The sequence below is a fragment of the Streptomyces sp. NPDC046203 genome, assembly GCF_040646255.1.
Taxonomy (GTDB): domain Bacteria; phylum Actinomycetota; class Actinomycetes; order Streptomycetales; family Streptomycetaceae; genus Streptomyces.
Genome location: NZ_JBEYZX010000047.1, coordinates 1 through 50092, shown reverse-complemented (window position 1 = coordinate 50092; position 50092 = coordinate 1). Strand labels below are relative to the sequence as shown.

General features: G+C 74.0%; 40 protein-coding genes, 1 tRNA gene and 3 pseudogenes. 22 read left to right on the top strand and 22 right to left on the bottom strand.

Annotated features, from left to right (window positions below; genetic code table 11):
- Positions 1-75 precede the first annotated feature (75 nt).
- The 5 genes from ABZ990_RS26070 to ABZ990_RS26050 all read right to left on the bottom strand — a co-directional run bounded on the left by ABZ990_RS26070 (position 76) and on the right by ABZ990_RS26050 (position 8010).
- Positions 76-924, bottom strand: a complete 849-nt coding sequence (locus tag ABZ990_RS26070; RefSeq protein WP_361236274.1) for a M48 family metallopeptidase — start codon at positions 922-924, stop codon at positions 76-78.
- Between the two features lie 285 nt (positions 925-1209).
- Entirely contained in the window at positions 1210-4353 is a 3144-nt protein-coding gene (locus tag ABZ990_RS26065) for a hypothetical protein (RefSeq protein WP_361236271.1), read from the bottom strand.
- Positions 4354-6246 (bottom strand): HSP90 family protein, encoded by a 1893-nt coding sequence (locus ABZ990_RS26060; RefSeq protein WP_361236268.1) that lies wholly within the window; start codon positions 6244-6246, stop codon positions 4354-4356.
- Between the two features lie 446 nt (positions 6247-6692).
- On the bottom strand, positions 6693-7658 hold the full coding sequence (locus tag ABZ990_RS26055) for a hypothetical protein (protein ID WP_361236265.1): 966 nt from the start codon (positions 7656-7658) through the stop codon (positions 6693-6695).
- 267 nt (positions 7659-7925) lie between these two features.
- Positions 7926-8010 (bottom strand) — tRNA-Leu (locus tag ABZ990_RS26050).
- Positions 8011-8190: 180 nt separating this feature from the next.
- Between ABZ990_RS26050 and ABZ990_RS26045 the strand changes: the two genes are divergently transcribed.
- Entirely contained in the window at positions 8191-8595 is a 405-nt protein-coding gene (locus ABZ990_RS26045; RefSeq protein ID WP_361236262.1) for a hypothetical protein, read from the top strand.
- Between the two features lie 108 nt (positions 8596-8703).
- Here the strand turns inward: ABZ990_RS26045 and ABZ990_RS26040 are convergent, their stop codons facing one another.
- Complete coding sequence (locus ABZ990_RS26040; RefSeq protein ID WP_361236259.1) at positions 8704-9153, bottom strand: nuclear transport factor 2 family protein; 450 nt, start codon at positions 9151-9153, stop codon at positions 8704-8706.
- A gap of 250 nt (positions 9154-9403) precedes the next feature.
- On the opposite strand from ABZ990_RS26040, the gene ABZ990_RS26035 reads away from it, so the two are divergent.
- From ABZ990_RS26035 to ABZ990_RS26010, 6 genes are all read left to right on the top strand, one after another.
- Positions 9404-10189 carry a hypothetical protein gene (locus tag ABZ990_RS26035; protein WP_361236256.1) on the top strand — a complete coding sequence of 262 codons (786 nt, stop codon included), beginning with the start codon at positions 9404-9406 and terminating at the stop codon, positions 10187-10189.
- Positions 10190-10258: 69 nt separating this feature from the next.
- Positions 10259-10687: an NUDIX domain-containing protein gene (locus ABZ990_RS26030; protein ID WP_361236253.1), complete on the top strand. Its 429-nt coding sequence runs from the start codon at positions 10259-10261 to the stop codon at positions 10685-10687.
- A gap of 520 nt (positions 10688-11207) precedes the next feature.
- Entirely contained in the window at positions 11208-11576 is a 369-nt protein-coding gene (locus ABZ990_RS26025) for a BlaI/MecI/CopY family transcriptional regulator (protein WP_361236250.1), read from the top strand.
- Between the two features lie 97 nt (positions 11577-11673).
- The gene (locus tag ABZ990_RS26020; RefSeq protein WP_361236247.1) at positions 11674-12645 is read left to right on the top strand and encodes a serine/threonine dehydratase; all 972 of its coding nucleotides are present in this window, start codon (positions 11674-11676) and stop codon (positions 12643-12645) included.
- A gap of 173 nt (positions 12646-12818) precedes the next feature.
- Positions 12819-13982 carry an AI-2E family transporter gene (locus ABZ990_RS26015; RefSeq protein WP_361236244.1) on the top strand — a complete coding sequence of 388 codons (1164 nt, stop codon included), beginning with the start codon at positions 12819-12821 and terminating at the stop codon, positions 13980-13982.
- Positions 13983-14194: 212 nt separating this feature from the next.
- Positions 14195-15136 carry a hypothetical protein gene (locus ABZ990_RS26010; RefSeq protein ID WP_361236241.1) on the top strand — a complete coding sequence of 314 codons (942 nt, stop codon included), beginning with the start codon at positions 14195-14197 and terminating at the stop codon, positions 15134-15136.
- Positions 15137-15209: 73 nt separating this feature from the next.
- Here ABZ990_RS26010 and ABZ990_RS26005 read toward each other — a convergent pair whose 3' ends face one another.
- The 8 genes from ABZ990_RS26005 to ABZ990_RS25970 form a co-directional block, all read right to left on the bottom strand.
- A complete protein-coding gene (locus ABZ990_RS26005; RefSeq protein ID WP_361236238.1) occupies positions 15210-16418 on the bottom strand; it encodes a CaiB/BaiF CoA-transferase family protein in 1209 nt (402 codons plus the stop codon).
- A gap of 104 nt (positions 16419-16522) precedes the next feature.
- Positions 16523-18421 (bottom strand): GAF domain-containing protein, encoded by a 1899-nt coding sequence (locus tag ABZ990_RS26000; protein WP_361236236.1) that lies wholly within the window; start codon positions 18419-18421, stop codon positions 16523-16525.
- 129 nt (positions 18422-18550) lie between these two features.
- Complete coding sequence (locus ABZ990_RS25995) at positions 18551-19384, bottom strand: 3-hydroxybutyrate dehydrogenase (protein ID WP_361236233.1); 834 nt, start codon at positions 19382-19384, stop codon at positions 18551-18553.
- Between the two features lie 55 nt (positions 19385-19439).
- Positions 19440-19922 carry an NUDIX domain-containing protein gene (locus ABZ990_RS25990; protein ID WP_361236230.1) on the bottom strand — a complete coding sequence of 161 codons (483 nt, stop codon included), beginning with the start codon at positions 19920-19922 and terminating at the stop codon, positions 19440-19442.
- 71 nt (positions 19923-19993) lie between these two features.
- Positions 19994-20890, bottom strand: a complete 897-nt coding sequence (locus tag ABZ990_RS25985; RefSeq protein ID WP_361236227.1) for a UbiA family prenyltransferase — start codon at positions 20888-20890, stop codon at positions 19994-19996.
- A gap of 77 nt (positions 20891-20967) precedes the next feature.
- Positions 20968-22602: an apolipoprotein N-acyltransferase gene (gene lnt, locus ABZ990_RS25980; protein WP_361236224.1), complete on the bottom strand. Its 1635-nt coding sequence runs from the start codon at positions 22600-22602 to the stop codon at positions 20968-20970.
- A gap of 176 nt (positions 22603-22778) precedes the next feature.
- Entirely contained in the window at positions 22779-23345 is a 567-nt protein-coding gene (locus tag ABZ990_RS25975) for a hypothetical protein (protein ID WP_361236221.1), read from the bottom strand.
- 118 nt (positions 23346-23463) lie between these two features.
- A complete protein-coding gene (locus tag ABZ990_RS25970) occupies positions 23464-24258 on the bottom strand; it encodes an aspartate/glutamate racemase family protein (protein ID WP_361236218.1) in 795 nt (264 codons plus the stop codon).
- Between the two features lie 58 nt (positions 24259-24316).
- Between ABZ990_RS25970 and ABZ990_RS25965 the strand changes: the two genes are divergently transcribed.
- From ABZ990_RS25965 to ABZ990_RS25945, 5 genes are all read left to right on the top strand, one after another.
- Positions 24317-25555, top strand: a complete 1239-nt coding sequence (locus ABZ990_RS25965) for a glycosyltransferase (protein ID WP_361236215.1) — start codon at positions 24317-24319, stop codon at positions 25553-25555.
- 377 nt (positions 25556-25932) lie between these two features.
- Positions 25933-26622, top strand: coding sequence for a DUF6643 family protein (locus ABZ990_RS25960; RefSeq protein ID WP_361236212.1), 690 nt, complete (start codon positions 25933-25935; stop codon positions 26620-26622).
- A 143-nt stretch (positions 26623-26765) separates the two neighbouring features.
- On the top strand, positions 26766-27638 hold the full coding sequence (locus tag ABZ990_RS25955; protein ID WP_361236209.1) for an MOSC N-terminal beta barrel domain-containing protein: 873 nt from the start codon (positions 26766-26768) through the stop codon (positions 27636-27638).
- 276 nt (positions 27639-27914) lie between these two features.
- On the top strand, positions 27915-28523 hold the full coding sequence (locus ABZ990_RS25950) for a hypothetical protein (RefSeq protein ID WP_361236206.1): 609 nt from the start codon (positions 27915-27917) through the stop codon (positions 28521-28523).
- Positions 28524-28739: 216 nt separating this feature from the next.
- Positions 28740-31184, top strand: coding sequence for a right-handed parallel beta-helix repeat-containing protein (locus tag ABZ990_RS25945; RefSeq protein ID WP_361236203.1), 2445 nt, complete (start codon positions 28740-28742; stop codon positions 31182-31184).
- Here ABZ990_RS25945 and ABZ990_RS25940 read toward each other — a convergent pair.
- Positions 31154-33724, bottom strand: a complete 2571-nt coding sequence (locus ABZ990_RS25940; RefSeq protein ID WP_361236200.1) for a hypothetical protein — start codon at positions 33722-33724, stop codon at positions 31154-31156. The two genes, ABZ990_RS25945 and ABZ990_RS25940, sit on opposite strands and share 31 nt — an antisense overlap.
- Positions 33725-34264: 540 nt before the next feature.
- Between ABZ990_RS25940 and ABZ990_RS25935 the strand changes: the two are divergent.
- The 3 genes and pseudogenes from ABZ990_RS25935 to ABZ990_RS25925 form a co-directional block, all read left to right on the top strand.
- A pseudogene (locus tag ABZ990_RS25935) lies at positions 34265-35083 on the top strand (DeoR/GlpR family DNA-binding transcription regulator); the annotation flags it as partial.
- A 248-nt stretch (positions 35084-35331) separates the two neighbouring features.
- Positions 35332-35784, top strand: coding sequence for an SRPBCC family protein (locus ABZ990_RS25930; protein WP_361236197.1), 453 nt, complete (start codon positions 35332-35334; stop codon positions 35782-35784).
- 50 nt (positions 35785-35834) lie between these two features.
- A complete protein-coding gene (locus tag ABZ990_RS25925) occupies positions 35835-36338 on the top strand; it encodes an SRPBCC family protein (RefSeq protein ID WP_361236195.1) in 504 nt (167 codons plus the stop codon).
- Here the strand turns inward: ABZ990_RS25925 and ABZ990_RS25920 are convergent.
- A complete protein-coding gene (locus tag ABZ990_RS25920) occupies positions 36298-37416 on the bottom strand; it encodes a PLP-dependent cysteine synthase family protein (RefSeq protein ID WP_361236192.1) in 1119 nt (372 codons plus the stop codon). The two genes, ABZ990_RS25925 and ABZ990_RS25920, sit on opposite strands and share 41 nt — an antisense overlap.
- A gap of 354 nt (positions 37417-37770) precedes the next feature.
- Here ABZ990_RS25920 and ABZ990_RS25915 point away from each other — a divergent pair, with 354 nt between their 5' ends.
- The 4 genes from ABZ990_RS25915 (at position 37771) to ABZ990_RS25900 (ending at position 39749) form a co-directional block, all read left to right on the top strand.
- A complete protein-coding gene (locus tag ABZ990_RS25915; RefSeq protein WP_361236190.1) occupies positions 37771-38061 on the top strand; it encodes a hypothetical protein in 291 nt (96 codons plus the stop codon).
- Positions 38062-38337: 276 nt separating this feature from the next.
- Positions 38338-38895 (top strand): ATP-binding protein, encoded by a 558-nt coding sequence (locus ABZ990_RS25910; protein WP_361236187.1) that lies wholly within the window; start codon positions 38338-38340, stop codon positions 38893-38895.
- 365 nt (positions 38896-39260) lie between these two features.
- Positions 39261-39473 carry a hypothetical protein gene (locus ABZ990_RS25905; protein WP_361236184.1) on the top strand — a complete coding sequence of 71 codons (213 nt, stop codon included), beginning with the start codon at positions 39261-39263 and terminating at the stop codon, positions 39471-39473.
- 129 nt (positions 39474-39602) lie between these two features.
- Positions 39603-39749: a hypothetical protein gene (locus ABZ990_RS25900; RefSeq protein ID WP_361236181.1), complete on the top strand. Its 147-nt coding sequence runs from the start codon at positions 39603-39605 to the stop codon at positions 39747-39749.
- Positions 39750-39766: 17 nt separating this feature from the next.
- Here ABZ990_RS25900 and cpt read toward each other — a convergent pair whose 3' ends face one another.
- From cpt to ABZ990_RS25885, 3 genes are all read right to left on the bottom strand, one after another.
- Positions 39767-40294 carry a chloramphenicol phosphotransferase CPT gene (cpt, locus tag ABZ990_RS25895; protein ID WP_361236283.1) on the bottom strand — a complete coding sequence of 176 codons (528 nt, stop codon included), beginning with the start codon at positions 40292-40294 and terminating at the stop codon, positions 39767-39769.
- Between the two features lie 151 nt (positions 40295-40445).
- The gene (locus tag ABZ990_RS25890) at positions 40446-41279 is read right to left on the bottom strand and encodes a class I SAM-dependent methyltransferase (protein WP_361236178.1); all 834 of its coding nucleotides are present in this window, start codon (positions 41277-41279) and stop codon (positions 40446-40448) included.
- An 11-nt stretch (positions 41280-41290) separates the two neighbouring features.
- Positions 41291-42523 carry an ROK family protein gene (locus ABZ990_RS25885; protein ID WP_361236175.1) on the bottom strand — a complete coding sequence of 411 codons (1233 nt, stop codon included), beginning with the start codon at positions 42521-42523 and terminating at the stop codon, positions 41291-41293.
- 386 nt (positions 42524-42909) lie between these two features.
- Between ABZ990_RS25885 and ABZ990_RS25880 the strand changes: the two genes are divergently transcribed.
- Positions 42910-43659 (top strand): maleylpyruvate isomerase family mycothiol-dependent enzyme, encoded by a 750-nt coding sequence (locus tag ABZ990_RS25880; RefSeq protein ID WP_361236280.1) that lies wholly within the window; start codon positions 42910-42912, stop codon positions 43657-43659.
- A gap of 51 nt (positions 43660-43710) precedes the next feature.
- Here the strand turns inward: ABZ990_RS25880 and ABZ990_RS25875 are convergent, their stop codons facing one another.
- From ABZ990_RS25875 to ABZ990_RS25865, 3 genes and pseudogenes are all read right to left on the bottom strand, one after another.
- Complete coding sequence (locus ABZ990_RS25875) at positions 43711-44382, bottom strand: response regulator transcription factor (RefSeq protein ID WP_361236172.1); 672 nt, start codon at positions 44380-44382, stop codon at positions 43711-43713.
- A gap of 266 nt (positions 44383-44648) precedes the next feature.
- Positions 44649-45881, bottom strand: a pseudogene (locus ABZ990_RS25870) (sensor histidine kinase); the annotation flags it as partial.
- A gap of 293 nt (positions 45882-46174) precedes the next feature.
- On the bottom strand, positions 46175-47581 hold the full coding sequence (locus tag ABZ990_RS25865) for a geranylgeranyl reductase family protein (RefSeq protein WP_361236277.1): 1407 nt from the start codon (positions 47579-47581) through the stop codon (positions 46175-46177).
- A gap of 266 nt (positions 47582-47847) precedes the next feature.
- Between ABZ990_RS25865 and ABZ990_RS25860 the strand changes: the two genes are divergently transcribed.
- Both ABZ990_RS25860 and ABZ990_RS25855 read left to right on the top strand, forming a co-directional pair.
- The gene (locus ABZ990_RS25860) at positions 47848-49215 is read left to right on the top strand and encodes a dipeptidase (protein ID WP_361236169.1); all 1368 of its coding nucleotides are present in this window, start codon (positions 47848-47850) and stop codon (positions 49213-49215) included.
- 124 nt (positions 49216-49339) lie between these two features.
- Positions 49340-50005, top strand: a pseudogene (locus ABZ990_RS25855) (MBL fold metallo-hydrolase); the annotation flags it as partial.
- Positions 50006-50092 lie beyond the last annotated feature (87 nt).

The following is a 50092-nucleotide window of genomic DNA, read 5'->3' as shown; positions in this document are numbered from 1 at the left end:
AAGCGCCGAGACGGAGCGAGCGAAGCGAGCGCAGTGCACCAGACGCCGCAGGCCCCGCCCTCCGGGCGGACGGAGCTACTTTCGAAACACGCCCTGGTACTCGGACCGCCGGGAGGAACGCAGGGTCGCCTGGTCGAGCAGCAGGATCAGGCCCTGCACACCCCAACGGGGCAGCAGGGTCAGCAGGCCGGCGGCCTGCTCCAGAAGGCTGGTCGTGGGAAACCCGGTGAGCACGTACCGCCACTCGCCAAGTGTCCGCAGCGCGCTGCCCACGAGCAGCGAGTGGCGGGTGTCGCCGTGGGCGTAGTGGCCGAACTCGTGACCCAGCAGGGCGACCCGCTCCTGTGGGCTCAGCACGGCCCACAGGCTCATGCCGAGCCACAGCACCCGCCGCTGCCGCAGCCCGTGGGTCCGCACACCGGCGTTCGCGTCCGCCTCGACCACGACGATGTCGACGCCGCGCGTGCCGACGGCCGCCGCGACCTCGTCGAGCAGGGCGAAGAGGTGCGGGGCGTCGGACCGTTCGAGCACCGTCTCGCTCTTCCGCAGCCGGGCGGTGCTGCCGAAGCGGGGCCGCAGGAGGACCGCCAGTCCCAGGAGCAGTACGCCGATGACGGGCTGCAGACCCTCGCCCCACCGTGCGGTCAGCAGCCACAGCCACAGCCCCGCCGCGGCCAGCGCCACGGTGACCCCGTGCACCAGCAGCGCGAGGAGCGACGCGAGCACGCGCGCGCCGCCGGCCGGGCGGCCCGCGCCCGGCTCGGCCCGCGCCAGCTCCGCGTACAACTGCTCGCCGTGGCGCCGGGCCATCCCGGACCGCACCCGCTCGAACAGTCCCGTGTCCTGCCGCCGCACCCCGGCTTCGGGGTCCGCGTTCCAGCCGCAGGCCGCGCACCACACCACGAACCGCGGGTCGACCGGCATCCCGGCGCCGCACGCGGGGCAGTCCCGCGTCTCGCCTACGCCGGCCTGCTTCTCACCTACGCCGGCCTGCGGGCCGGTGTCTTCCGCCGGGCCCCCATCCGGTGGGGGCACCGGCTGGGTTCCCGCCTCTTACTCCGGGCCGGCCGCCGGCTCCGCGCCGGCGGCCTCCGGACTTCGCCGACCGGCCGGCGCGTACGCCTCCGTCATGTTCCCGCCTTCTCGATTTCTCGATGTTCACGGCCGACGCCCGCGCCGGAGGGGCGTCAGCGCCCGCCCGGCCCGGTCTCAGCGGTCCAGATAGTCCTGGCGCAGCGCGTCCAGGATGCCCGCCGCCTCCTCCATCCCGGCCGCGCGGCAGCGCGCGATCGCCTCGGTCAGCCGGGTGATCGCGTCGGTCGGGCGCTCCAGCCCGTTGCCCTCGATCAGGGCCGCGATGCGAATGGCCTCGGCGCGCGGGAACTCGCCTTCCTTGCCGCCGCGTTCGTGCGCGGCGATGGCCGCCTCCGCCTCGGCCAGGGCCTCGGGGAAGCGTTCGGCACTGGCGAGGACGCGGGCGCGGCGGTAGTGGACGGATCCCGTCTCGTACCAGTGCGCGAAGTCCGTGGTGTCCTCCGGTACGGCGGCCAGCACGGCGTCCGCCCGGGCCAGGTGCGCGAGCGCGGTGTCGAGGGCGTCGTCCGCCCCGGCCGTCATCGCGAGCCGGGCGAACTCGCGCGTCATCTCCGCGATCCGCGGCCAGTTGGGCGCCTCCTCGTGGGCGGCGAGGGCGCGGGCGTACGCGGTGTCCGCCGCCTCCGGGCGGTCGGCCATCGCCAGCGCGACGGCGGCGTCCGCGGCGACCATGGTGTGGATGTGGCGGTCCTCCTGCCAGCCGGCGACGGTGTCGGCCACACGCAGGAACTCCTCGGCCGCCGGCAGGTACTCCTCCAGGTCCCGCAGCCCGCGCGCGAGCGTCAGCCGAGCCTGGGCGAGCAGCCGCTCGTCGAGCGCGGGCGCCGTCTCGTCGCCGGTGCCGGCCAGCACGGACTCCAGGACGGCGACGGCGTCGGCCTGTTGGCCGGAGCGCGCCAGTACGTCGGCGAGCTGGAGCCGGGAGTCGGTGGCGTCCTCGAACGACCCGGCCTGGTCGAACCGGGCCGCGGCCTCGGAGAGATGACGTACCGCGCCGCCGAAGTCGCCCATGTGTGAGGCGGCGTGACCGAGCAGCGCGTACGTGGGAGCCAGCGGGAAGGCACTGTCGTCGTAGCGGACGGCGTCGGCGATCGCCTGGTGCAGCAGCTCCACGGCCTCGGCCGGCTGCTCCTTGGCCATCAACAGCCGGGCGAGTAGGGCACGTACGCGCGAACCGCGCCACGGCCGGCCGGAGGCGGCCACGTCCACGAGGGCGGCGCGCAGTTCGGTCTCGGCGCGCTCCAGGTCGCCGAGGCTGCCGGCCATGTCGGCGATGTACGCGCGGGAGTTGGCGGCCTGGTGCGGCAGGGAGAGCCGCTCGGCCTCGGCCCGCAGCGTACGGGCGCTCTCCTCCACCCGCGCGAGCGCCTCCTTCGAGGGCTCGCCCCCTCGCTTGTGCGCCTCGGCCAGTGTCCCCTGAAGGAGGGAGAAAGTACGGGAGTTGAGGAGGGTGAGGTATTCGACGGCGCGGGCCTTGCCCAGGTCGGCGCCGTACAGGGCCTCTCCCGCACCGGGGCTCTCGCCCGTGAACGGGGCCTTGGTGAGGAGCTGTTCGGCCTCGGACACAAGCGCGTCGAGGGCTGCGCCGGCGGTCTCGGCCACGCTCTGCGCCGCCGGAGCGGCACCCGTGGGCGACTCGACACCGGACTCGGCCCCGGAATCGGACTCCGACCCGGTGCCGGCCGCGTCCCCGGGCTCGACGCCGGACGCGGAATCGGCCTCGGCGGCGGACTCGCCTCCGGGCTCGACCTCGGCGCGCCACGCCAGGGCGCGGGCCCGGGCGGCCAGCGCGTGCCAGGGCATACCGGCCTGCTCGTACAGCCCGGCGGCGCGGGCCAGCCAGGCCACGCCCTCGGTGTGCCGGTCCGTCTTCGCCTGCTGGGTGGCCTCGTGATCGGCGAGTTCGGCGCGCAGCCGCTCCTCGGGGCCGAGTTCACCGTCGTACGGCACGGGCTCGGGGGCGGTGCCGTCGGCGAGGCGCTCGCCGATCCGGGTCCAGAGCCGTTCCGCGCCGGGGTTTCCGTCGAGTTCGAGCCTGCGCGCCTCGTGGACGAGGGCCACGAAGTCGTCGGGGATCGCGGTCACGGTGGCGAGGGCCGGTGCGGGTGCGAGCACGGGGCCGGACGACGACGCCGTCCCGGCGGGACGGGTCGCGAAGGCGCGCAGCCCGAGCGGCAGCGGCTCGTCGAGCAGCGGGCGCCGGGCGAGGCGTGCCGTGCGGGCCTCGCCGACGGCGCCGGTGCCGTTGCGCCGGTCGAAGGCGGTGGCGAGCCGGTCCGCCTCGGCCCGGACATGGGCCAGAAGCGTCCCGGCGGTCCATTCCCGGCCGGCCGGTCCGGCGACCGGAGTGTCGCCGTGGCCGTCCTCGGCGAGCCGGGCCAGCAGCACCTCGACACCGGTGAGGAAGTGCAGACGGGCGAACGGGGCGCCGTCGGCGGCGAACAGCGGGCGGTTCTCGGCGAGGATCTCCAGGCCCCGGCCCTCGTTGCGGGACAGCGCGCAGAACTCCAGGTGCAGGCCGACCTCGGCCTGCATGCCGGTGTTGCCGCGGACCTGGCGGTAGCCGGTGAGATGGAACGAGCGGGCCTCGTCGAGCCGGCCGGTGCGCAGCAGCGGCAGCAGGGCGCGGGCCTGACTGGTCTGGGGTTCCTCGGAGCAGCTCTGGCTGCGGTCGAAGACCGGGCCCCAGGTGGCGAGGGCCGCCTCGTCGTCACCGGCCCGTACGAGGTGCGAGGCCCGCGCCCGGGTCTCGCACGCCTCGCAGTCGCTCAGCTCGGTGCGGGGCCGGGTGGCCCACAGGTCGTAGGCGTCGTCGACACCGATGCCCGTGTGGGTGGCGATGTGGTAGCGCATGGCGGCGACCGGCTGGACGCCGTGACCGGCGGCCTCGTACCGCTCGCGCATCCGGTCGGTCCAGCCGTGGAGGGTGGCCAGCGGCACGTCGGGCACCTGGAGCAGGGAGGTGGTCACCCACTTGAAGCGCCAGAAGACCTGGCGGGCCTCCCACTCGCTGAAGGACTCGGGCACGGTGTCCCAGAGCTTGAGGAGCCGGGCGAAGACGACGGGCGCCTTGCGGTGTTCGCCGGTGAACTCGTACGCCGACATCAGTTCCAGCAGGGCGGTGACGAGGATGTCGGGCTTGTCGAAGGGCTCGGCCGCCTCGGCGAGTTCCTCGGCGGTGACGGTGCGCTGCAGGCCGTGCGGGCGCTCGTGGTTCTCGCGCAGGGCTTCGAACACGGCCTCGGGGGTGTCGAGCATCTAGAAGTCCTTCCGGGGCTCGGTGCCGGGAGCGTCGTCGCCGGGGGTGGTGGACCCCGGGGCGGTGGTGCCGGGGTGGTGCATGGCGTGGGTGAGCAGGCCGATGAAGGCGCGGTTGAGCAGGGCGCTCTCGCTCGCCTTGAGCGGCCGGCGGCTGAGCAGCAGCGCCTGCCCGTACAGGGCCTCGGCGGTGGTGACGGCGAGGCCGCGCTCGGTAATCGTGACGGCCTGGCGGACCAGCGGGTTGAGGTGGTTCAGGACGAGCTGGGCGCGCGGGGTCTCCTGGCGCAGGGAGCCGAGGATGTCGGCCCACAGTCCGTCGCTGTCGGCGGCGAGGCCGGACCGGGTCCGCTCGTGGCGCGCCTCGCGGTTGTCGAGGAGCAGCGCGGGCGCGGTGACGGGCTGGAAGTCGCGCAGGACGACATCGCAGTCGTGCAGGCCGACGGTCTCGCGGGCGACGGTCAGGAAGGCCGCGGCGCGCAGTTCGGCGGTGGGGTCGACGGCGTCGAGGTGGGCGGTGACGGTGGCCGGGTCTAGATCGGTGACCGACGTGCCGGGGCGGACCTCGGGCAGCCGGTGGACCAGGTCGTGGTCGTAGGTGTAGCCGCCGTTGACGACGCCGAGACCGGCGGCCGAGGCGATCGGCGCGACCTGCCGGAACTCCTCGACGCTGCGGGTCACCAGGAGCGCCGGGTGGGTGCGGGCGAACTCCTCCAGGGTGACGTTGCCGTCGGTGGTCTCGAACGGCAGCCACGGCAGCACGATCCGCAGCAGCTCGTCGTCGTAGCGGGCGAGCGCCTTGACCGCGAGGTGGTGGGTGTCGATGAAGCGGTGCAGCAGCGCCGGGTCACTGGCGGCGAGGCCGGTGAGCCAGTCGCGGATCCGGTCGCCGAGGGCATCGCGTACGGCGGACAGCGTGCCGTCCTCGTACAGCGACTCCCGGGAGGCGGTGGGCCGCAGGCTGGTCGTGTCGACCACGCAGCGCACGAAGAACGCCCAGTCCGGAAGGAGTTCGGGCGCCTGGTCGGTCAGCAGCATGCCCTTGAGGTGGACCCGGTGGCCGGCGCGCTGGGCGGGGCTGACGGCGGTGGGCAGGACGTACGCGACACCGCGCAGCCCGGCCGCCGGGAGGTCCAGCTCGATGGTGTCGAGCGGGGTGAAGTCGAAGAGGGTGCGGCAGTACGTGGTGAGCGCCTCGCGGCGGGCGAGCGGGGAACGGTGGTCCCGCTCCCACGGCGGCGCCTCGTTGACGCGGTGGGACTCGCCGCGCGCGGTGACGACGGTGACCTCGTGCCGGAGCAGTCCGCCGTAGTGCCGGGCGAGCTCCACGACCCGCTCGGGGGTGGTCCATTCGGCGTTGTCCGCGCGCGGGGTCAGCCGCACGGTGGTGCCGGGCTCGGGGACGGCGGAGGCGGGCAGGGTCCGCAGGGTGTAGCGGCCGTCGGAGTGGCCGCGCCACTCGACGGCGGGCGCGGCCGGGTCGGCGGCGGACCGGCTGAGGACCGTGATCTCGTCGGCGACGACAAAGCAGGCGAGCAGGCCGATGCCGAACTGTCCGATGAACTCGCCGCGCGCGGCGTCGAGTCCGGCGCCGTCGAAGGCACCGTCGGCGGTCCGCTTGGAGCTGCGCCCGATGGTGGCGAGGAAGCGGTGGACGTCGGCCTCGGTCAGGCCGACACCGGTGTCCGTGACGGTGAGGGTGTCGCCGGTGCGCACGGTGATGGCGCCGGGCGCGCCGGGGTCGAGCGCCTGGCGGGCGGTGATGGCGTCGACGGCGTTCTGGAGCAGTTCGCGCAGGTAGACGCGGGGGCTGGAGTAGAGGTGGTGGGAGAGCAGGTCGACCAGGCCGCGCAGGTCGACCTGGAAGGTGTGGGACGTCTGGGATGGGGACACCTGGTGAGGTCCTTCGGTGCGCGCCCCGCGCGGTGGCCGGGGCGGAAGAAGACGGAGAGAAGGCGAGAAGGCGAGAAGTCAGGGAGAGGACAGGGAGGTCGGCAGGGGACGACGGCGGAACCGGCGAGCGTCGAGCGGACGGACGAGCGGGCGGACGGACGGACCGGGGCCGACCGGGGGCGGACGACTCGCACGTACGGGATACGGCGTGACGTCACGTCCCATCGGCCGCTACGGCGCGGGAGTCACCCCGCGCGCGGCGCCGACCGGTCCTGATCGCATGCCGGGGAGGCCCGGGAAGCCCGCAAGACCCGGGACTCGCTTACACGGGCGAACGACCGCGCCGGCCGGGGACGGGACGTCCCGCCCGGGGAGCGGTCCGGTCCGTTCGCGACCGGCCGCCGAGCGGCTGCCCGGCCGGATGCCCGATCGGATGCCCAAGCGGGTCAGCGGGCCCACTTGCGGAAGGCGGCCGCCGGGTCGATGTGGTCGATGTACTGCCAGGGGAACTCGCTGACCCGGCCCTCGATGGCGTCGAAGCACTCGCGCGCGGTGGTCTTCTCCCCCGAGAGCGCGAAGGCCATGGCGAAGGCGTTGTACAGCTCCAGCCACCCGTCCTCGCGGACGTAGTCCGGGTGGCGGTACGAGTGGTCGGCGGCCTCGTTCAGCGATGCCACGACCTCGGGCGAGGTGATGTACTCCCCGTCCGGACCCGATTCGAGGTCCAGCCACTGTTCGAGGTGGGCGATGGCCACGAGATGGCCGAGCGCGGTGCCGGCGGGCGCGCCGAACACCGACGCGCGCGCGAAGGCATGCATCTCCTCGTGGGAACCGCTCCACTTCGCGCAGACCTGCTGGAGGTGCTGCTCGTGCGCGCCGACGTGCCGCGGATCACGGCGTACGGTCGCCTCGAACCGGCGGCGGGCGATCTCCTGGCCGACCTGGAGACCACGGCCGCTGGTCTGGAGCACGTACCAGGGCGAGGCCCAGCCCGGCTCGAGTTCGGCCGCCTCGTACAGCCACTTCTCGGCCGTCCGCAGCCGCTCGTGGAACACCTGGAACTGCTCGCGGGACACCTGCGAGGCGCGTGCCCCGGTGCGGGCCTCCCAGCCCCAGTCGACATACCGGATCCCGGCCACGAGCCGCGGCAGCGCGGCATCCGGCGCGGCCTCGGCCACGCCCGGAATCCAGGTCTCCACCCCGGCGGACCCGGCGGCCGCCCACAGCAGCTCCCGCCATGCCTCGCCCTCGGGCCGCGCCTCGAACAGCGCCCGCAGCGTCTCCCAGTCGCCCGCCTCGGCGGCCGTCCGGGCCCGCGCCACGTCGGGATGACCGGACCCCTTCTGTACCTGTGCGACGGGCCGCCCGGCCCGCTTCGCCAGCGTGCGCCCCCAGTCACGGAGCAACGCCATGTCCCCACCCCTTGTTTCGTACGTGTCGGGTGGGAGTCGACGACCGCCTCACCCGGTGGAGTAGTGACTATCACGCGCCACTGACACCCGCACACCAGTATCTCCGCGGCGGCCGGTTCGACCCCGGCGGGGGCCACCGCCGGCCGGCGCCGGCCGGTGCCCCGGACCGGGGTGGCACGACACCGGCAGGGGCGGGCGCGGGAACGCGAAACGGCGGTGGGGTGACCGGATTCTCATCCGATCACCCCACCGCCGAACCAACTGCTGTGTCCGAGGGGGGACTTGAACCCCCACGCCCGATAAAGGGCACTAGCACCTCAAGCTAGCGCGTCTGCCATTCCGCCACCCGGACTAGGTGTTTGTCGGCCGTTCGGTGTGTTCCTCGCGGCGACAAGAACTAATCTACCAGCAGTTTCGCCCCCTCGTGACCCACCTGCCCGGCCACTCCGGCCACTCGCCCTGCCGCCCGCCCGGGTGACGAAGACGGTGCCAGGGCGTCGACCCGGCGCGCGAGGCCCGGGATACTGCCGTCATGACGTGCTTCGTGCGGTTCCAGGGGACGACGCGCCATCCGCGAGGGCACTTCCCGGGAGTGTTCGCCCTGGCCAACGGGCTGGCCAGGGACGGCCGGCTGAGCCCGGCGGAGTACCGGTTCTGGCGGGAGTCCAACGACTGGTACGACGCCGCGTATCCCGATCCGTCGGCCACCGACCCCCGGGTCTACGACCCCGCACTGAACCCGGGCGCCGTCGCCTGGTTCAAGGGCACGGCCCGGCATCTGCTCGAACGGGTGCCGGGCTATATCGCGTTGCTGGCGGCACACGAGGTGCCGTGTGTGCGCGTCGAGTCGGCGGATCCGGGGCGGATCGTCTACGAGGACGACGTCCAGGTGGTGGCCGTGCCATGGGTGCCGGGCCAGAGCCACCGGGGCCGGTGACGGCATCCGGCGCACGGGCCAGGGCCGGGGCCGGGTCACGGGCCCGGGGTCAGGATCCGAGCCGTACGCGGAGTCCGGCCCGGCCCCGCGCCGTACGCCGGACCGGGATCAGCCCCGGGCCTCCGCCTCGGCGACAGCCTGCGCCTCCTGCGCCTCCTGCGCCTCCATCGTCTGCTGTGCCTCCCGCGCGATCCGCTCGAACTGGGCGCCCATCGCCTCGGCGAGGGCCTGCGCGGCGGAGAGCGGGCGGACCATGACGGTCAGGTCGTCGATCCTGCCGTCCTCGTCGAAGTGGAGGAAGTCGCAGCCCTGGACGGCGCGTCCGCCGACCTTCGCGGTGAAGACGAGGGCATGGTCGCGGCCACCGGCGTCGGCGATCTCGCGGACGTACGTGAAGTCCTCGAAGACCCGCATCACCGCGCGCAGGATCGCGAGGGTGATCGCCTTGCCCGGATACGGCTTGAAGGCGACGGGGCTGGTGAAGACGACCTCGTCGGCGAGGAGCGTCTCGATGGCGTCGATGTCACGGGCCTCGGCGGCCGCGCGGAAGGGGTGCATGTCCGGATCCGTCCCACTCCGTCTCGATCAAGAACCGACTGCCTCTACGGTGAGGAGGCGCGCCCACGCTAGGGGGCGGCCGAGCGGGTGTCCAGGGAGAGTCCGAAGACGGTCGGAGCGGGCCCGGATCGGTCCGCCCGGGGTCCGGCGGGCGCCCGGACGAGTGCCTGCCGTGTGCCCCGTCGCCTCACACGGGCCCGCGCGGCATAGGCTCGCGGCGGGCGGCGCCCCATGCGAGAAGGAGGAGCCCATGAACTCGACGGAGGAAGTGGAGGAGGCCGGGCAGCGTCTGCACGCGGCCGACGTCCTCAACGCGAAGCGGACTCTCGTCCAGCTGCTCGCCCGGGCCGGGGTCCACGCCGGCGACGCGGAACATCTGATCGGCCTCGTCGAGGCGGGCGCGCTCGCCGTGGCCCACGACGAGCTGGGCACACTCGCGCGGGCCGGCCAGGGCACCGCCGGTTTGCCCGGGGTCCCCGGTCTTTCCGGTCTCCCCGAAGGGAAGGCCGAGCCGTTCGTGTCCGGCTGGCTCGCCGGCGCCGAAACGATCACCGGCGGACTCGCGGCCCTCGCCGAACGCACCCTGCGCGACACCGTCGGCGCCGAGCCGGGGGCCACCACACCCGGCCCCCGGTCGCCCGTCACCCGTATGGAGGTCGAGCGGGCGAAGGTGGCCGTGCTGCCGCTCTATCTCTCCTTCACCACCGACTCCGAACTCGACCCCGAGGTGTCCGAGCAAGTCCTCACCGCCGTCCTCGGCACGATGACCGCCCGCCGCAGGGCCGGATACGCGGGCCGGCTCACCGCGTTCGCCTCGGAGCACCGGGCCCGGGTGCTGCGGATGTACGCCGAGTACGGGCCCGGCAGTCCCATCGCGATCCACGGCCGCTACTCGCTGCTCCACTCCCCCACCAGCATCGCCGTCCTGGAACGTCTCGTCGCGGCGCCCGCGCCGCTGCGGGAGGAATGGGACGCGGCCGAACTGCCGCCCGCCTGGCTGGACGGCCTCACCACCGCCTGGGAGTCCGCGGCCTGAGCCCCCGTCCCCCGGATCCCGCCCCACCCCACCTCACCCCGCCCCACGTCACCCCACGTCAGGAGCACGATGGACGGCACACCCCTCCCCCGCTCGCGCGTCTCGGCGTACGCGATAGCCCTGGACGACGAACGGCTGCTCCTGGCCCGTCTGTCGGACCGCTCCCCGGTCTTCGCGCCGGGCCTGTGGCATCTGCCGGGCGGCGGGATCGACCACGGCGAACAGCCGGTGGAAGCGCTCGAACGCGAACTGCGCGAGGAGACGGGACTCGCCCTGACGGGGGCCCGGCTGCTGGACACCCGGGCGTACACCACCGTGCGCGGCGGTACGCACTGGCATCTCGTCGCCCTCTTCTACGCCGTCGTCCTCGGCCCCGGCACACCCCGGGTCACGGAGACGGACGGCTCGACGGAGGCGGCCCGCTGGGTGCCTCTGGCGGAACTGCGCGAGAGCGAGCTCTCGCCCGCCGCCGCGGACGCGCTGCGCCTGATCCGCTGATCCCTTGATCCCCTGATCCGCCACGCCACCGGGCCACCGGGCCACCGGGCCACCGGGCCACCGGGCCACCGGGCCACCGGGCCACCGGGCCACCGCCGAACGAGGTCGGCGGCGAACGAGGTCGGCGGCGAACGAGGTCGGCGGCGCGGTGGCACGGCACTGCACGGCGGTACGACACATACGGCGAGCGATACGGCGGCGGTACGGACCGGGCGAACCTTCGGCGCGACGACCCAGGGGGTGGCCGCCGCACCGGCTCCTCCGCAGGACATCACCTGGTCCGTACCGCGGACGCGGCTCCCCGTGCCCGAGGGAGTGCGTCATGCGACGATCCTGGCCCGCCCGGGCGGACCGGGTCCAGAGGATCATGGCGGCGCGTCCACGCGCTGGCGCGTTCGCGCCAAGGTCCGCCCAAGGGCCGAGGGCCCCGCGGGCCCGCCCCGCCCCGTGACCCGCGCGTCTACTATGACCCCCGCGAAGAACGACGGGTATCCGCACATCGCGGGAAGGACACGGGGCCATGCGTCGGCTGGGGGAACTCGAGGCGGAGATCATGGACCGCTACTGGCGCTGGAACCGCCCGGCCACGGTGCGCGAGACCGTCGACGACATCAACCGGCACCGGGACGTCGCGTACACCACCGTGACCACCGTGACCACGATCCTCTTCCACAAGGGCTATCTGACCCGGGCCCGGGACGGACGGGTGTGGCTGTACCGGGCGGCGGCCACCCGCGAGACCTACGCGGCGGCCCTCATGGAGGACGGCCTGGACGCGAGCGAGGACCGTCCGGCCGCGCTGCTGCGTTTCGTGGAGTGTCTGGACGAAGCCGAGCGCGCGGCGCTCGGCCAGGCGTTGCGCACGGTGGGTCCCCGGCCCGCGGAGTGACCGCCCGTCCCCTTCACACCGCCCCGCCACGTCGCCCAGTCCCGTCGCCCCGCGCACCCCACCCGCACCCCCCACCCGACCGCCAAGGAGCAGCACCGTGCCGACACCGACCGAATCCCGGACCGCGACCCTGACGTACGACGAGGTGGAGCGCGCCGCCGGGCGCATCGGCGGTCTGGTCCGCCCCGTGACCGTCGTGCCCGCAGCGCGTGAGGGCGGCCCGGAGGTGTTCCTGGCCCTGGAATTCCTCCAGTACACCGGGTCGTTCAAGGCGCGCGGCGCACGCAACTTCCTCCGCGCCCACCAGGAGGCCGGAACGCTGCCGGAGGCCGGGGTGACGATCGCGTCGGGCGGCAACGCGGGCCTCGCGTGCGCGTGGGCCGCGCGCGAACAGGGCGTGCGGGCGACGGTGTTCCTGCCGGCGACCGCTCCGAAGGTGAAGGTCGACCGGCTGCGCGGGTACGGGGCGGACGTCCGGCTCGTCGGATCCGAGTACGCGGAGGCGCTGGCGGCCTGCGAGGAGTTCGCGGCCGGGAGCGGGGCGCTGGCCTCGCACGCGTACGACCATCCGCTCATCGCCGCCGGCGCGGGCACCCTCCTGGAAGAGATCCGGCGGGCGGTGCCGGGGCTCGGCACGGTGGTGGTGTCGGTGGGCGGCGGCGGTCTGTTCGCGGGGGTCGCGACGGCCGCCCGGCACCACGGCGTACGGACGGTGGCGGTCGAGCCGGAGAACTGCCGGGCGCTGAACGCCGCCCTGGAGGCCGGCGGTCCGGTGGACGTACCGGTCGACTCGGTCGCCGCCGACTCGCTGGGCGCCCGCCGGGCCTCGGTCGCGGCCGTACGGGCGGCCCGCGAGGAGGGGACGCACTCGGTACTGGTCCCCGACTCGGCGATCGTCCGGGCCCGCCGGGAGCTGTGGGACACCCATCGCGTGGTGGTCGAACACGCCGCGGCCACGGCGTACGCGGCCCTCGCCGCGCCCGGCGCGAAGGCGTACGCCACGCCCGGCGAGCGGGTGTGCGTGGTGCTCTGCGGCGCCAACACGGATCCGTCCGACCTGGCGGGCTGACCGCCCGCCGGCCGCCCCGTCCCATCCCGATCCGCACCCCGTACCCGCACCACCCCGCCCGCGCCGTCCGCTCGCACCACCCGTACGGCCGCCGGGACGCCGGGTGTCCCCGGTCGGGCGAATGTCGCGGCGCGGGCGTGGTGCGGGCGCGCCCGGGTGGTACGTCGATGGCCATGCAGCCCACTCGTCCGGCGGTCGCCCCGCTCCTGCGCACGGCCGCCGCGTACGCGTGGCGGGTGCTGGTCGTGGGCGGGCTCGTGTACGCGCTGTTCGTCGTGCTCGGGCGCTTCCACGAGATCGGGGTGGCGGTGTTCCTGAGCCTGGTGATCACCGCTCTGCTGCGGCCGGTCGCCGGTCTCGTGGCCAGGGTGATGCCGCGTCCGCTCGCGGTGGCGCTCACACTCGTCGGCAGCATCGCGCTGGTCCTCGGGGTGCTCGTACTCGTCGGCGAGGCGGTGGCGGGTGAGAGCGTCACGCTGGTACGAGAGTTGCGGACCGGTGTGGCGCGGATCGAGGACTGGCTGCAACGGCCCCCGTTCCGGATGAACCCCCGGGCCCTCGCGGATCTGGAGTCCCAGGCCGGGAACTACCTCACCAGTCACCGCTCGACCCTGCTGAACCAGGCGCTGAGCGGGGCGGGGCAACTGGTCCTGGTGCTCACCACGCTGGCGCTCGCGGTGTTCTGCTCGGTGTTCTTCATCCATTCGGGTGATCGTCACTGGGGCTGGTTCCGGGAGCAGTTGCCGCCGTCCGTGCGGGGGCGGGTGGAGATCGGCGGGCAGGCGGCGTGGCGGACGTTCACCGGGTACACGCACGGGATCGTGCTGGTGTCCGCGACGAACGCGGTGCTGGTCGGGATCGCGCTGTGGCTGCTGCGGGTACCACTCGCGCTGCCGCTGGCGCTGCTGGAGTTCGTCGCCGCGTTCGTCCCGCTCATCGGCTCGCCGATCGCGCTCGCGATCGCCGCCGTGGTCGCGCTGGCGTCGCGCGGGCCGCTGGTGGCGGGGGTGGTGATCGCCCTGATCGTGGTCATCGGGCAGATCGAGGGGCATCTGCTGCATCCGCTGGTGATGGGCTGGGCGGTCCGGCTGCATCCGCTGGTGGTGGCGATCTCGGTGGTGGCGGGGGCGATCGCGGCCGGTGTGGTGGGGGCGGTGGTGGCGGTGCCGCTGGTGTCGGTGGTGTGGTCGGTCCATACGGCGCTGCGCGCGGCACGGAAGGCCCCGGCGGACAGCGAGGAAGGTCCGGAAGCGACCGGGGAAACGGGTAACGGCGACCTCGGGCCCGGGAACGGACCGCTCGGGGACGGACCTCCCGGGGGCCCGCCGCCCGTGTGACGGTACGCCAGGGCTCCCCGGACGCCGAGGGGGACCGGGCTCGGCTACGGCTACGGCTACGGCTACGGCCACGGCCACGGCCACGGCCACGGCTACACATACCGAAGTGGCCGGTGGTGCACCCCCGCCGACCTGGGCTCGTGGACGGAGCCCGGCGCGTCGGCGAGACTTCGGGCCGGAGCACGGCGTCCCTCATCCGAAGGAGCAGTGGCATGCGCGCACGGGGCATCAACTACGACACCGGGTTCCTGCCCGGCCGGGAACTCTCCCGTACGGCCTTCACCCCTCGGGCAGTACGGCACGACATGGCGGTGATCGCCCGTGAACTGCACTGCGACGCGGTACGCGTCTCCGGTCGCGAGCCGGAGCGGCTGAGCATCGCCGCCCGCTGCGCGGCGGAGGCCGGACTCGAAGTGTGGTTCGCCCCCTTCCCGGTCGATCTTCCCGAGGACGATCTGCTGCCGTTCTTCGCCGAGTGCGCCCGCCGGGCCGAGACCGTGCGCCGGAGCGGGGCCGAGGTGGTCTTCGTCGCGGGCTGCGAGATGAGCGCCTTCTGCCGCGGTTTCCTGCCGGGCGACACCTACGGCGACCGGCTGCGGACGATGGCCTCGGCCGACCTGGAGTGGTGGAGGGGTCTCGGACCGGTGCGAGAGCGTCTCGATTCCCTCCTCGCACGGGTCGTCGCGACGGTGCGGGCCCACTTCGGCGGACGCGTCACCTATGCCGCGGCGCCCTGGGAGTCCGTCGACTGGACTCCGTTCGACCTCGTCGGCGTCGACACCTACCGCTCGGCCCACAACGCCGACACCTTCCGCTCGGAGATACGGGCGCACCTCGCGCACGGCAAACCCGTCGCGGTGACCGAGTACGGCACCTGCGCCTACCGGGGCGCGGCCGAACGCGGCGGTGCGGCCTACCAGGTGCCGGACGGCGCCGTGCGCGACGAGGACGAGCAGGTCCGCCATCTGAACGAACTGCTCGACGTCTTCGAGGAGGAGGGGGTCGACACCGCGCTCTGGTTCACCTTCGCCGGCTACAGCAGGCCCGGGGAGGCCGATCTCGGCTCCTACGGGGTGGTCCGGGTGCACGACGAGGCCCACTGGGAGCCGAAGAAGGTCTTCCACGCGATGGCGTCCCGTCACCTGCGCGACTGACACCGGGGCCACTGCCCGCCAAGGCGCTCAGGCTCCCCCGGCCCTCCCGGTTCTCCCGGCTCCCCCACCCCGGTCATACGACGCCGTCGGCGCGCAGCGCGGCGATGGCGTCGGGACCGTGGCCCAGTTCGGCCAGGACGGCGTCGGTGTGCTCGCCGGCCGCCGGGACGGCGGCCATTCGCGGGGTGAACCCGGACAGGTCGGCGGGCGGCAGCAGCGCCGGTACCAGGGCGCCGCCGGGTATCGGGACGTCGCGCCAGCGCGCGCGGGCGTCGAGGACGGGGTGCGCCAGGAAACCCTCCATGTCGTTGACGCCGGCGTGGGCGACACCGGCCTCGTCGAGCAGCCGGCCGGCCTCGGCGCCGTCGAGCCCGGCGAAGCGTTCGGCGATCAGGGCGTCGAGCGCGTCCCGGTGGGCGACCCGGTCCGCGCCGGTGGCGAACCGGGGGTCGCCGGCCAGCTCCGGGCGTTCCAGGAAGCGCTCGCACAGGGCGGTCCACTCCCGCTCGTTCTGGACGGAGAACAGCACCTCCTTTCCGTCGGCGGCGGTGAACGCCCCGTAGGGGGCGATGGTCGCGTGCCGGGTGCCGACGCGCGGGGGCTGCGTGCCTCCGTAGCGGGTGTAGTAGGCGGGCTGGTGCATCCACTCGGCCAGCGCCTCGAAGAGGGAGACCTCGACGGCGCGGGCGACTCCGGTCGTGGCGCGGGTGAACAGCGCGGTGAGGATGCCGCTGTGGAGGTACATGCCGGCGGCGATGTCGGCGACCGACACCCCGGCGCGCGCGGTGCCGTGTTCGTTCCCGGTGAGCGAGACCAGACCGGTCTGGCACTGGACGAGCAGGTCGTACGCCTTGCGGTCGGCCCACGGGCCGCTGGTGCCGTAGCCGGAGAGCCCGGCCGTGATCAGCCGGGGGAACCGCTCGGCCAGCGCCTTCGGTCCGCAGCCGAGACGCTCGGCGGCTCCGGGGGCCAGGTTCTGCACGAACACGTCGGCTCGGCCGAGGAGTTGTTCCAGGACGGCACGCCCGGCCTCGGTCTTCACATCGAGGGTGACCGACTCCTTGGAGCGGTTCAGCCACACGAAATAGCTGGACTCGCCGTGCACGGTGGTGTCGTAGCGGCGGGCGAAGTCGCCGCCGCCCGGTCGTTCCACCTTGATCACGCGGGCGCCGAGGTCGGCGAGCTGGCGGGTGGCGAAGGGGGCGGCCACGGCCTGTTCGAGGCTGACGACGGTGATCCCGGCGAGCGGCAGCGCGTACGGTGCGGGAGGAGGCGGGGTCATCGGGCGGTCTCCAGGAGTGGCGTACGGGCATACGGACATCGGATGTCGGACAGACCGGGACGGCCGGGGCCAGGGCCAGAGCCAGGGCCGGGGCCGAGAGCGGGTCAGCGTATGACGGCGGAGGACAGGGCGTGCAGCCGGAGCGCCAGCTGGATCTCCAGCGCGCGGGCCGGCGACTGCCAGTCGGATCCGAGCAGCCGGCCGATCCGCTCGACGCGCTGGGCCACCGTGTTCACATGGACGTGCAGGTCGTCCTTGGTACGGGCCGGGCTCATCCCGCTCGCGAAGTAGGCGTCCATGGTGCGGACGAGGTCCGTACCGCGCCGCCGGTCGTAGGCGACGACCTGCCCGATGGTGCGGTCGACGAAGCCCTCGATGTCCCGGGTGTCGGCGAGGAGCAGGCCAAGGAAGCCCAGGTCCTCGGCGGCGGCGCCTTCGCCGGACCGGCGCAGCAGGCGCAGCGCGTCGAGGCACCGGCGGGCCTCGGCGTAGGCGGGGGCGACCCGTTCGGGATGGGCGAGGGGTGCGGTGACGGGGGCGGACGCGCCGACGGTGACGGAGTCCCGCAGGGCTCCGCCGAGGTGTTTCGCGGTCTGCCGGGCGAGGTCGGCGGCGTTCTCGCCGGGGCGGAGCGGCAGCAGCAGGACCGTGCCGCCGTCGCGGGCGGAGGCGAGGCCCTGGCGGGTGGCGGCCAGATGGGAAGCGGCGGAGCGCAGCCGCCGGCGGTCCGCGCCCTCCCGGCCGGCGGAGTCCGGATCGCTCGCGGCGTCGCCCCGGTCGGCTCGGTCGACCCGGGCTGCCAGCACGACGTGCGGGGCGTCGGTGTCGGTCCGCAGCCGGGCGGCGCGCTCGCGCAGCAGCCGGGGGTCGCGGTCCGGGGCGTCGAGGAGGTCGTCGAGGAGTTCGCCGCGCACCCGCTGTTCGGCCTCTCCGGCGGTGCGGCGGGCGAGCAGCAGCAGAGAGGTGACGAGGGCGGCCCGCTCCAGCGTGCGCAGGTCGACGGGGTCGAGATCGGGCCGTTCGCGCAGGACGAGGGCGCCGAAGGTCTCGCCGCCGGCCGAGACGGCGGCGACCCAGTCGTCGCCGTCCCGGGTGGCGTGGCCGGCGGAGATCCCGGCGGGTCTGGCGCGCTCCTCGGCGAACTCGACGGTGCCGCCGAGGACTTCGGAGACGGCGGCGGTCACGTCGGCGACTCCCCCGCCGCGCAGGACGAGTTCGGTGAGCCGGTCGTGGACCTCGGAGGCGCGTTCGATGACGCCGTTGTGCTCGCGGATGATGTCGTTGGCGCGTTCCAGTTCGGCGAGCGCGGAGCGGGTCTCGGCGAGCAGGTTGGCGGTGTCGATGGCGATGGCGGCGTGGGCGGCGAAGGAGCCGAGCAGCGCGACCTGGCCCCGTTCGAAGACCCGGGCGCGCCGGTCGGCGGCGAAGAGCACCCCGATCACCTGGCTGCCGAGGGTCAGCGGCACCCCGAGGATGGCGACCAGGCCCTCGTCTCCGACGGCGGTGTCGATGGTGCGGGTGTGCTGGAAGCGGGCGTCCTGGAAGTAGTCGTCGGTGACGTAGGGACGGGCCGTCTGGGCGACGAGTCCGCCGAGTCCTTCTCCCATGCCGAGGCGCAGTTGCTGGAACCGGGCGGAGACGGAGCCCTCGGTGACGCGCATGTAGGTGTCGCCGTGGGCCGGGTCGTTGAGGCTGAGGTAGGCGACCTCGGTGCCGAGCAGGGAGCGGGCCCGCTGCACGATGGCGCGCAGCACGTCGTCGAGGTCGCGCAGGCCCGCGAGATCGTTGGCGGTCTCGAAGAGCGCCGACAGTTCGGCCTCGCGGCGGCGCCGGCCCTCCAGCTCGGCGCGGACCCGCAGCGCGAGCTGCTTGGCCTGCTCCAGCTCGGCCAGCTCCCCGGACCCCGCGCCGCTCGCACGGGCGAGCAGCGCGGGGTGGTCGTACGCCTCGGTGGCGGCACCGCGGGCGAGGAGCTCCAGGTAGGAGGCCTGTTCGTGGGTCATGGTCCAGGGATACCTGGCGTACGGGGGATCGCACCAGCCCTGTGGACAACTCCCTGTGGACAAAGCGGGCCACGGCCGGACGGCCCCCGTACCGCCCCGGCCCCGTACCGACCCGGCTCGCGCCGGCCGTCAGTGCGCGGTCCAGCCGCCGTCGAGGACGAGGGACGTACCCGTGACGAACGAGGCCCGCGGACCGCACAGATAGAGCACCGCGTCGGCGACCTCGTCGGGTTCGATCAGCCGCTTGAGGGCCGAGTCCTTCAGCAGGACCTCGGTCAGGACCCGTTCGGCGGGGATGCCGTGCGCGGCGGCCTGGTCGGCGATCTGCCGCTCGACGAGTGGGGTGCGCACATATCCGGGGTTGACGCAGTTGGAGGTGACCCCATGCGGAGCGCCTTCGAGCGCCGCCGTCTTCGACAGGCCCTCCAGACCGTGTTTGGCGGCCACATAGGCGGACTTGTAGGGGGAGGCCCGCAGCCCATGGACGGAGGAGATGTTGACGATACGGCCCCAGCCCCGCTCGTACATCCCGGGCAGCGCGCCGCGGATGAGCCGGAACGGGGCCTCCAGCATCACGGTGAGAACGGTGTGGAAGACGTCCGGCGGAAACTCCTCCAGGGGGCGGACGAGCTGGAGTCCGGCGTTGTTCACCAGGATGTCGGCACCGGCGCCGACCGCCTCGGCGGCGTCGAGATCGGTGAGGTCGAGCAGGCACGGCTCGACCCGGCCGGGCAGCCCGTGGGCGGCCTCGGCCAGCTCCGCCAGTCCGCCGGCGGCCCGGTCCACGGCTCTGACCAGGGCCCCCGCTGCGGCGAGCCGCAACGCGCAGGCGCGGCCGATGCCGCCGGCCGCGCCCGTGACGAGCGCGGTGCGCCCGGCGAAGTCGAGGGGGACGGACCCGGGGGCGGGCCGGGGCGCGGAGGCCGGGTCCGGTGCGGATCCTGTGCTGATGGGGGCGCTCATGTTCCGCACCCTATGAAGCGGCCCCACCCCGACCGATGTGTGCCGAACACACAGTTCAGCCCAGGGGCGTGGTGTCGAACCATGTGGGTTCGTCGGCCAGGGCCCGTTCGATACGGAAGTACGAGAAACGCTTCATCTCGGGAAGCTCGTCCAGGGCGAACCAGCCGACCTCGATCGACTCGTCGTCGTTGACCCGGGCCTCGCCGCCGGTGGCCCGGCAGCGGAAGGAGACGTCCATGAACTGGCACTGGTCGCCGTTGGGGTAGACGACGGGCTTGCGCAGAGTCTGGACGAGGACGATCCGCTCGACCTCGCACGTCACCCCGGTCTCCTCGTACACCTCGCGCACCGCGCAGGCGGCGGGCTGTTCGCCGGGCTCGACGATGCCCCCGATCACGGCCCACATCCCGTTGTCCGCGCGGCGGCCGAGCAGGACGCGGCCGGCGTCGTCGAAGACGACGGCGGAGACGCCCGGCAGGAACAGCAGCTGGTGACCGGCGGAGGCGCGGATGTCGCGGATGAAGTCAGGGGTGCCCATTCCCCGAACCCTAGATCACGCCCGGAACCGCCCGGCCGGGCACCCGGGTGCGCGAAAGGGGGTCCCGCCCGTCAGAAGACGAGCATGCCGCTCGCCAGGATCAGGCAGTAGATGTACGTGTAGCCCATGTACGTCGTGTGGTCCGCCCGCCGCCCGCGCCGGTGGCGCACCCGCCAGGCGATGGTCCAGCAGGCGGCGGTGACGGCGAGGCCGCACACCGCCACGCGGGGTCCGGAGGGAAGCGGCGCGTACAGCGTGAGCCAGAGCACGGCGGGAACGAGGAACAGGAACACCGAGAGATAGCGGCGGGTCGCCTCCTCGCCGAAGAGGAGGGGCAGCGTCCGGCGCCCGGTCCGCCGGTCCCCGTCGAGGTCGCGCAGATCCTGGATGTGTACGGCGGGCCCGACGAACAGGACCGTGAGGACGAGGATCCAGCGCCACGCGGTGGCGTCGACCGGCCCCACGAGCGTCCAGGCGGCGCCGAGCTGGGCGACCACGCCCAGCATCATGACGAGGTTCTTGCTGAAGCCCCACGCGCCCCACCCGCAGAAGTTGTGCAGGACGGTCGCCGCCTGCCACAGCAGCGTGTACGGCAGAACGCCCAGCCACCAGCCGAGAAGGGTGAAGACCGGCATCGCGACCGCCCACCGCGCCCGGACGCCGCGCGGGGTGACCAGACCACGCGGCAGGGGCCGGTCGGGCTTGAGGAGCCGGTCCTCCTCGATGCCGGTGAGCTGGTTGGCGAGGCAGAACGTGTACAGGTACAGCACGAGCCAGACGAACACCTGCCCGAACGCGGTCAGCAGATGCCCGGCGGAGGAATCGAAATAGCGACCCGCCGAAAGGGTGAACAGAGCGGCCGGAATCACCGAGGCGGACAGATCCCGGTAGAGGAACAGCCAGGTGACACGCGCCTCGTGCCACGGGCTCCATGAAACCCCGGGCGCGCGAGCCCCCGCGGTTCTCATGCGGACCTCACGGTCTCAGGGTAGTGCTCCCCCTCCCAGGGGCGCGCGGCCGCGCACGCTCCCCCGCCCCTCTCCTCTCAGGCGGCGTTACGGCTCCGCCGGACCCGGACCGCCCGGAACACCGACCAGCCGAGACCGGCCGCCCCGAGGCCGACGAGCAGCGCCTCGGGCAGGATGCCGAAGCGGGTCGCCGGCGTCTGCGAGGAGCGCAGCGGCACCTTCTCGACGAGTACGTCCGGGGTGAACAGTTCCGTCCGCGCGACGATCTTCCCGTCGGGCCGGATGACCGCGCTGACCCCGCTGGTGACCGGGACGACCACGCTGCGGCTGTGCTCCACGGCGCGGACCCGGGACATCGCGAGCTGCTGGTAGGTCATCTCGCTGCGGCCGAAGGTGGCGTTGTTGCTGGGGACGGTGATCATCTGGGCGCCATGCGTGACGGTGTCCCGCACCGCCCAGTCGAAGGCCGCCTCGTAGCAGGTGGCGAGCCCGACCCTGGTCCCGGCCAGATCGAAGACGCCGACCTTGTCGCCGGGCCCGAAGTCGCGGTTGACCCGGTCGACCTCCTTGTTGAAGATCCGTACGAACGACCGCATCGGGATGTACTCGCCGAAGGGCTGCACATGCCGCTTGTCGTACTCGGCGACCGGGCCCCGGTTCGGCTCCCACTGGATGAGGGTGTTGCGCAGCTTGCCGGTGGGCGGGACGAGGACGGAGCCGACGACGGTCGGCGCGTTCACCGCCCGGACGGCGTCGCTGATCTCCTGGTACGCGTCGTCGTTGGCGTACGGGTCGATGTCGGAGGAGTTCTCGGGCCACAGCACGAAGTCCGGCTGGGGCTCGCGGCCGGCCTTCACCCGGGCGGCCAGTTCCTCGGTGCGCTTGACGTGGTTGTCGAGGACCGCGCGGCGCTGGGCGTTGAAGTCGAGGCCGAGGCGGGGCACGTTGCCCTGGACGGCGGCGACGGTCGCGGTGCCGTCCTCGGCGGCGTCGGACACCAGGGGCCGGGCGGCGAGGGCGCCGGTGACGGGCACGAGGACGGCGAGCGCGGCGGCGAGCAGCGGGCCGCGCCCCGGGGCCGGGACGCCCTCCCGCACACCGGCGGCGGCGCGGCGGGCCAGGACCTGGCGCACCACCTCGTACAGACCGAAGCCGCACAGCGCGACGGCGAAGCCGAGCACCGGGGTGCCGCCGACCGCCGCGAGCGGCAGGAAGATCCCGTCCGCCTGCCCGAAGGCGACCTTGCCCCAGGGGAAGCCGCCGAAGGGCACGCGCGCGCGTGCCGCCTCGCCGGCGATCCACAGACCGGCGGCGAACACCGGCCGGCCGGGCAGCCGCGAGACGGCGGTGATCCCGAGCCCGGCCGCCGCCATGAACAGCGCCTCGACGCCCGTCAGCGCCACCCAGGGAAACATCCCGACCACCGCGCCGGTCCAGACGAGCAGCGGCATGAGGAAACCGAGCCCGGCCAGGTAGCCGAGCCCGAAGCCCGCCCGGAGCCGCCGGCCGCGCAGGGTCCAGCCCAGCAGGGCGAACGCGGGGACGGCCAGCCACCACAGCGGCCGGGGCGGGAAGCTGAGGTAGAGCAGCAGCCCGGACAGCACGGCGGCGGCGGGACGGACGAGCCGCCGCGCCAGGGCGCGGCCCCGGCCGGCGGGAGCGGCGGGGGCGGGGGACCCGGGCGCGTCGGCCGGGGCGATCGTGGTGCTCACCCGCCGGAGTCTACGGCGCCGGGCGCGCCCGCCCCGAGTACGAGCGGGGCACGACCGCGGGCACGCCCCGAGTACGGCCGGGGGCACGGCCCGGGTGCGGCGCAGAGCATGGCTCGGGGCACGACCCAGGTGCGGCCCGGGACTCGGCCGGGGTTCCGGCGGTCCCGCAGACGGGCTCAGACGCTCGCGGGGCCCGTCGGGGCCGGTGGCGCGGTGGGGTGCAGGAGGCCTCGGATGGCGTGGACGCCGGTCTCGGCATCGTCGACGGTGACGGTGAACGTACGGCCGTCGCCCAGCCGCAGCACCAGCCCTTCGCCCCGGCGGACGACGACGGCGGTGCCCTTCTCGGGCCGCCAGCGATATCCCCAGCCGCCCCACTGGCGCGGGGTCACGGAGGGCGCGAAGTCGGCGCCGACGACATGGGAGAGGGGGATGCGGCGGCGCGGGACGCCGATGTGGCCGCAGCGGACCTCCATGGCGTGGTCGTCGACCCGGACGGCCACGTGCACGAAGGCGAGCGTCCCGAAGAGCACCAGGATTCCGACCGCGACACAGCCGACGACAGCCATGAGGAGGGGCGCGATCCCGGAGGCCCAGGACGAGACGACGGCGAGCCGGATGCCGAGCGCCAGACAGGCGAGACCGCCGACGGCCGGCAGCCACTGCATCCGGTTGGTCGCGCGGCCGGTCCACACCGGGGGTGCGGGCCCCTCGGGGCCGGGCCGAGGGAAGATATCGCTCATATCGTCAGCCTACGCACGTTCCGGCGATACGGCTCCTCAGCGCATGCGCGGGAGCACGCTCCGTGCCGACACCCGCTGCGGAAGCGCGCTCTCCGCCGCGTAGGCATGCGGGGAAGGGTCAGGCTCCGTGCGCGACCGGCGTCCCCGCCGCCAGGGCGCGGCCCTCGGCGTAACCGAGCGCGGCGCGCGGCAGTTCGCCGGTGCGGCCGCTCAGGAGCACGGTCAGCGTGCCGGTGGGGGCCGCCTCGGGGGCGGCCTGGGCGCCGATCCGGCGCAGCGCCTGGGCGGCGACGGCGCCGGCCGAGCCGCGCAGTACGACGGGCGGGCGGCCGGGGCGGTCGAGGGCCGTCCGGATGTGACCGGCGACCAGTTCGTAGTGGGTGCAGCCGAGGACGACGGCACGTACGTCCGGGGGCGTGAGCGCGGCCGCGGCGGCAACGGTACGGCGTACCGCGTCCTCGTCGCCGTGCTCGACGGCGTCGGCGAGACCGGGGCAGGGCACCTCGGTGACCTCGGCGGCCCCGGCAAAGTCACGGATCAGCCCGCGCTGGTAGGCGCTGCCGGTGGTGGCGGGGGTGGCCCAGATGGCGACCTTGCCGCCGCCGACGGCCGTGGGCTTGATGGCGGGCACGGTGCCGATCACCGGGATGCCGGGCTCCAGCGCGGCGCGGAGGGCCGGCAGGGCGTGCACGGTGGCGGTGTTGCAGCCGACGATCAGGGCGTCCGGCGCGTGGGCGGCGGCGGCCCGGGCGACGGCGAGCGCCCGCTCGGTGAGGTCCTCGGGAGTGCGCGGCCCCCAGGGCATGCCGTCGGGGTCGGAGGAGATCACAAGATCCGCGTCGGGCCGCAGGCGGCGGACCTCCGCCGCGGCGGGGAGCAGGCCGATTCCGGAGTCCATCAGTGCGATCTTCACCCCGCCACCCTAGCCGACCCCTCTTGAATCCCTTCCAATCTGGGGCAGACTGCGGCGAATGAGCCCGCTGTCGTGGATCGCGTCCGCTTCCCTCGCCGCCTGGGTGTGGCTGCTTCTCGGGCAGGGAGGTTTCTGGCGTACGGACCAGCGCCTCCCGGCCCCGACTCCGGCCCCGGCCCCGACTCCGGCCACCGGGACACCCGCACCCGGAACACCCGCCACCGGGACACCCACCGGAACATGGCCACGCGTCGTGGTGATCGTCCCGGCGCGCGACGAGGCGGAGGTGCTGCCACTGAGCCTGCCCTCGCTGCTCGCCCAGGACTATCCGGGGCCCGCCGAGGTGATCCTCGTGGACGACGGGAGCACCGACGGCACCGGGCCGCTCGCCCGGGAGCTGGCCCGCGACCGGGCGGGGCTGCCGCTGAGCGTGGTCCGGCCGGGCGAGCCGGAGCCCGGCTGGACGGGCAAGCTGTGGGCGCTGCGGCACGGCATCGCGCTGGCACGCGCGCGGGAGCCGGAGTTCCTGCTGCTGACGGACGCGGACATCGCACACGAGCCGGACAGTCTGCGGCTGCTCGTGGCGGCCGCCACCGGCCACCGTCTCGACCTGGTGTCGCAGATGGCGCGGCTGCGGGTGGTGAGCGGCTGGGAGCGGCTGATCGTGCCGGCGTTCGTCTACTTCTTCTGCCAGCTGTATCCGTTCCGCTGGATCAACCGGTCCCGCCGTCCGCTGGCGACGGCCGCCGCGGGCGGCTGTGTGCTGCTGCGCGCGGAGACGGCCGCGCGGGCCCGGGTGCCGGAGGTGATCCGGCAGGCCGTGATCGACGACGTGTCGCTGGCGAAGGCGGTACGGAGGGCGGGCGGGCGCGTCTGGCTGGGGCTCGCGGACCGGGTGGACAGCGTCCGGCCGTATCCGGATCTGGCCGATCTGTGGCGGATGGTGGCGCGCAGCGCGTATGCCCAGCTGCGGCACAATCCGCTGGTCCTGCTGGGTACGGTCGTGGGCCTGGCGCTCGTCTACCTGGCGCCGCCGGCGACCCTGGTGGCCGGAATCCTCAGGGGCGAGGGCCCGGCGGTTTGGGCCGGCGGGGTCGCCTGGGTGATCATGACCGGTACGTACCTGCCGATGCTGCGCTACTACCGGCAGCCGCTCTGGCTCGCGCCGCTGCTGCCGTACACCGCGCTGCTGTATCTGCTGATGACGGTGGACTCCGCCGTCCGGCACTACCAGGGGCAGGGCGCGGCGTGGAAGGGCCGGACGTACGCCCGCCCGGAGGCCGCGCCGGACCGGTGACGGCGGCGAAACGCGAAAACCCCGCGGCGATTCGAAACGAACGCGGGGCCAATTAAGCCGACTTCACGAATCCCCGTCCGGACGGAACCGGCGGAGAATATCCATCCTCTTCACTCTCCGAGCACGAACATCTTCCCTCCGTCATGTTCGACACCGCGTCAAGATTCTTTTATGCGGGGCCCGGAGGGGACTTCCGGAGGATGTCACGACTGATCGGTAACCCCTTCCGAACTCGGTGTTTCCAAGATCGCTGACCTGCGGCGCGACCTGTTTCGCCGGATTCGCTCACATTGCCGGGCGAGGGTCGCGGCGAAAGCGGCGAACAACCGCATGGGCCGGGCTCCCCAATCGGCACATCGTGGGCTTAACTTATGGCCATGACCTCCCCGCGCTCCGCCTACGGAGGCGGTTACCACACCGCGCCGTCGTTCACCGAGACCCCGATCTACGACTCTCTCGTCGCAGAGCGGGGCACGCCCCAGATCGCCCCGATCCGGGTGAACTCCCCCTACGACACCGGCGGCGGCTTCCCCGGAAGCGGCGGCTACCAGCCGGCCCCGCCGGCGCTCCCCTCGGCGCTGCCCGCCCTCCCGGCGGCACCCTCCGCGCAGCCGGCCCCTCCCCCGGTGCCGGCACCGGTTCCGGCGCCCGCGCCCGGGTACGCCGGCAACACCGGGGGCGGCTACGGCTATCCGCATCCGGCCGCGCAGCCGCAGCCGCAGCTCCCCCAGCTTCCGCAGCTCCCCTCGGCGGCGTCGATGTCGCCGGCCGCGCATCTGACGCCGGCCGCGCAGTTGGCTCCCGCGCCGCTCCCGAACGCGCCCACGGCGTACATCCCGCAGCAGTCGGCCGTTCCGCGCGGCTACCCGGGCCCGCAGGCGCCGCAGCCGCCGCGTCCGGTGGCGGGCGGGTACGAGGCGATGCGCCCCGCGGCGCCTCGTCCGGCCCCGGCGCCCGCGCCGGCCCCGTACGAGGACCCGTACCAGCAGCCCCACCAGGGCCGGGGATACGACGGCCGGAACACCGGTCAGAACTACGGCGGCCAGGGCTACGACGGCGGCTACTGACGGCCGGTCACCGCCGCCCCGCCGGGCCTTCGTCGTCCGGCGGAGGCGGCGGATCACGGCCCCCCGCCGCCTCCGGCCGGGTGCGGGTCACGGGCCCCCGCCGGGCCTTCACCGTCCGGTGGGGCGACTGGCAGGATGGGGCCATGCCGATTCCTGTGTTGCGCTCTGTTCACGTCCACCCGGTCAAGGCACTGCGCGGCTTCACCCTCCCCGAGGCGGAGGTCGAGCCGTGGGGCCTCGCCGGTGACCGCCGCTGGGCCCTCGTGGACGACTCGGGCACGGTCGTGACACAGCGCCGGCACGCGCGGCTGGCGCTGGCGTCGGCGGAGCTGCTGCCGGACGGCGGGATCACGCTGTCCGCGCCGGGTCGCGAACCGCTGACGGTGACGGTCCCCGCCCCGGCCCTCGCCTCGGTCCCCGCCGCCGGGCCCGGGACCGAGGGGCAGGAGGACGACACCCTCCCCCTGGACATCTTCGGCACCGTGATCGACACAGTGCCCGCGGCCCCCGAGGCGGACGCCTGGTTCAGCGCCTACCTCGGCACCGAGGTGCGCCTCGTCCATCTGGACGATCCGGCCCGCCGCCGCCCCATCGACCCCCGGTACGCGGCTCCGGGCGAGACGGTCAGCTTCGCCGACGGCTATCCGCTGCTCGCCACCACCACCGCCTCCCTCGACGCCCTCAACTCCCTGATCGCACAAGGCGATCACGCCGACGAGGGCCCGCTGCCGATGAACCGCTTCCGGCCGAGCGTCGTCGTCGACGGCACCGCGCCGTGGGCCGAGGACGACTGGCGGCGTCTCGCCATCGGCGACGTCGTCTTCCGGGTGGCCAAGCCCTGCGGCCGCTGCGTGGTGACCACCACCGACCAGAGAAGCGGCGAGCGCGGCAAGGAGCCGCTGCGCACCCTCGCCCGGCACCGCAAGAGCGGCAGCTCGCTGGTCTTCGGACAGAACCTGATCCCCGAGCACCGGGGGACCATCCGGGTCGGCGACCCGGTCAAGATCCTCGACTGAGCCCCCGCCCTTCTTTCCCCCCTCGCGGCCCGCACGCACACCGCCGCCGCCCCCGGACCACCGCCCGAGCCCGCCCCACCCCCGGCCCCGCGCCCGCCCCCGCGGCAACCTGTCCGGCGGGCGCGGAACCCGTGGCCGGGTCACACTCGTTGAAGGACCGGCGACCGCCCGGATCCTGTCCCCAGCCTGTCCTCGGGGGAACGGCCCCCGGCCGGTGCCGTCCGGACAGGCCCCGAGGGCCTCACGGGCCGTCGACGAGACGAGGGGGTGCACGGCGTGCGCGCTGCCACCGGGCTCTGGCGCTGGCGGCACAATCCCCTGCGCAGGACCACGGACCTCATCGAGGCATGGGTGGCGCTGACGGCCGCCGTGCTGCTGTGCCTGGGCGCGCCCCTGGCCGGCTGGACCGTCGGGACGGCTGCCGACACCTCGCTGCGCCGCGAGGCGAAGACGCAGGCCCGGGAGCGCTTCTCGACCGTGGCCCGGGTGGTGAGCGTCACCGACCGGCGGGCCGAGGGTCCGGCGGCTGCCGATCCGGTCGAGGAGCACCGGCCGCGGCCCGCCGTGGTGGCCGTCTGGACGGCACCCGACGGAACCCCGCGTTCCGGCACCCTGGCCACCAGCCGTCAGCAGGCCCGCCCCGGTGTCACCTTCCTGTTGTGGACCGACCGGTCGGGGCGGATCGCGGCGCCGCCGATGCTTCCGTCGGTGGCCCGGGCGCATGCGCTCATCACCGGGTTCACGGTGGCGCTGTTCGCCGGAATCCTGGTGGAGACGGCCCGCAGGCTGGCCGTCCGGCTGCTGCTGCGGCGGCGGTACGCGCGCCTCGACCGGGCCTGGGCCGAGGCCGGTCCCGACTGGGGCCGGACGGGCACCGGGAGCTGACTCCTTGGGGGGACAGGCGGCCGACCGGTCAACCCGGCGGCGCCGCGCGCGCTACGGTGGGTCATCGGATCCGGGGCACCGGTTCCGGCTTCCCGGATCGTGTCCCCCTGTTCCCCGGTCCCGGATCCGACCTCTCGGATGCGGGCCGCCGGCGCGGATACGGGTTCCAGGATCCGAATCCAGCGTCGAGGCACGAGGTGGGGGCAGAGCACACCCATGGCACAGGGCACGGTCCAGGTGACGCACACCGGTACGTCGCGGTGGCGGCGCCGCACGGGCGAGTACGCCACTCTCGCCGCGGCCCTGGAGGCCGCGGGCGACGGCGACGTCCTCACGGTGGCCCCCGGCACCTATCGGGAGAACCTCGTCGTCCAGCGGGCCGTCGTGCTGCGCGGCGGTGACGGCTCGGCGGGCTCGGTGCGGATCGCGCCGGCCGACGGGGTGCCGCTGACCGTACGGGCCTCGGCCACCGTGCAGGACCTGCGCCTCGAAGGCCAGGACTCGGCGGCCCCCGCGCTCCTGATCGAGGACGGCACACCGGAACTGCTCGATCTGCGGATCTCCACCCGGTCGGCGGCCGGTCTGGAGGTGCGGGGCGCGGCCCGGCCGACGGTCCGCCGGTGCAGCGTCGACAACCCGGCCGGGGTCGGGATCGCCGTCCTCGACGGCGCGGGCGGTGTGTTCGAGGAGTGCGAGGTGGTCCGGGCCGGGCAGTCCGGGGTCTCGGTGCGCGGCGGCGGCCACCCCCGCCTGGAACGCTGCCGGGTGCACCACGCCTCCGGCTCCGGGATCACCGTCACGGGCGAGGGCAGCGGTCTGGAGGGCATCGGCTGCGAGGTGTACGAGATCAAGGGCGCCGGACTCCAGATCGCGTCCCGCGCGAGCGCGCACCTCACCGACTCCAGCGTGCACCGCACCTCCGCCGACGGCATCACCCTCGACACGGACGCGGTGCTCACCCTCTCCGACTGCGACATCCACGACATCCCCGAGAACGCCGTGGATCTGCGGTCCCGTTCGGTGCTCACGCTCACCCGCTCGACGGTGCGGCGGTTCGGCCGCAACGGTCTGTCCGTGTGGGACCCGGGCACCCGGGTGGACGCCAACCAGTGCGAGATCCACGACAGTACGGGCGACTACCCGGCGGTCTGGGTGAGCGACGGGGCGAGTGTCGTGCTCGATTCCTGCCGGGTGCACGACGTGCCGGACGCCCTGTTCGTACTCGACCGGGGTTCGCGCGCGGACGTGGTCGACAGCGATCTGTCGCAGGTGCGCAACACGGCCGTGTCGGTGAGCGACGGTGCGACCGCGCAGCTCGACGACTGCCGGATCCGGGAGGCGTCGACCGGCGCCTGGTTCCGTGACCACGGCAGTGGCGGCAGCCTCGGCGGCTGCACCATCGACGGGGTGCAGACCGGTGTCATCGTCACCAAGGGCGCCGATCCGACGATCGAGCGGGTCACGGTCAGCTCGCCCGCCGAGGCCGGGTTCTACGTGTCGGCGGAGGGCCGGGGCACCTTCCACGGCTGCCGGGTGACGGGCAGCGGCGGCTACGGCTTCCATGTCATGGACGGCTGCCGTACGACGCTGCGCAAGTGCCGTACGGAGCGGTGCGCGCGCGGCGGTTACGAGTTCCCTGAGGTGGGGCCGGTCTCCGAGGACTGCACCAGCGACGAGAGCCAGGCGCGGACGCCCGCGGCAGCCGAGCCGGGCACCCTCCTGACGGCCACCCAGAGCGGCGGCGGTCTGCTCGGCACCGTCCCCTCGCCCCGTCTCGCCACACCGGCCGCCGCTCCCGCCGTACCGGCCCCGGGAGCGGCGCAGGCGGCCGCGCCGGCGGCGCCGGCCACGCGTCCCTCGCAGGACGTGCTCGCCGAACTGGACGCGCTGGTGGGCCTGGAGAGCGTCAAGCACGAGGTGCGGATGCTCACCAACATCATCGAGGTGGGCCGGCGGCGGCAGGAGGCGGGCCTGAAGGCGGTCTCCGCGCGCCGCCATCTCGTCTTCACCGGCAGCCCCGGCACCGGCAAGACCACGGTGGCACGGCTCTACGGCGAGGTGCTGGCCTCGCTCGGGGTCCTGGAACGCGGCCATCTGGTGGAGGTGTCCCGGGTGGACCTGGTCGGCGAGCACATCGGCTCGACCGCGATCCGTACCCAGGAGGCGTTCGACCGGGCGCGCGGCGGGGTGCTGTTCGTGGACGAGGCGTACGCGCTGGCGCCGGACGACTCGGGGCGGGACTTCGGCCGGGAGGCGATCGACACCCTGGTGAAGCTGATGGAGGACCACCGGGACGCGGTCGTGGTGATCGTGGCCGGCTACACGGCGGAGATGGAGCGGTTCCTGACCGTCAACCCCGGTGTGGCGTCACGATTCTCACGGACCATCACCTTTTCGGACTACCTTCCGGAGGAGCTGCTGCGGATCGTGAAGCAGCAGTCGGAGGAGCACGAGTACCGGCTCGCGGAGGGCACGGACGAGGCGCTGCTGAAGTACTTCGGGGCGTTGCCGAAGGGCCCGACCTTCGGCAACGGCCGTACGGCGCGCCAGACGTTCGAGTCGATGGTGGAACGGCACGCGGGCCGGGTCGCCGTGCTCGCGGATCCGAGCACGGACGACCTGACGCTGCTCTATCCGGAGGACTTGCCGGAACTGCCCTGACCGGAACTCTCCTGGCCTGGACTCCCCTCGCCGGAACTCCCTTGCGGAGAGGGGATCTTGTCCAGTCGCGGTCGCCGGGGAAGCGCCGGCGGCAGCCGGTCGAGCAGCGCGGCACGCGCGGCGTCGAAGGCCGGGTCGGCCTGGTAGTCGGAGTGGCCCAGGATCGGTTCGGGCAGCGGGTGTTCGCGGGTGCGCCCGTAGACGACGGGGTCGAGCAGCACCGGCCGGTCGACGGGCGGGCGGCCCTCCTCGGGCGGGACCCGGACCGGTCCGCCGATCGGGTCGGTGGCACGGAAGAGATTGCTCCAGCAGTGCACCGTGCGGTGCAGCCCGGCCAGCGCGCCGGGGCCGAAGTAGGCGGGGAACCAGCGTCCGTAAAGCCGCTCGATCGGGGAGCCGTAGGTGAGCAGGGCAACGCGGGAGCGGGTCGCGGGCGCGAGCTGCCAGACCGCGGCGGCGGCCAGGACGCTGCCCTGGGAGTGGCCGGAGATGACGAGCCGGCCGCCGGTCCGCCGGGTCCAGGAACTCATCCGCCAGGTGAGGTCGGGCACGGCCCGTTCGGCGTAGCAGGGCGGGGCGAACGGGTGGGCGGCGCGCGGCCAGAAGGTGCCGACGTCCCACAGGATGCCGATGGTGCGGCGGGCGCTTTGGTCCTTGTAGGCGCGGCGGCCCAGGGTGACGAAGAGTAGAAAGCCGAAGCCGACCATCCAGGAGCCGAGGGCCTGCGCGGTGGTGGCGGCCGAGGCGATCGCGGGCTGGGCGCCGTCGAAGGCCCGTCCGGGGACGTTGCCGCTGGCCCAGGCCCCGGCGACGGAGGCGGCGCCGAGCAGCAGGGCGGCGCCGGCGACCACGCCGACGAGGACGGGCGCGGAGTCGGTGAGCCCGGCGCCCGCCCGTACCGCCGCGATCCGGGCGGTGCGCAGCCGGTCCCGGTCCCGGCCGGTGGCCCCGTAGTCGGCCTCGACGACGGCGCGCGTCCTGCGGGCGGTGAGCAGGGTGCGGGCGATCAGCACCCCGGTCGGCACGACGAGCAGGACCAGCAGGACGGGGATCACGGACGCCTGCCAGCTGAGCAGGACGGGCGGTCCGGTGATCAGGCCGTCGCCGGCGCCGGGGGTGCCGGAACCGTCGAGCCAGTCGGCGACCCGCTGGGCGACGCCGCCCGTCATGACGCCGCCGAGCGAACAGGCCAGCATGGCGACGGCGGGGCCGCCGAGCCCGTGCAGGGCGGTGCGCGGATCGTGGCCGGGATGGGCGAGGAGCAGGGCGACCACGCCGAGGCCGACGACAAGGGCGCCCTGAGTGAGGGTGAGGGCGCCGAAGGCGGTGTCGCCGGGCAGGGTGCCGGCGGAGCGCCAGCCGGGGCGGGCCCAGGCGGTGTGCACGGCGGTCAGCGCGAGCAGCAGCAGGGCGGCGGCGGGCAGCCAGGAGACGAGGGCCCGTTCGAGGGTGAGGTCGAGCCGTCGCTCGCTGCGGCCCCGGCGGCAGATCACCCACAGGACGACGGCGCCGAGGAGGGCGAGACCTCCCTGGAGGGCCCAGCCGAGGATCTCGCGGGTGGTGCCGTGGGCGGTCCGGTGGTCCTGGGCGGCCGCGGCCCTGGCGAGGGCGGCGGCGACGGTGAGGAAGCCCGCGGCGGTGTGCGCGGCGCGCAGCCGGGCGACGAGCCGGCGGCCGTACCAGAAGCCGGGGCGGCCGAGCGCGGGTCGCGGGACGGCTGGGGCTGCCGGGACCGGTGGGGTTGCCGGGGCCGTCGCGGCTGCCGGGCCGGACGGGGCTTCGGGGGTGGCGGGGGCGGCCGGGACAGTCGGAGCGGTCGGGACGGCCGGGGCGACCGGGGCGACCGGGGCGACCGGGGCGACCGGATCCGTAGGGTCCGTCGGGTCCGTCGGGTCGTCGGCGGTGGGGCCGAGCGGCGGGCGCTGGGCCTCGTAGGCGCTCCAGGTCCGGTTGGACAGGTACCAGAGCAGACCGACGAGCGCGGTGGGCGCGAGGGCGGCGAGGGCGAGCCGGCGGCCGGGCTCCGACCACCAGCCGCCGCGCTCGGCGGACAGGAAGCCGAGCCAGGAGCGCTGCGCGGCGCAGGCGCCGGAGCCCGCGCACTGCCAGGCCGTCAGATCGAGGGCGACCTCGCAGACCGCGGCGGTCAACAGCACGGTCAGGGTGAGCGCGACCAGCCGGACGAGGACCCCGTAGAGACGGACCAGCCCGGCCCGGCCCTCGGCGGACGGCCGCATCCAGTGCGCGAGGTTGGCCACCATGAACGGCAGGAGCAGCAGCCACAGGGCGCGGGCGCCGTTGCCGGAGGTGAGGTTGGACCAGCAGTACGCCTCGGGAATCGGCCCGTCGGCATGGCGCTCGGGGTGGTCCTCGGCGTCCACGTCGTCCCGGCGGCGGTGCATGGCGGCGGTCTTGTCGCCGGTGATCCGTACGGTGCGCGGATCGTCCAGCATGTCGGCCGCGGTGGTTCCGCCCACGCCGTGGACGAGCAGTTCGAGCGCCGCACCCCCGTTCTTCGGATCGGGTGTGGCAGAAGACAATGCGGGGACTCGCTCTCTGGATGGGTTGTTCCGGTGGGAAGATCGGGACATCCGGCGGCGCGGTCCGCGTCCGGAGCCCGCGTCCGGAATCCGGGGTCCGGGGTCCGGAATCCTGGTGCGCGGACACGGCCGGGTGGATCCGGCCGTGCGGATACGGCTGAACGGAACGGCTGTACGGAAACGGCTGTACGGGCGCTGCGGACATCCGTCCGGAGCGGGGATCTCTCTCGGGAACCCGGCCGGCATGCGGCGGGATTCCGGTGGAATTCGGGGAGGATGACGGCGAGGAGCGGGCGGGAGGTTTCCGGACGGGTGCGGGCGGTGACGGCGGGCACCAGGATCGCGGACGGCCGGGCCCGGGGGCGCGGTCCTCACCGGATCCGACGCCCTTCTCCTCTCATACCCCGCACCACGCCCGCCCGTTCACCGGCGGACCGGGATTCTCGCCCCCTCGGCCGATTCGCTTCTTCGTTCCACCGATCACCCTTCCACCCCTCTTTTCTCGTAGTCTCGTTCTGTTTTCGGAAAGGACCGGCCCCGATGGCGAATGACCATCAGAACCTGCTCGCGGAACAGCGGCGCGCGCTGATTCTCGACGAGGTACGCCGGCGCGGAGGGGTGCGGGTCAACGAGCTGACCCGCCGTCTCAACGTCTCCGATATGACCGTCCGCCGGGACCTGGACGTGCTGGCCCGGCAGGGCATGCTGGCGAAGGTCCACGGCGGCGCGGTGCCGGTGCTGGAGGCGAGCACCCACGAGCCCGGTTTCGAGGCCAAGTCGGCGCTGGAGCTGGACGCCAAGGAGGAGATCGCGCGGGTGGCCGCCGCGATGGTGCGGCCGGGCACGGCGATCGCCCTCTCGGGCGGCACCACCACGTACGCGCTGGCCCGGCATCTGCTGGACGTACCGGAGCTGACCGTGGTGACCAACTCGGTGCGGGTCGCGGACGTCTTCCACCAGGCCCGGAGCGGCGGTTCGGGGGGCGACGCGCGGGGCGGCGGGGCGACGGTGGTCCTCACCGGCGGGGTGCGGACCCCGTCGGACGCGCTGGTGGGCCCGGTGGCCGATCAGGCGATCCGCTCGCTGCACTTCGACGCGCTGTTCCTCGGGGTCCACGGCATCTCGGTGGCGGCCGGGCTGTCGACGCCGAACCTGGCGGAGGCGGAGACCAACCGGCGGCTGATGCGATCGGCCCGGCGGGTCGTCGTGGTCGCGGACCACACCAAGTGGGGGACGCTCGGCCTGAGTTCGTTCGCCCGGCTCGACGAGGTGGACGCCGTGGTGACCGACCGGGGGGTGTCGGCCGAGGTGCGCGCCGAGATGGCGGAGCATCTGCCGGGGCTGGTCGTCGCGGGCGAGGAGGCGGACGGCGGCGATCAGGGTTCGGGAGCACACCCCGGACAGGGTTCCGGAGGGGACCCCGGGGCCTTCGCGGGAGGCTCCGGCCGGGTCGCCGATCGGGTCGCCGGTCAGGCTTCCGATCAGGTTTCCGGTCAGGTTTCCGATCGGGTCTCCGATCGGGTCTCCGATCGGGTCTCCCCGCTGCTTCCCGATCCGGCGGGCGAGCCGGGCGGGGTGGCGGGCGCGGGCGGCGGGGCGGCGCGGGCATGAGCCGCTTCCGGATCGAGCGGGCGGTGGCCCTGCCGCCCGCCGAGGTGTGGCGCCGGCTCGTCGACTGGCCGGCGCACGGCGCCCTGATCCCGTTCACCGGGACGACGGTGCTGACGCCGGGCCCGAGCCGGGTCGGGACGCGGTTCACGGCCCGTACCCGGCTGGGCCGGTTCGGCTTCGACGACCCGATGGAGGTCGTACGGTTCGATCCGCCCGGCCCGGACGGCCGGACCGGGGTGTGCGGACTTCGAAAGCTCGGCCGCGCGGTCCGGGGCCGGGCCGTCTTCGAGGTGACCGGGACGGCGTCGGGTAGTCGTGTGGTGTGGCGCGAGGAACTGCGGCTGCGCGGTGTGCCGGCCGCCCTCGATCCCGTACTCGCCGTGGTGGGACGGGTGGTCTTCGGCCGGGCGCTCGACGGACTGCTGGGCAAGCGACCGGCCGTCCACTAGGGTGTGCGCTCCCCGTAGCCCGTACCGCGACACCCCCGGAGGTCCGGTCCATGGAGCGTCGACTGAGCCCGGTGGAGCTCGACTTCGTCACGTCCGCGCCCGTCCGCCAGGTCTTCACCGCCGAGTTGGCCGCACCGCCGGCGGCCGTGTACCGCTCCCTCGCGGTGGAGGTCGGCAGTTGGTCCGCCTGGTTCCGGGCGGTGCGCTCCTCGACGCCCACCCGGGACGGCGCGGGCCGGAGTATCCGGCTGAGCGGCGGCGGCCGGGTGGAGGAGACGATCATGGCGGCCGTGCCGGACAGCCGCTACGTCTATCGGATCGACTCCATCAACGCCCCGGGCATCGGGGCGCTGATGGAGGAGTGGGCCCTCGCCCCCACCTCGTCCGGCGGCACCAGGGTCCGCTGGACCATGGCCACCAACGGCAGGCTCCCCTACACCTTGCTTCTGCGGCTGGCCCGGCCGGGCTTCACCTGGTCGTTCCGCGACGCGATGCGCCGGCTCGACCGGCGGCTCACTCCGGCCAGACCCCCGTCCGCAGGAACCGGTCGATAGCGGCGGTGTACGGAGCGATGTCAAGGCCCTGAGCGGCCAGCCACTCGTCCGAGTAGTACTTGTCGAGGTACCGGTCGCCCGGGTCGCAGATCAGGGTGACGACGCTGCCGGTGCGCTGCTCGGCGACCATCTCGCCGACGATCTTCAGCGCGCTCCACAGACCGGTGCCGGTCGAGCCGCCCGCCTTGCGGCCGATGACGCTCTCCAGGGCGCGGACGGCGGCCACGCTCGCCGCGTCGGGCACCTTCATCATGCGGTCGATGGCGCCGGGGACGAAGCTCGGCTCCATCCGGGGCCGGCCGATGCCCTCGATCCGGGATCCGCAGTCGGCGGTGGCGTCGGGGTCGTCGTGCACCCAGCCGTCGAAGAAACAGGAGTTCTCGGGGTCGGCGACACAGACGCGGGTGTCGAGCTCCATGTAGTGCACATAGCGGGCGATCGTCGCCGAGGTGCCGCCGGTGCCGGCCGTGGCCACGATCCAGGCGGGCTCCGGGTAGCGCTCCAGCTTCAACTGCTCGTACATCGACTCGGCGATGTTGTTGTTCCCGCGCCAGTCGGTGGCCCGCTCGGCGTAGGTGAACTGGTCCATGTAGTGGCCGCCGGTGCGCTCGGCGAGCGCCACCGCCTCGTCGTAGATGGCCCGCGCGTCGTCGACGAAGTGGCACTGGCCGCCGTGGAACTCGATCAGCCGGCACTTCTCGGGACTGGTGGTGCGCGGCATGACGGCGATGAACGGCACGCCGATCAGCTTGGCGAAGTACGCCTCGGAGACGGCGGTCGAGCCGCTGGACGCCTCGATGACGGGCGCGCCGGGTCTGATCCAGCCGTTGCACAGGCCGTAGAGGAAGAGCGAGCGGGCGAGCCGGTGCTTGAGGCTGCCGGTGGGGTGGGTCGACTCGTCCTTGAGATAGAGATCGATGCCCCAGGCATCGGGCAGCGGGAAGCGCAGCAGATGGGTGTCGGCCGAGCGGTTGGCGTCGGCGTGCACCTTGCGTACGGCTTCCTTGAGCCAGGAGCGGTAGTCGGGGTCACTGCGGTCGACATCGAGGGTGGCCAGGGGACGGTCGGTGGTGATCATGAGTACCTCTTCTCGTCGAGCCCACAGGGTTGCCCAAGGTCTCCGACAATACCGCTCCCACCTGGGCAAACGTTCCCTTTGAGGCTCCATAGGAGAGCCTTGGGAAGACCTGGGAGAGGGCGGGGGAAGAGCCGCGGAGGAGGGGCGGGACAGCCGGGAAAGAGGCTGGTGAGAGCGGGGGCGGGGCCTGGAAGAGCGGCCCGGGGACACGGGTGGATCACCAGCTCCGGCCCCCGCGAGCGGGCCCCGAGGAGCGCCCGGCGGCACCAGCCGCCCGCGTCGGGCCGCTGGTGCCGGGCGCGGTGGTTCGGCACACTGGAGGCAGGCATTTCGCACTAAGGGGGCGGGAGCACCATGTCGGAGCCCGAGTTCACGGCCACGGGGGTTCGGATCGACCGCTGGCCCCGGTCGCTGACCCGTGCGGGAGAGGTCCGCATCGAGGACGGCAGGCTGGCGCTGCTGACGAGCTACGGCAGCGAGATCGACAGCGCCCCGCTCGGCACGGTGCGGGCCGGCCGGCCCTGGTTCGCGAAGCCGGACGAGGCGGTGGCCACGGTCAACGGGACGCGGTACAAGATCTCCGGGTCGGGTTCGGGGCGGCTGCTCGACGTGCTGCGGAAGGCGGTGTCACGGCCCCGGCCGTGACAGGAGCCCGGGCCGCCGGCGGGCACCGCCGGACCGGGGTTCCCTTGCGGCCCCGGAGCGCCGCCGTTCCCCACTCGTGCGATTCCCGACCAGGGGCGTGTCGCCGCGAGTTGCGGCGGTGTCACCACTGGTTCACGCTGGAACCACCTCACCGAGGATGTCACGGCGGGGACGCCGCGTGCCGGCGCCCACCGCCCTGCTCCCCATCGCATGACAGATCCGAATCGCCGTCTTCCGAATCTCCGTCTATCGGACCTACTTCGGGGAGTCGCAGCCGTGATCAGCGAGCCCAGCAGGTATTGCACGGTGGAGCTCCAGGCCCTGCCGTCGCGGATCGGTCAGGTCCGCAGAATCGTTTCCGCGCATCTGCGCCACTGGCAGCTCGACGCCTTGATCGACCATGCGTCGCTCGGTGTCACCGAGCTGCTGACGAACGTCCACCGGCACGCGCTGCCGGACAAACGCTGCACCGTCGAGGTCGCGCTCCTGCTCGACCATCTCACCATCTCCGTACGCGACAATGATCCGCGCCTGCCGGGACCGGGTGAACTCACGGCCCGCGAGGCCGAGTTCGCGACCTCCGGGCGTGGCCTCGCCATCATCGAGGCGCTGAGCGAGAGTTGGGGCGCCCGGCCGTACGACGCGGGCAAGGTCGTCTGGTTCACGCTCCAGGCCCCGCCCTCCCCGGTCGCCCTCGCGCCGCACGCACACTCCGTCCACGGCGCCACCACCGACGGGCCGTTCACCGCCGACCAGGCCCTGGACACCGTCCCGTTCCTCGTGGCGGTCGAGCCGCTGGACGCGGTGGCGGTCCGGTCGGCACTGGCCCACTGAGCCGGGGGCGGGAGCGCGGAAGCCGAGGTGCGCGGCCGACCGCGCACCTTACGCCGCGCCCCACGCCGACCCCTACGGGCCGCTCTCCTCGGAGGTCGACATCAGTATGCGGTCGCTCATGACAGGCCGTCGGCGCGACCTCTGAACCACCTATCGCAGCAAGGTGGTTGACTCTGTTAGACTTGTTCGGATCGTCCTCTGCCGACATGGAGGAACTGTGGTCAATCCATTGCGCACACCTCGACGACCAACCGGTTGTCCCCGGGCGCCGTAGCCCGGTTGTGCGCCTCATCGGATCGACGGCCTCAGCACCGCGCCGTCTCGCGATCCGGTGGGCCCGCAGTTCACAGCTGGAGGACAATTCCATGACCACGCAGATGCAGTCGGAAGGGTGTACTCACCCGGCACGTGACCTGGTCATCGTGGGTCTCGCATCCGCTCTCATCGGCGCACTCGCGGTCACCGCCGCCGTGCTTATGCACGTCTCACCGTTCGCCGCGTTGGCGGCCGGCGGGGCTTCGACCGGAACTACGGCAGGCATCGGAGTAGCGGTCCTTGCGTTCCTGAAGCGCGGTTAGCCCGAAGGGGCAGTCTCGTGACGAGACTGCCCCTTCGGCATGACGTCGGCTGGCGCCCTGGACGCCCCCAGGAGGCCTGGCTCCAGCTTCCAGCCCGCTTCGTCCCAACGGGCGAGAAGAGCACCACAGATGAAGGCCCGATGGGCCTGCAACATGATCCATTTCCCCTTGTCCGTCTCGGTGACGGTCTCCATGTTCATGTCGGCCGCCAGTTGCCACAGCCGGGACCAGTCGACACCCGGCGCCAACCTCGCCGCCGGCCGGTGGAAGGGGTGACGAGCGGACAGAGGAGGTCAGCGGACGTGGGCGGCGATGGCCCGGGCGCACTCCAGGGACTCGGCGTGGGTGCTGTCCACCTCGACGTCGTAGGCGACTCCCCGGTGGACGAGCTCCGCCTGGCCCTCGGCCATGCCGGCGACCCGGTCCCCGCGGGCGATCTCCCGGCCCGCCGCGACCTCGCCGTCGCACCGGACCCCGACCCAGAGCACGTCGACGCCGCCGAGGGCAGCCCGCCAGCGTTCCTGGGAGGCCGCGCCGCCGAGGAACACGTCGTCGACGACGATGCGGGCACCGACCCGGGCCATGGCCACGATCCCGGCCGTCCAGGCGGCCTCCAGGGCCCGGAACTCGGGGCCCACCTCGATGCCGCCGTCGGCCGCGAACGTGATCCCGCCCTCGCCCTCCCCGTTCCGCAGCGCGGCGGGCAGCGCGTCGACGAAGGAGTCGACGCCGAACGTCAGCCAGGGGTCGGGGAGTACGGCCTGAAGGCATCGGACGATGCCGGACTTGCCGGAGCTGGAACCGCCGTTGAGGATGATCATCTGGGTCGTCACGCCGCCACCGTAGAACGGATCCCGCCGCCAGGCGATCGTATTCGGCGGCCGCGCGGGTACGGCCCAGGCCCGGGGGCGGAGGCGGAAGCGGTCCGGAGGCGGTCTTCACATCGAGGTGCGGGCCCCGGGCCGGGGTCGCTCAGCCGACCGGGACCAGGGTCAGGTAGGCGATGCCGAGGATGCCCCGGTAGCCGAGCCAGGCCGAGCGCTGGCGGTCGACGCGCTCACGGGTTCCGGCGGCGAGCGGGTGGTCGGGGTGGGCCGCGAGCCAGACCTCGGTGGCGTGGCGGTAGCCGGACTCGAACTCCTCCCACTCCTCCCTCGTCACCGTCTCGACCCAGGCCGGGCGGAAGCCCGCCTCGATCGCGAGGGCCACCAGACCGTCGAGGGGCAGGTGGTCGCCGGCCTGGGCTCCGGGCCACATACGGGCGAGTTCGACGTCGGTCGGAACGCGCTCCCAGAAGCCCTCGCCGAGCAGCACACGTCCACCGGGGCGTACCAGGCGGCGCAGTTCGCGCAGGGCGGCGGCCGGGTCGTGGGGCTGGTCGGGGTCGAGCAGGGCGTGGCTGGAGCCGACACACAGGACGGTGTCGGCGGGCGGTCGGGTGGTGCCGTGCCCGGATTCCTCGGCGAACTCGACGCGTTCGGCGAGCCCTCGTTCCGTGGCCAGGCGGCGGCCGTGGGCGAGATCGTCGGCGTTGATGTCGATGCCGGTGCCCTTGGCGCCGGGCGTCTCGGCGAGCAGACGCAGCATCAACTCGCCCCAGCCGCAGCCGATATCGAGAACGGTGCCGGGTCCGGGCGCGGCAAGGCGGTCGACGAGCCGGGCGGCGCGGGCCTCGGAGAGCGGGCCGTGGAAGGTGAGTCCGGCGCCGAGGCGCGGCGGTGCGGTGTCGGAGGCGTCGTTTCCAGTGCCGGAAGCGTCGTTTCCGGTGTCGGAGGTCCGGGTGGTGGTCTTGGTCAGGTCGCTCATGGGGCCGGACCCTAGTCGCCGCGCACCGGCCCGCCCAACGCATTTAGGGGGTCGTCGAGGACCGGCTGCCAGGCGAGTTCGGCGGCGCCGACCAGGCTGTTGTGGTCGAGCGTGCAGGGCAGGATCGGAACGCCGCCGCTGCGGCCCCACAGGCTCCGGTCGGCGACGACGGCGCGCAGCCGGTCGGGGGCGGCGGCGAGGAGTTCGCCGTGGAGGCCGCCGAGAATGATCCGGTCGGGGTTGAGGATGTTCACGAGGCCGGCCAGGCCGAGACCGAGCCGGTCGATCAACTCCTCGGCGGCGGCCCGCACTTGGGTGTCGTCCGGGTGGTCGCGCAGCAGGTCGCGGGACTGCTGGAGGAGCGAGACCTCGGGGCCGGGGGCCCGGCCTGCGGCGGTGAGGAAGGCGAGCGGATCGGCCTCCACGTCGAGGCAGCCGCGCGCGCCGCAGTGACAGGGCCGGCCTTCCGGGTTGACGGTGAGATGACCGACTTCGAGGGCCAGCCCCGAACTCCCCGTGTGCAGACGGCCGTCGAGGACGAGCGCGCCGCCGACCCCGCGGTGGCCGGTGGCCACGCAGAGCAGGTCCCGGGCGCCCCGGCCGGCGCCGTGCCGGTGTTCGGCGAGGGCGGCGAGGTTGACGTCGTTGCCGGTGAAGGCGGGGCCGTCGATGCCGGCGGCCCGTACCCGCTCGGCGAAGATCTCGCCCACCGGCGCGCCGGCCGGCCAGGCGAGATGGAGCGGGTTGAGCGCGGTCCCCTCGGGCTCGGCCACCGCCGAGGGCGCGGCGAGCGCCGCGCCGACGCAGCGGCGCCCGGAGGCGCGCAGCAGCGCGGCACCGGCGTCGACCACGGCGCCGAGGACCTGGGCGGGGTCGGCGGAGACGGTGACACAGCCGGGGGCGGTGGCGACGATGGTGCCGCCGAGCGAGACCAGCGCGGCCCGGAAACCGTCGGCGTGGACCTGGGCGGCGAGCGCCACCGGCCCGTCCTCGGCGACCGAGAGCCGGTGGGAGGGGCGGCCCTGGGAACCGGCGGCGGCCCCCGGCTTGGAGTCGACGCGGATGAGGCCGAGCGCCTCCAGTTCGGCGGCGACGGCTCCGGCGGTGGCCCGGGTGACGCCCAGCTCGGCGGTCAGCACGGCACGCGTGGGCGCCCGCCCCGTGTGCACCAGCTCCAGCGCGGGTCCGAGCGCGCCGCGCCCCCTGTCCAGCCGTGTGCGGGTCGTCGTCGCCTTGCCGTTCATGCTGGCGAGTCTCCCACGCTTGTCCGCCCCGACGACCCCGCCCACGGCCCTGGCCCCGCTTCGACCCCAAGGCGCGGCCCGGCGGCGGGGCGGGAAAGGCAGGACCCCTATGTCTTTGGTCGAGCCGGCCGGACGGGGGTGCGGGGCGTCTGGAACGATGCGGCCGCGCATGCCGATGATCAGACTGGCGAGGGTGTCCCCGCAGAGCTCGCGGCATTCCTGCGGAATGCGGTCGACGCCCGCCCGGTGAAGATCGTTCCTTCCGTGTGCGGTGGCCCTGCCGGCTCGCCGATGCCCGGTATCCCGGCCGCCCGGCCGCCCGCGCGCGGGCGTCAAACCCGGCGACACCGGGCCCGCACCCGGCCATACTCCGGTGCATGGACACCATGAGCACCCTGAGCATCGACACCCACATCGACGCGCTCGACGCGGCGGGCACGGCGCTCGTCGAGGCCGCCGCGGCGGCCGGGCCCGACGCGGAGGTCACCACCTGTGCCGACTGGCGGGTCCGTGACCTGCTGCGCCATATGACGAAGGTCCACCGCTGGGCGGCCGCCACGGTGGCCGGGGGGCTCACCTCGCCCCACCGGCCCGACGACGACACGGAGCTCGACGGCGACGATCTCGTCGCGTACGTCCGGGAGGGCCACGCCCACCTCGTGGACGTCCTGCGCAAGGCGCCGGCGGACCTGGAGTGCTGGACGTTCGCGCCCGCACCGTCGCCGCTCACGTTCTGGGCGCGGCGGCAGGCACACGAGACGATCGTGCACCGGGCCGACGCCGCGTCGGCGCTGGGTCCGCTGCACGCGCCGGACCTGGTGACCCCGGAACTCGGCGCCGACGGCATCGACGAGCTGCTGTCCGTCTTCCACTCCCAGGACCGCAGCCGGGTGCGCGTGGATCAGCCGCGCACCCTGCGGGTCCGCGCCACGGACACCGGCGGTGTGTGGACCGTACGACTGTCGGAGCAGGCCCCGCGTATCGAGGCGTCCGCCGACGGGCCGGCCGACTGCGAGATGAGCGGGCCCGCCGACCGGCTCTACCTGATGCTGTGGAACCGGCTTCCGCAGGAGGCCGTGACCGTCTCCGGCGACGCGTCGCTGGCCCGCCTGTGGCAGGACAAGTCGGCACTCTGACGGACCTGTTGCCGATGCGGGGCCGGTGGAGCGCGTGCCGGCCGCCGGGCGTCAGCCGAGCCAGCCCGGACGCACCAGGCCCGACTCGTAGGCCAGGACGACGAGTTGGGCCCGGTCCCGGGCGCCGAGCTTCACCATGGTGCGGCTCACATGGGTCTTGGCGGTGAGCGGGCTGACGACGAGGCGGCGGGCGATCTCCTCGTTGGACAGGCCGAGTCCGACGAGGGCCATCACCTCGCGTTCCCGTCCGGTCAGCCGGTCCAGCGACGCCGTGTCCGCCTCGGCCGACGGCCGGGAGCGGGCGGCGAACTCCTCGATGAGCCGACGGGTCACGCCGGGCGAGAGAAGCGCGTCGCCCGCGACCACCGTCCTTACCGCGCGCAGCAGTTCATCGGGCTCGGTGTCCTTGGCGAGGAAGCCGGAAGCACCGTTGCGCAGGGCCTCGAAGACGTACTCGTCGATCTCGAAGGTGGTCAGGACCACCACCCGCACCGCGCCGAGTCCGGGGTCCCCGGTGATCAGACGGGTGGCGGCGAGACCGTCCCGGTGCGGCATACGGATGTCCATCAGGACGACGTCCGGGCGCAGTTCGCGCACCCTTGCCACGGCCTCCTCGCCATCGGCGGCCTCCCCCGCCACCTCGATGTCCGGCTGGGCGTCGAGCAGGGCGCGAAAGCCCGCCCGGACGAGCGACTGGTCGTCGGCGAGCAGGACGCGGATCACAGGGACTCCTCGGGAGGTTCGGGTGACCGCGCGGGGCCGTCGGGGCGGCGGGCGCGGGGGTGCGGCGCGTCACTGGGTACGGGCGGAACGTCGGGACGCGGCGCGTCACTGGGTACGGGCGGAACGTCGGGACGCGGCGCGTCACCGGGTACGGGCGGAACGTCGGGGCGCGGCACCTCACCGCGTACCGGCGGAGCATCGGCCGGATCCCGTACGGACCGGTCCGCCGGACCCTCGGGCCGCTCTACCGACCGCTCGGGCCGGTCCGCCGACCGTACGGGAAGGACCGCGGACACCCGGAAGCCGCCGTCGGGCCGGGTGCCCGCGTCGAGGGTGCCGCCGAGGGCGGCGGCCCGCTCCCGCATGCCGGCCAGACCGTTGCCGCTGCCGCCCGCGGCGGCGCCGGTGGCCGGGCCGTCGTCGTCGATCCGCAGGCCGAGCGCGCCGGGGCGGTAGTCGAGCGCGACGACGGCGCCACGGGAACCGGAGTGCCGCACCACATTGGTCAGCGCCTCCTGGACGATCCGGAACGCGGCCAGCTCGGTTCCGGGCGGGAGCCGCCGCTCCCGTCCCGCCCGCTCGATCCGTACGGCGAGCCCGGCGGCCCCGGCCTGGTCGACGAGTTCGGGGAGCCGGTCGAGGCCCGGCGCGGGCGTGCGCGGCGCGGTGCCGGGAGCGCGGAGGGTGTCCAGCACCTGCCGTACCTCGCCCAGTGCCTCCTTGCTGGCCGTTTTGATGGTGGTGAGGGCGGTGCGGGCCTGGCCGGGGTCCGCGTCGAGCAGCGCGAGGCCGACCCCGGCCTGCACATGGATGACGGAGAGGGAGTGGGCCAGGACGTCGTGGAGTTCGCGGGCGATCCGCAGCCGTTCCTCGTCGGCCCGGCGGCCCTCGGCGGCGGCTCGTTCGGCGTGGTCGCGCACCGCCTGTTCGCGGCGGATCCGGACGAGTTCGGCGGCGGCGAGCACGGCGGCGGCGAAGGCGACCACGGGGAGTTCGATGCCCCACGGGGCCGGGCCGTCGCCCGGGGGCGGCAGATAGCGGTAGAGCCAGTGGCCGATCAGCAGATGTCCGGCCCACAGCAGTCCGAGCGCCCACCACGCGGCGTACCGGTGGCCGTGTACGACGGCGGCGAAGCAGGCGACGACGACGATCGCGAAGACCGGACCGTAGGGATAGCCCGCCGCGAGATATGCCAGGGTCGCCGCCGAGGCTCCGAACACGACCGGTACGGGGTGGCGGTGGCGCGGCAGCAGGATCGCGGCGCCGAGCAGGAGCAGGCCGCGGCCGAGCGTGTCGAGGGCGACCCGGTCGGGCTGTCCGTGGGCGGCGAAGCCCGTACCGACGACGACGAAGACGGCGAGGGCGAACGTCGACCGCCAGGGCAGCCCGTCGCCCGGTTCCCACGCGGCCCATCCGCCATGGTCCCGTCGCCACGGTCCGCGCCCGAACGGGGGTCCTCCACAGCCCGGGCCCGGGGCGCGGGTCGACTGTTCGTCCATGCGGCCACGCTAGACGCGCCCGGTGCGCGGCGGCGTCCGCCGGGCGGTGTGGTCACCCGTACTTCCCGGGGAGTACGGGGCGGGCCGCGGTGGGGAGGGAAAGGGCGGGAAGGTAGGGGTGGAAGCTGCGCGCGGCCTCGCCCCGGTCACTCCGTGTTCCGGCTCACCGGCGCCCGGGACGGGTGAGGGCGGTACGGACCCCGTCCGCACCGCCCTCACGCACACTCACTCACCGGCTTGCTTCACCCGCCGGTCCCCGGGTTCCCCGGCCGTACGACCGCTCGGGACCGGTTTCAGGAAACGCCGGGCTCCGGCGACTCGTCTTCCCCGCCCGGGGCCGTCGCGGGCTTCCCCGTCCGGGGCGCGTCCGTGGCCGCCGCCGAGTCCGAGACGTCCGACGCTCCCGGCACCTCCGGCGCTGCCTCGGTCCCCGCCGCCGAGGCGCCGTCGCGGTCGCCATCGTCGCTGCCGCCTTCGCCGCCGCGCGGCGTGACGCCCCGCCCCGCCGGGCCCACGCCCACCGAGGTGTCGATGCGGCGGTCGAGGAGTTCCATCACGCGGTGCGCCATGCCGCCGCCGCGTACCAGCCCGGCCAGTGTGGCCGTACCGCGCGTGATGTCCGCGAACGCCCGCCACGCCGGCCGCAGCGTGGTGATCGCCGCGTGCAGCATCCCCGGACGGCGCTCGAACACGGCGAGCATCCGCCGCCCGACCGCCATCTCCACGCCGAGTCCGGCCTTGATGGCGAAGGCGTAGTTCAGTGCCTGCCGGCGCGCGTCCACCGCGTCGCCCGACTCGGCTATCCGGACGGCCCACTCGCCCGCGAGCCGCCCGGAGCGCAGGGCGAACGAGATGCCCTCGCGGGTCCACGGCTCCAGCAGACCGGCCGCGTCACCGCACACCAGCACCCGGCCGCGGGAGAGCGGCGAGTCGTCCGTGCGGCAGCGGGTCAGGTGACCGGAGGAGAGGGCCGGTTCGAAGCCGGCGAGCCCGAGCCGGCCGATGAAGTCCTCCAGGTACCGCTTGGTGGCGGCGCCCTCGCCGCGCGCCGAGATGACACCGACGGTCAGCGTGTCGCCCTTGGGGAAGACCCATCCGTAACTGCCCGGCAGCGGCCCCCAGTCGATGAGGACGCGGCCCTTCCAGTCCTCCGCCACGGACGCCGGCACCGGGATCTCGGCCTCCAGGCCGAGGTCGACCTGGCCGAGCTTGACGCCGACGTGGGCGCCTATCCGGCCGGCGCTGCCGTCGGCGCCGACGACGGCGCGGGCGAGGACGGTCTCGCCGTCGCCGAGGACCACGGCGACGGTACGGCGGTCGGGGACCGCCGGGCCGTGCTGCTCGACCCGGTTGACGGTGACCCCGGTGCGCAGCTCGGCGCCCGCCTTCTGGGCGTGTTCGACCAGTCGGGCGTCGAACTCGGGCCGGTTGACCAGGCCGAAGAGCATGCGGCGGGAGCGCCGGGTGCGCGGGAAGCGGCCGTCCAGCTGGAAGGTGACGGCGTGCACGCGGTCGCTCAGCGGCAGCTCGAAGCCGGGCGGCAGCGCGTCGCGCGAGGGGCCGATGATGCCGCCGCCGCAGGTCTTGTAGCGGGGCAGTTCGGCCTTCTCCAGGAGCAGGACCTTGCGGCCGGCGACGGCCGCCGCGTAGGCCGCCGACGCTCCGGCGGGTCCCGCGCCGACCACTACCACGTCCCACACCGGCGCTCCGCCGTCAGGGCCCTTCCCCGCTCCGGCCGCTCCGGCCGCTGCCGCTCCGGCGTCTGCGTTCTCGCTGCTCACGATGTGCTTCTGCTCCTGATCAGACCGGTGTTTTCTGCTGTGGACGCATCCTACGGCTCGGTAGGGAAACCGGGCCGCCCCGCCCCGCGCCGGGATTCGACCGTAGGATCGTTCCTGCGTTCGCCGGGTCCACCGACACACCCGGCCTCACCACCCACAACGTCGCACCCACCAGGAGCGTGCCCATGACCGCCAATCCGATCGCCGAGACCGTCGCATCGCTGATGCCCGCCGCCAAGGCGGAGCTGACCGAGCTGGTGGCGTTCCAGTCGGTGGCGGACGAGGCCGTCGCCCCGCGCAGCGAGTGCGAGGGTGCCGCCAACTGGGTGGCGGACGCGCTGCGCGCCGAGGGCTTCGAGGACGTGGCGCTGCTCGACACCCCGGACGGCACGCAGTCGGTGTACGGCGTGCTGCCCGGCCCGGCCGGTGCCCCGACCGTCCTGCTGTACGCGCACTACGACGTGCAGCCGATGCTGACCGAGTCGGAGTGGCTGACCCCGCCGTTCCAGCTGACCGAGCGCGAGGACGGCCGCTGGTACGGACGCGGGACCGCCGACTGCAAGGGCGGCTTCATCATGCACCTGCTGGCGCTGCGCGCCCTGAAGGCCAACGGCGGGGTGCCGGTCACCGTCAAGGTGATCGTGGAGGGCTCGGAGGAGCAGGGCACGGGCGGCCTGGAGCGGTACGCGGAGGCGCACCCCGAGCTGCTGACGGCGGACGCGATCGTCATCGGCGACGCGGGCAACTTCCGGGTGGGCCTGCCGACGGTGACGGCGACCCTGCGCGGCATGACGATGGTGCGGGTCACGATCGACACGCTCCAGGGCAATCTGCACTCGGGCCAGTTCGGCGGTGCCGCTCCGGACGCGCTGGCGGCGCTGATCCGGGTGCTGGACTCGCTGCGCGCCGAGGACGGTTCGACCGTCGTCGACGGGCTGGCGGCGGACGCGGAGTGGGACGGCCTGCAGTACCCGGAGGCCGACTTCCGCAAGGACGCGAAGGTGCTGGACGGGGTGGAGCTGACGGGCAGCGGTACGGTCGCCGACCGGATCTGGGCGCGTCCGGCCGTGACGGTCATCGGCATCGACGCGCACCCGGTGGCGGGCGCGACGCCGTCGATCCCGTCGACCGCGCGGGCCCAGATCAGCCTGCGGGTGCCGCCCGGCCAGGACGCGGCGAAGGCGACGGAGCTGCTGTTCGCGCACATCGAGAAGCACACGCCGTGGAACGCGCGGGTCTCGGTCGAGCAGGTCGGCCAGGGCCAGGCGTTCCAGGCGGATGTCTCCAGCCCGGCGTACACCTCGATGGCCGAGGCCATGCGGGTCGCGTACCCGGACGAGGAGATGCAGGCGGCCGGCATGGGCGGCTCGATCCCGCTGTGCAACACGCTGGCGGCGCTGTACCCGGAGGCGGAGATCCTGCTGATCGGCCTGAGCGAGCCGGAGGCGCAGATCCACGCGGTGAACGAGTCGGTGTCCCCGCAGGAGCTGGAGCGTCTGTCGGTGGCGGAGGCGCACTTCCTGGTGAACTACGCGCGCTCGAAGCAGGCCTGAGCGCGGACGGACACGGGCGGGGAGCCCGGCCGGGCGGCCGGGCGGCCGGCTTCACGCTCTGGGCGGAACTCGCCAAGAGCGTAGGGCCGTTCGGGGCGGACGGGAGCCGAGTACGGTCGCGGGTATGGACCTTGTGGCGCTCGGCCCCCGACTGCATCTGCTCCGTTTCCCCGTCGGCCAGGCGTATCTGTGGCGTGACGGGGAGGATTCGACCCTGATCGACGCGGGTTGGGCCGGTTCGGCGGCCTCGGTCGAGGCGGCGCTGCGCGGCGCCGGCCTCGATCCGTACCGGCTGCGGCGGATCGTTCTCACCCACTGCCACCGCGATCACGTGGGCGCCGCCGGGGAGTTGGCGGACCGCTTCGGCGCCGAGATCCTGGCGCATGCCCTGGACGCCCCGGTGATCCGGGGCGAACTCCCGGTTCCCGAGCCTGACTTGCTGGACTGGGAGATCCCGCTGTACGAGCACGGGCTCACGACGACTCCCGTCGCGCCGCCGACCCGGGTGGACCGTGAGCTCGCCGACGGCGACGTACTGGACTTCGGCGACGGCGCGGTGATCGTGCACACCCCGGGCCACACGCCCGGCTCGATCGCGGTCCATCTGCCGCTCCACGGCGTACTGTTCGCGGGTGACACGGTGGCGTCGGTGCCGGACGTGATGTTCGGGGTGTTCCACACGGACCGCGCCGACGCCCTCGCCTCGATGCGCCGGCTCGCCGCGCTGCGTCCGTCGGTGCTGTGCTGCGGCCACGGCGAACCGGTGACGGCGGACACGGCGGAGCGGCTCGCGGGCCTGGGGGGCGTGCTCGTCGAGTGCGATCTCGATCTGCGGGCCGTTGCTCGGGAAGAGCGTGACCGTGGCCTGGGTCCGGTC

Bases quoted from the DNA above. Each gene is read 5' to 3' on its own strand.
- ABZ990_RS26000 (WP_361236236.1), bottom strand. From the start codon at position 18,421: ATGACCCACGAACAGGCCTCCTACCTGGAGCTCCTCGCCCGCGGTGCC.
- ABZ990_RS26005 (WP_361236238.1), bottom strand. From the start codon at position 16,418: ATGACCCCGCCTCCTCCCGCACCGTACGCGCTGCCGCTCGCCGGGATC.
- ABZ990_RS25990 (WP_361236230.1), bottom strand. From the start codon at position 19,922: ATGGGCACCCCTGACTTCATCCGCGACATCCGCGCCTCCGCCGGTCAC.
- ABZ990_RS26040 (WP_361236259.1), bottom strand. From the start codon at position 9,153: ATGCACCCCTTCCGCGCGGCCGCCGAGGCCCGTGACATCGACGCCATC.
- ABZ990_RS26045 (WP_361236262.1), top strand. From the start codon at position 8,191: ATGACGTGCTTCGTGCGGTTCCAGGGGACGACGCGCCATCCGCGAGGG.
- ABZ990_RS25930 (WP_361236197.1), top strand. From the start codon at position 35,332: ATGAGCCGCTTCCGGATCGAGCGGGCGGTGGCCCTGCCGCCCGCCGAG.
- cpt (WP_361236283.1), bottom strand. From the start codon at position 40,294: ATGATCATCCTCAACGGCGGTTCCAGCTCCGGCAAGTCCGGCATCGTC.
- ABZ990_RS26010 (WP_361236241.1), top strand. From the start codon at position 14,195: ATGCGCGCACGGGGCATCAACTACGACACCGGGTTCCTGCCCGGCCGG.
- ABZ990_RS25960 (WP_361236212.1), top strand. From the start codon at position 25,933: ATGACCTCCCCGCGCTCCGCCTACGGAGGCGGTTACCACACCGCGCCG.
- ABZ990_RS25900 (WP_361236181.1), top strand. From the start codon at position 39,603: ATGAAGGCCCGATGGGCCTGCAACATGATCCATTTCCCCTTGTCCGTC.
- ABZ990_RS25860 (WP_361236169.1), top strand. From the start codon at position 47,848: ATGACCGCCAATCCGATCGCCGAGACCGTCGCATCGCTGATGCCCGCC.
- ABZ990_RS25905 (WP_361236184.1), top strand. From the start codon at position 39,261: ATGACCACGCAGATGCAGTCGGAAGGGTGTACTCACCCGGCACGTGAC.
- ABZ990_RS25925 (WP_361236195.1), top strand. From the start codon at position 35,835: ATGGAGCGTCGACTGAGCCCGGTGGAGCTCGACTTCGTCACGTCCGCG.
- ABZ990_RS25975 (WP_361236221.1), bottom strand. From the start codon at position 23,345: ATGAGCGATATCTTCCCTCGGCCCGGCCCCGAGGGGCCCGCACCCCCG.
- ABZ990_RS25885 (WP_361236175.1), bottom strand. From the start codon at position 42,523: ATGAACGGCAAGGCGACGACGACCCGCACACGGCTGGACAGGGGGCGC.
- ABZ990_RS26065 (WP_361236271.1), bottom strand. From the start codon at position 4,353: ATGCTCGACACCCCCGAGGCCGTGTTCGAAGCCCTGCGCGAGAACCAC.
- ABZ990_RS26025 (WP_361236250.1), top strand. From the start codon at position 11,208: ATGCGTCGGCTGGGGGAACTCGAGGCGGAGATCATGGACCGCTACTGG.
- ABZ990_RS26030 (WP_361236253.1), top strand. From the start codon at position 10,259: ATGGACGGCACACCCCTCCCCCGCTCGCGCGTCTCGGCGTACGCGATA.
- ABZ990_RS25880 (WP_361236280.1), top strand. From the start codon at position 42,910: ATGAGCACCCTGAGCATCGACACCCACATCGACGCGCTCGACGCGGCG.
- ABZ990_RS26015 (WP_361236244.1), top strand. From the start codon at position 12,819: ATGCAGCCCACTCGTCCGGCGGTCGCCCCGCTCCTGCGCACGGCCGCC.
- ABZ990_RS25995 (WP_361236233.1), bottom strand. From the start codon at position 19,384: ATGAGCGCCCCCATCAGCACAGGATCCGCACCGGACCCGGCCTCCGCG.
- ABZ990_RS25890 (WP_361236178.1), bottom strand. From the start codon at position 41,279: ATGAGCGACCTGACCAAGACCACCACCCGGACCTCCGACACCGGAAAC.
- ABZ990_RS25945 (WP_361236203.1), top strand. From the start codon at position 28,740: ATGGCACAGGGCACGGTCCAGGTGACGCACACCGGTACGTCGCGGTGG.
- ABZ990_RS25965 (WP_361236215.1), top strand. From the start codon at position 24,317: ATGAGCCCGCTGTCGTGGATCGCGTCCGCTTCCCTCGCCGCCTGGGTG.
- ABZ990_RS26070 (WP_361236274.1), bottom strand. From the start codon at position 924: ATGCCGGTCGACCCGCGGTTCGTGGTGTGGTGCGCGGCCTGCGGCTGG.
- ABZ990_RS25955 (WP_361236209.1), top strand. From the start codon at position 26,766: ATGCCGATTCCTGTGTTGCGCTCTGTTCACGTCCACCCGGTCAAGGCA.
- ABZ990_RS25915 (WP_361236190.1), top strand. From the start codon at position 37,771: ATGTCGGAGCCCGAGTTCACGGCCACGGGGGTTCGGATCGACCGCTGG.
- ABZ990_RS26035 (WP_361236256.1), top strand. From the start codon at position 9,404: ATGAACTCGACGGAGGAAGTGGAGGAGGCCGGGCAGCGTCTGCACGCG.
- ABZ990_RS26055 (WP_361236265.1), bottom strand. From the start codon at position 7,658: ATGGCGTTGCTCCGTGACTGGGGGCGCACGCTGGCGAAGCGGGCCGGG.
- ABZ990_RS25985 (WP_361236227.1), bottom strand. From the start codon at position 20,890: ATGAGAACCGCGGGGGCTCGCGCGCCCGGGGTTTCATGGAGCCCGTGG.
- ABZ990_RS25920 (WP_361236192.1), bottom strand. From the start codon at position 37,416: ATGATCACCACCGACCGTCCCCTGGCCACCCTCGATGTCGACCGCAGT.